The organism is Staphylococcus sp. AtDRG32, assembly GCF_004365845.1.
Classification (GTDB): domain Bacteria; phylum Bacillota; class Bacilli; order Staphylococcales; family Staphylococcaceae; genus Staphylococcus; species Staphylococcus hominis.
Genome location: NZ_SODE01000002.1, coordinates 1 through 57671, shown reverse-complemented (window position 1 = coordinate 57671; position 57671 = coordinate 1). Strand labels below are relative to the sequence as shown.

The 57671-nt window shown below is 32.7% G+C and carries 57 protein-coding genes, 5 pseudogenes and 1 riboswitch (1 of these 63 running past the window's edge); of the genes and pseudogenes, 36 read left to right on the top strand and 26 right to left on the bottom strand.

Annotated elements, in window-relative coordinates:
• Positions 1-20: the end of a motility-associated ABC transporter substrate-binding family protein gene (locus tag BDW25_RS04385; protein ID WP_133944903.1), read on the top strand. The gene continues 1618 nt to the left of window position 1, outside the view; only the last 20 of its 1638 coding nucleotides appear in the window; its start codon lies beyond the left edge, outside the window; the stop codon is at positions 18-20.
• Between the two features lie 99 nt (positions 21-119).
• Positions 120-1661, top strand: coding sequence for a bifunctional metallophosphatase/5'-nucleotidase (locus BDW25_RS04380; RefSeq protein ID WP_133944901.1), 1542 nt, complete (start codon positions 120-122; stop codon positions 1659-1661).
• A gap of 65 nt (positions 1662-1726) precedes the next feature.
• Here the strand turns inward: BDW25_RS04380 and BDW25_RS04375 are convergent, their stop codons facing one another.
• Both BDW25_RS04375 and BDW25_RS04370 read right to left on the bottom strand, forming a co-directional pair.
• A complete protein-coding gene (locus BDW25_RS04375; RefSeq protein WP_002449194.1) occupies positions 1727-2896 on the bottom strand; it encodes an MFS transporter in 1170 nt (389 codons plus the stop codon).
• Positions 2897-3133: 237 nt separating this feature from the next.
• A complete protein-coding gene (locus BDW25_RS04370; RefSeq protein WP_133944899.1) occupies positions 3134-4054 on the bottom strand; it encodes a DMT family transporter in 921 nt (306 codons plus the stop codon).
• A 135-nt stretch (positions 4055-4189) separates the two neighbouring features.
• On the opposite strand from BDW25_RS04370, the gene BDW25_RS04365 reads away from it, so the two are divergent.
• The 7 genes and pseudogenes from BDW25_RS04365 to BDW25_RS04335 all read left to right on the top strand — a co-directional run.
• A complete protein-coding gene (locus tag BDW25_RS04365) occupies positions 4190-4672 on the top strand; it encodes an RrF2 family transcriptional regulator (RefSeq protein WP_002449396.1) in 483 nt (160 codons plus the stop codon).
• Positions 4673-4798: 126 nt separating this feature from the next.
• Positions 4799-5002: a helix-turn-helix transcriptional regulator gene (locus BDW25_RS04360; RefSeq protein ID WP_133944897.1), complete on the top strand. Its 204-nt coding sequence runs from the start codon at positions 4799-4801 to the stop codon at positions 5000-5002.
• Positions 4999-5721, top strand: a complete 723-nt coding sequence (locus BDW25_RS04355; protein WP_002454713.1) for a DUF3169 family protein — start codon at positions 4999-5001, stop codon at positions 5719-5721. The genes BDW25_RS04360 and BDW25_RS04355 overlap by 4 nt, the downstream gene beginning before the upstream one ends.
• A 30-nt stretch (positions 5722-5751) precedes the next feature.
• Positions 5752-6597, top strand: coding sequence for an ABC transporter ATP-binding protein (locus BDW25_RS04350; protein WP_002449350.1), 846 nt, complete (start codon positions 5752-5754; stop codon positions 6595-6597).
• A complete protein-coding gene (locus BDW25_RS04345) occupies positions 6597-7232 on the top strand; it encodes an ABC-2 transporter permease (protein ID WP_002449477.1) in 636 nt (211 codons plus the stop codon). Before BDW25_RS04350 ends, BDW25_RS04345 begins: the two co-directional genes overlap by 1 nt.
• 80 nt (positions 7233-7312) lie before the next feature.
• Positions 7313-8098 carry an arylamine N-acetyltransferase gene (locus tag BDW25_RS04340; RefSeq protein WP_019834750.1) on the top strand — a complete coding sequence of 262 codons (786 nt, stop codon included), beginning with the start codon at positions 7313-7315 and terminating at the stop codon, positions 8096-8098.
• 90 nt (positions 8099-8188) lie between these two features.
• Positions 8189-8458 (top strand): annotated as a pseudogene (locus BDW25_RS04335) (ATP-binding cassette domain-containing protein); the annotation flags it as partial.
• 60 nt (positions 8459-8518) lie between these two features.
• Here the strand turns inward: BDW25_RS04335 and BDW25_RS04330 are convergent.
• Positions 8519-10294, bottom strand: a pseudogene (locus tag BDW25_RS04330) (oleate hydratase).
• 196 nt (positions 10295-10490) lie between these two features.
• On the opposite strand from BDW25_RS04330, the gene BDW25_RS04325 reads away from it, so the two are divergent.
• Positions 10491-11075, top strand: coding sequence for a TetR/AcrR family transcriptional regulator (locus tag BDW25_RS04325; protein ID WP_002449257.1), 585 nt, complete (start codon positions 10491-10493; stop codon positions 11073-11075).
• A gap of 94 nt (positions 11076-11169) precedes the next feature.
• On the opposite strand, the gene pbp4 is transcribed toward BDW25_RS04325, so the two are convergent.
• From pbp4 to yut, 4 genes are all read right to left on the bottom strand, one after another.
• On the bottom strand, positions 11170-12321 hold the full coding sequence (gene pbp4 / locus BDW25_RS04320) for a penicillin-binding protein PBP4 (protein WP_133944894.1): 1152 nt from the start codon (positions 12319-12321) through the stop codon (positions 11170-11172).
• Between the two features lie 165 nt (positions 12322-12486).
• A complete protein-coding gene (locus tag BDW25_RS04315; protein WP_133944892.1) occupies positions 12487-13626 on the bottom strand; it encodes a polysaccharide deacetylase family protein in 1140 nt (379 codons plus the stop codon).
• A gap of 139 nt (positions 13627-13765) precedes the next feature.
• Entirely contained in the window at positions 13766-14644 is an 879-nt protein-coding gene (locus BDW25_RS04310; RefSeq protein ID WP_002454710.1) for a ribokinase, read from the bottom strand.
• Positions 14645-14762: 118 nt separating this feature from the next.
• The gene (yut, locus tag BDW25_RS04305) at positions 14763-15665 is read right to left on the bottom strand and encodes an urea transporter (protein ID WP_002449220.1); all 903 of its coding nucleotides are present in this window, start codon (positions 15663-15665) and stop codon (positions 14763-14765) included.
• Positions 15666-15865: 200 nt separating this feature from the next.
• Here yut and BDW25_RS04300 point away from each other — a divergent pair, with 200 nt between their 5' ends.
• From BDW25_RS04300 to BDW25_RS04270, 7 genes are read left to right on the top strand one after another with little or no spacing between them, the layout of a single operon-like run.
• Positions 15866-16168, top strand: coding sequence for an urease subunit gamma (locus tag BDW25_RS04300; RefSeq protein ID WP_002449337.1), 303 nt, complete (start codon positions 15866-15868; stop codon positions 16166-16168).
• A 13-nt stretch (positions 16169-16181) separates the two neighbouring features.
• Complete coding sequence (gene ureB / locus BDW25_RS04295) at positions 16182-16589, top strand: urease subunit beta (RefSeq protein WP_070718449.1); 408 nt, start codon at positions 16182-16184, stop codon at positions 16587-16589.
• Positions 16589-18304, top strand: a complete 1716-nt coding sequence (gene ureC / locus BDW25_RS04290) for an urease subunit alpha (RefSeq protein ID WP_002449517.1) — start codon at positions 16589-16591, stop codon at positions 18302-18304. The genes ureB and ureC overlap by 1 nt, the downstream gene beginning before the upstream one ends.
• Positions 18305-18315: 11 nt before the next feature.
• Positions 18316-18768 (top strand): urease accessory protein UreE, encoded by a 453-nt coding sequence (gene ureE / locus BDW25_RS04285; protein WP_002449547.1) that lies wholly within the window; start codon positions 18316-18318, stop codon positions 18766-18768.
• Positions 18761-19450, top strand: coding sequence for an urease accessory protein UreF (locus BDW25_RS04280; RefSeq protein ID WP_049418078.1), 690 nt, complete (start codon positions 18761-18763; stop codon positions 19448-19450). Before ureE ends, BDW25_RS04280 begins: the two co-directional genes overlap by 8 nt.
• Positions 19451-19462: 12 nt before the next feature.
• Positions 19463-20077, top strand: a complete 615-nt coding sequence (ureG, locus tag BDW25_RS04275) for an urease accessory protein UreG (protein WP_002449460.1) — start codon at positions 19463-19465, stop codon at positions 20075-20077.
• Positions 20077-20931 carry an urease accessory protein UreD gene (locus tag BDW25_RS04270; RefSeq protein ID WP_049418080.1) on the top strand — a complete coding sequence of 285 codons (855 nt, stop codon included), beginning with the start codon at positions 20077-20079 and terminating at the stop codon, positions 20929-20931. The genes ureG and BDW25_RS04270 overlap by 1 nt, the downstream gene beginning before the upstream one ends.
• An 82-nt stretch (positions 20932-21013) precedes the next feature.
• Here the strand turns inward: BDW25_RS04270 and BDW25_RS04265 are convergent, their stop codons facing one another.
• Positions 21014-22660, bottom strand: a complete 1647-nt coding sequence (locus tag BDW25_RS04265; RefSeq protein WP_133944890.1) for a phospho-sugar mutase — start codon at positions 22658-22660, stop codon at positions 21014-21016.
• Between the two features lie 178 nt (positions 22661-22838).
• The gene (locus BDW25_RS04260) at positions 22839-23819 is read right to left on the bottom strand and encodes an SMP-30/gluconolactonase/LRE family protein (protein ID WP_049418084.1); all 981 of its coding nucleotides are present in this window, start codon (positions 23817-23819) and stop codon (positions 22839-22841) included.
• A 259-nt stretch (positions 23820-24078) separates the two neighbouring features.
• Here BDW25_RS04260 and trhO point away from each other — a divergent pair, with 259 nt between their 5' ends.
• From trhO to BDW25_RS04245, 3 genes are all read left to right on the top strand, one after another.
• Positions 24079-25041: an oxygen-dependent tRNA uridine(34) hydroxylase TrhO gene (trhO, locus tag BDW25_RS04255; RefSeq protein ID WP_019834741.1), complete on the top strand. Its 963-nt coding sequence runs from the start codon at positions 24079-24081 to the stop codon at positions 25039-25041.
• A 102-nt stretch (positions 25042-25143) separates the two neighbouring features.
• On the top strand, positions 25144-26334 hold the full coding sequence (locus tag BDW25_RS04250) for an MFS transporter (protein WP_002488238.1): 1191 nt from the start codon (positions 25144-25146) through the stop codon (positions 26332-26334).
• A 19-nt stretch (positions 26335-26353) separates the two neighbouring features.
• A complete protein-coding gene (locus BDW25_RS04245; RefSeq protein ID WP_049415867.1) occupies positions 26354-27331 on the top strand; it encodes a choloylglycine hydrolase family protein in 978 nt (325 codons plus the stop codon).
• A gap of 85 nt (positions 27332-27416) precedes the next feature.
• Here the strand turns inward: BDW25_RS04245 and BDW25_RS04240 are convergent, their stop codons facing one another.
• Positions 27417-28190, bottom strand: a complete 774-nt coding sequence (locus BDW25_RS04240) for an acetoin reductase (RefSeq protein ID WP_002488197.1) — start codon at positions 28188-28190, stop codon at positions 27417-27419.
• 182 nt (positions 28191-28372) lie between these two features.
• On the opposite strand from BDW25_RS04240, the gene pcp reads away from it, so the two are divergent.
• The 7 genes from pcp to BDW25_RS04205 all read left to right on the top strand — a co-directional run bounded on the left by pcp (position 28373) and on the right by BDW25_RS04205 (position 34755).
• A complete protein-coding gene (gene pcp / locus BDW25_RS04235) occupies positions 28373-29011 on the top strand; it encodes a pyroglutamyl-peptidase I (protein ID WP_064207145.1) in 639 nt (212 codons plus the stop codon).
• 161 nt (positions 29012-29172) lie between these two features.
• Positions 29173-30735 (top strand): nickel ABC transporter substrate-binding protein, encoded by a 1563-nt coding sequence (locus BDW25_RS04230; RefSeq protein WP_208318177.1) that lies wholly within the window; start codon positions 29173-29175, stop codon positions 30733-30735.
• The gene (locus BDW25_RS04225; protein ID WP_002449445.1) at positions 30728-31687 is read left to right on the top strand and encodes an ABC transporter permease; all 960 of its coding nucleotides are present in this window, start codon (positions 30728-30730) and stop codon (positions 31685-31687) included. The genes BDW25_RS04230 and BDW25_RS04225 overlap by 8 nt, the downstream gene beginning before the upstream one ends.
• Positions 31677-32444 (top strand): ABC transporter permease, encoded by a 768-nt coding sequence (locus BDW25_RS04220; protein ID WP_002449346.1) that lies wholly within the window; start codon positions 31677-31679, stop codon positions 32442-32444. The genes BDW25_RS04225 and BDW25_RS04220 overlap by 11 nt, the downstream gene beginning before the upstream one ends.
• On the top strand, positions 32411-33184 hold the full coding sequence (locus BDW25_RS04215; RefSeq protein WP_002449331.1) for an ATP-binding cassette domain-containing protein: 774 nt from the start codon (positions 32411-32413) through the stop codon (positions 33182-33184). The genes BDW25_RS04220 and BDW25_RS04215 overlap by 34 nt, the downstream gene beginning before the upstream one ends.
• Entirely contained in the window at positions 33171-33797 is a 627-nt protein-coding gene (locus BDW25_RS04210; RefSeq protein ID WP_002449241.1) for an ATP-binding cassette domain-containing protein, read from the top strand. The genes BDW25_RS04215 and BDW25_RS04210 overlap by 14 nt, the downstream gene beginning before the upstream one ends.
• A 154-nt stretch (positions 33798-33951) precedes the next feature.
• Entirely contained in the window at positions 33952-34755 is an 804-nt protein-coding gene (locus BDW25_RS04205) for a CPBP family intramembrane glutamic endopeptidase (protein ID WP_002449357.1), read from the top strand.
• 104 nt (positions 34756-34859) lie between these two features.
• On the opposite strand, the gene BDW25_RS04200 is transcribed toward BDW25_RS04205, so the two are convergent.
• From BDW25_RS04200 to BDW25_RS04185, 4 genes are all read right to left on the bottom strand, one after another.
• On the bottom strand, positions 34860-35546 hold the full coding sequence (locus tag BDW25_RS04200) for an NDxxF motif lipoprotein (protein WP_133944887.1): 687 nt from the start codon (positions 35544-35546) through the stop codon (positions 34860-34862).
• 72 nt (positions 35547-35618) lie between these two features.
• A complete protein-coding gene (locus tag BDW25_RS04195) occupies positions 35619-36446 on the bottom strand; it encodes a CPBP family intramembrane glutamic endopeptidase (RefSeq protein ID WP_133944885.1) in 828 nt (275 codons plus the stop codon).
• A 107-nt stretch (positions 36447-36553) separates the two neighbouring features.
• On the bottom strand, positions 36554-38086 hold the full coding sequence (locus BDW25_RS04190; protein ID WP_093514832.1) for a sodium:solute symporter family protein: 1533 nt from the start codon (positions 38084-38086) through the stop codon (positions 36554-36556).
• A gap of 46 nt (positions 38087-38132) precedes the next feature.
• On the bottom strand, positions 38133-39014 hold the full coding sequence (locus BDW25_RS04185) for an N-acetylneuraminate lyase (protein ID WP_017175530.1): 882 nt from the start codon (positions 39012-39014) through the stop codon (positions 38133-38135).
• A 229-nt stretch (positions 39015-39243) separates the two neighbouring features.
• Between BDW25_RS04185 and BDW25_RS04180 the strand changes: the two genes are divergently transcribed.
• Positions 39244-40104 (top strand): ROK family protein, encoded by an 861-nt coding sequence (locus tag BDW25_RS04180; RefSeq protein WP_002454701.1) that lies wholly within the window; start codon positions 39244-39246, stop codon positions 40102-40104.
• A 41-nt stretch (positions 40105-40145) separates the two neighbouring features.
• Here the strand turns inward: BDW25_RS04180 and BDW25_RS04175 are convergent, their stop codons facing one another.
• Positions 40146-40952 (bottom strand): MurR/RpiR family transcriptional regulator, encoded by an 807-nt coding sequence (locus BDW25_RS04175; RefSeq protein WP_002454700.1) that lies wholly within the window; start codon positions 40950-40952, stop codon positions 40146-40148.
• A 200-nt stretch (positions 40953-41152) separates the two neighbouring features.
• On the opposite strand from BDW25_RS04175, the gene BDW25_RS04170 reads away from it, so the two are divergent.
• Together BDW25_RS04170 and nagB are read left to right on the top strand one after the other, a co-directional pair.
• Positions 41153-41827 (top strand): N-acetylmannosamine-6-phosphate 2-epimerase, encoded by a 675-nt coding sequence (locus BDW25_RS04170; RefSeq protein WP_002449363.1) that lies wholly within the window; start codon positions 41153-41155, stop codon positions 41825-41827.
• A gap of 21 nt (positions 41828-41848) precedes the next feature.
• Positions 41849-42580 carry a glucosamine-6-phosphate deaminase gene (gene nagB / locus BDW25_RS04165; RefSeq protein WP_049379421.1) on the top strand — a complete coding sequence of 244 codons (732 nt, stop codon included), beginning with the start codon at positions 41849-41851 and terminating at the stop codon, positions 42578-42580.
• A gap of 51 nt (positions 42581-42631) precedes the next feature.
• Here nagB and BDW25_RS04160 read toward each other — a convergent pair whose 3' ends face one another.
• Together BDW25_RS04160 and nagA are read right to left on the bottom strand one after the other, a co-directional pair.
• Positions 42632-42874 (bottom strand): hypothetical protein, encoded by a 243-nt coding sequence (locus BDW25_RS04160; RefSeq protein ID WP_002449323.1) that lies wholly within the window; start codon positions 42872-42874, stop codon positions 42632-42634.
• 131 nt (positions 42875-43005) lie between these two features.
• Entirely contained in the window at positions 43006-44160 is a 1155-nt protein-coding gene (gene nagA, locus BDW25_RS04155; protein WP_049379382.1) for an N-acetylglucosamine-6-phosphate deacetylase, read from the bottom strand.
• 220 nt (positions 44161-44380) lie between these two features.
• On the opposite strand from nagA, the gene BDW25_RS04150 reads away from it, so the two are divergent.
• Positions 44381-45988, top strand: a complete 1608-nt coding sequence (locus BDW25_RS04150; protein ID WP_133944883.1) for a BCCT family transporter — start codon at positions 44381-44383, stop codon at positions 45986-45988.
• Positions 45989-46104: 116 nt separating this feature from the next.
• Here the strand turns inward: BDW25_RS04150 and bioB are convergent, their stop codons facing one another.
• The 4 genes from bioB to BDW25_RS04130 form a co-directional block, all read right to left on the bottom strand.
• Positions 46105-47070, bottom strand: coding sequence for a biotin synthase BioB (gene bioB / locus BDW25_RS04145; protein ID WP_002454695.1), 966 nt, complete (start codon positions 47068-47070; stop codon positions 46105-46107).
• Positions 47071-47319: 249 nt separating this feature from the next.
• Positions 47320-48249, bottom strand: coding sequence for a carbamate kinase (arcC, locus tag BDW25_RS04140; RefSeq protein WP_133944881.1), 930 nt, complete (start codon positions 48247-48249; stop codon positions 47320-47322).
• Between the two features lie 20 nt (positions 48250-48269).
• Complete coding sequence (gene argF / locus BDW25_RS04135) at positions 48270-49268, bottom strand: ornithine carbamoyltransferase (protein ID WP_049436994.1); 999 nt, start codon at positions 49266-49268, stop codon at positions 48270-48272.
• 179 nt (positions 49269-49447) lie between these two features.
• Positions 49448-50449, bottom strand: a complete 1002-nt coding sequence (locus tag BDW25_RS04130; protein ID WP_239667868.1) for a PTS sugar transporter subunit IIC — start codon at positions 50447-50449, stop codon at positions 49448-49450.
• On the opposite strand from BDW25_RS04130, the pseudogene BDW25_RS11020 reads away from it, so the two are divergent.
• Together BDW25_RS11020 and BDW25_RS04125 are read left to right on the top strand one after the other, a co-directional pair.
• Positions 50409-50492 (top strand): annotated as a pseudogene (locus BDW25_RS11020) (hypothetical protein); the annotation flags it as partial. The gene BDW25_RS04130 and the pseudogene BDW25_RS11020 overlap by 41 nt on opposite strands.
• Before the next feature lie 322 nt (positions 50493-50814).
• A riboswitch (TPP riboswitch) is annotated at positions 50815-50916 on the top strand.
• Between the two features lie 60 nt (positions 50917-50976).
• Positions 50977-51888, top strand: a complete 912-nt coding sequence (locus BDW25_RS04125) for an ABC transporter substrate-binding protein (RefSeq protein WP_133944879.1) — start codon at positions 50977-50979, stop codon at positions 51886-51888.
• A gap of 227 nt (positions 51889-52115) precedes the next feature.
• Here the strand turns inward: BDW25_RS04125 and BDW25_RS04120 are convergent, their stop codons facing one another.
• The gene (locus tag BDW25_RS04120; RefSeq protein ID WP_002449319.1) at positions 52116-52379 is read right to left on the bottom strand and encodes a hypothetical protein; all 264 of its coding nucleotides are present in this window, start codon (positions 52377-52379) and stop codon (positions 52116-52118) included.
• A 380-nt stretch (positions 52380-52759) separates the two neighbouring features.
• On the opposite strand from BDW25_RS04120, the gene BDW25_RS04115 reads away from it, so the two are divergent.
• The gene (locus tag BDW25_RS04115) at positions 52760-52927 is read left to right on the top strand and encodes a hypothetical protein (RefSeq protein ID WP_239667867.1); all 168 of its coding nucleotides are present in this window, start codon (positions 52760-52762) and stop codon (positions 52925-52927) included.
• Positions 52928-53105: 178 nt separating this feature from the next.
• Positions 53106-53257 (top strand): annotated as a pseudogene (locus tag BDW25_RS11015) (recombinase family protein); the annotation flags it as partial.
• On the opposite strand, the pseudogene BDW25_RS04105 reads toward BDW25_RS11015, so the two are convergent.
• Positions 53251-53429: pseudogene (locus BDW25_RS04105) on the bottom strand (plasmid mobilization protein); the annotation flags it as partial. The pseudogenes BDW25_RS11015 and BDW25_RS04105 sit on opposite strands and share 7 nt — an antisense overlap.
• Before the next feature lie 313 nt (positions 53430-53742).
• Here BDW25_RS04105 and BDW25_RS04100 point away from each other — a divergent pair.
• Positions 53743-54627: a ComEC/Rec2 family competence protein gene (locus tag BDW25_RS04100; protein ID WP_133944877.1), complete on the top strand. Its 885-nt coding sequence runs from the start codon at positions 53743-53745 to the stop codon at positions 54625-54627.
• Between the two features lie 21 nt (positions 54628-54648).
• Here the strand turns inward: BDW25_RS04100 and BDW25_RS04095 are convergent, their stop codons facing one another.
• The 3 genes from BDW25_RS04095 to BDW25_RS04085 form a co-directional block, all read right to left on the bottom strand.
• On the bottom strand, positions 54649-55389 hold the full coding sequence (locus BDW25_RS04095) for a hypothetical protein (protein ID WP_133944875.1): 741 nt from the start codon (positions 55387-55389) through the stop codon (positions 54649-54651).
• A gap of 334 nt (positions 55390-55723) precedes the next feature.
• Entirely contained in the window at positions 55724-56428 is a 705-nt protein-coding gene (locus BDW25_RS04090; RefSeq protein ID WP_133944872.1) for a hypothetical protein, read from the bottom strand.
• A gap of 173 nt (positions 56429-56601) precedes the next feature.
• Positions 56602-57300 carry an LPXTG cell wall anchor domain-containing protein gene (locus tag BDW25_RS04085; RefSeq protein ID WP_133944870.1) on the bottom strand — a complete coding sequence of 233 codons (699 nt, stop codon included), beginning with the start codon at positions 57298-57300 and terminating at the stop codon, positions 56602-56604.
• Positions 57301-57671: the final 371 nt, after the last annotated feature.

The window sequence follows — 57671 nt, the reverse complement described above, 5'->3', positions numbered from 1 at the left end:
CTACAGGTTCAATTCAATAATTTATAATAGTAATACAATACGTAAGAGATAATAAAGGTATGTGGCGTTCAATAAACTACTTCCCTTTTTATCTCTTTATTTATGAAAGGAAATGACCTATGACACAACTCTCTTTTTATATCGTAAGTGATATACATGGCTACATTTTTCCCACTGATTTTTCAAAAAGAAACCAAAATCTTCCTATGGGATTATTAAAAGTAAATCAACTGATCGAACAAGAACGTCAACACGATGACTATAGTTTTAAAATTGATAATGGTGATTTTTTACAAGGTTCTCCTTTATGTCATTACCTAGCAACTGAAGAACAATCAAGTCAACCTCTTACTGATATTTATAATCGTCTTAATTTTGACTTTGGTACATTAGGTAATCATGAATTTAATTATGGATTACCTTATTTACAAAATACTTTAAACCATCTTCATCACCCTATCTTGTGTGCAAATATTTTTGATCACAATAACGCACCTTTGACTGGTCAAGGCGTAAATTATTTTAAACGTGGCGATATAACTATTGGCGTCATTGGATTAACAACACAATTCATTCCAAATTGGGAACAACCTGCCCATATTAAAGGATTAACGTTCAACAGTGCAGTTGAAACATTAAAATGTATTTTACCAGACGTTCGTAAAAAATCAGATGTTGTCGTTGTGTCTTATCATGGCGGTTTTGAAAGAAGTCTTGATACTGATATACCTACTGAAGAATTAACTGGAGAAAATGAAGGATCTGATATACTAGAACGTTTCCATAAAGATATTGACGTGCTTATAACAGGACACCAACATCGTGATATTGCAATGATAAAAAATGACACCGCCATTATCCAACCAGGTACACGAGGTACAGAATTTGGTAAGGTGACATTAACATTAGATCATGAACATCGAATTACAGATAAACAGAGCACTCTTGTATCTGTGCCTTCTCATCTTTCATTAACATTATCTAACAACGATCATTCACTTTTAAATGAACTTGAAGATTGGCTTGATACGGACATTACAACATTATCAGAACCAATGCTAGTCACTCATCAGTTCGAAGCTCGAACACACCCTCATTCACTTATTAATCTGATAAATTATATTTTGTTAGAAAAAAGTGGTGCAGATATAGCAAGCACTGCGCTATTTGATTCAGCTAAAGGCTTTAATCAACAAGTCACAATGCGAGATATCATTAATAACTATCCTTTTCCTAATACATTCCAAGTTTTAGAACTTAATGGCAAAGGAATTAAAGCTGCTTTAGAAAAATCAGCAAGTTATTTTAGTGTAAATGACAATAATGAAATCACAGTCAGTGACACATTTTTATCTCCAAAATCTCAACATTTTAATTATGATATGTATGGAGGAATCTCTTATACCATTCATGCTGGTGCACCTGTAGGACAACGTGTTTCAGATATTAAAGTCGGCGCTTCACCTTTAGAAGACACAAAAACGTATACCATATGTGTGAACAACTATCGTGCAGTTGGAGGCGGAGATTATAAAATGTTTGCAGAAGCGCCAGTCGTTAAAGATATTCAAGAGGAAGGCGCACAAGTATTAATTGATTATATGACGCAACACGACGTATCTTATATTCCTCAAGTTGTCAATTTTAAGGTAATTATTTAACATTCATTTTACATTTTATAAAAAAGCGTTCTAAATTGAGTGAATTCAATTTAGAACGCTTTTGATTAATAATCAAATGTAACATACTTTTTTTCATAAAAATGATTAATTGTATTAATTATAATTCCTAAGATAATGATCCCGCCTGATACAAATGTAATCGTAAGATATGGGAATCCCATTGATAATAGTATTGATCCCACAATGGCACCTAAAAAGTTTGCAATATTAAAGACTGAAGCTGCAAGTGTACTTGCAAGTAACGGTGCCTCATGTGCACTTAAAATCACTTTACTATTTAATAGAGGCGTTGTACCGAAAGTGCCGAAACCAAATAAGAAACAAATAATAATTGCTAAAATCGCACTATGCACTGCTGTTACAAATAAAACAATCGTTATAAACAATAACACAAAGGTATAGAACAAGTACTGTGTAAGTTTATGTTCTGGTACATTACCTGTAAGCAAGTTACCAACCACACCGCCAAGGCCAAACATAAATAAACATACAGTTAAACCAACAATTCCAAATGGTGCATATTTATGAATCATTGGTTCCATAAACGTATAAGTTGTGAATACGCCTGAATAACCAAAGACAATAATTGCCATTACAATTAAGATATGTGGATTTTTAAATACTTTTAATTCTTTTTTCACACTAGTTTCTGTACTCAATACAACATGAGGTACAAACTTCATCATTCCTAACATAGTAATGACAGCTAACAAAATCATGACGCCAAAGACAAAGCGCCAATTCGCAAATCCACCTAAAAATGAACCGAATGGCACGCCAATCATCACTGCAATTGTTAATCCGGCTTGAACGAGAGCAATCGCTTGTGGTTTTTTACCACGAGGCGCAACAGCTGCCGCCACACTCATACATACGCCAAAGAAAGGCGCGTGCATAGAGGCTGACAATAATCGAGATAACAGTAATATTGGAAAATTCGGTGCTAACATCCCTATTATATTACTTATAATAAAAATGGCCATCAATACTGGGAGTAAACGTTGTGCGCGCACTTTTAAAGTAAATACACGCATTAATGGACCGATTAATGCAACACTAATTGCATACACACTAATTAATAACCCTGCACTCGAAATAGGCACTTTCATATCGCTTGCAATTTGAGTTAATAATCCTGTAACAACATATTCTGCCATTCCAACTGTAAATGTACCTAACATAAATATGAAGAACATCATTCTGTTATCTTTCATTATTGTTTCCTCCCTTTTCTCTCTAAAAATCATATGAAAGATATACTACACAAAATTACATTCTCTGTGAAGAGATTTTTTAAAATTTTTTATTTCTCAAAAATATAGTAATGACAAGTTTTCATATTTTTTCATTATGTTAAAATTAAGACAACTTCAAAAGGCTTAACTAACGTTTTATATAACCTAATTTCTATTAATATATATATTTATATTCAATGTATTGAATATTGTATTTTATAAAATATTTTTCCTCGGTTGACGATGAATTAACATTAATGCCACAACAACGCATAAACCTCCTAAAATTAAATGAAGCGTGAAGGGCTCTCTTAATCCTATAATTGAAAATAGTGTCGAAAATAGTGGTACTAAAAATAAGAAACTACTCGCCGTAGTTGCCCCTCGTTGGCTTAAGCTATAAAACCATAATCCAAATGAACCTACAGAAGCTGGAATAATAAGCCAAAAGAACCATATCCATCCCCAATGATTAAGCGAACTAAGTGTATAATGTTCTTTTAAAACGAGACTCATTATCAGCATAAACATACCACCGAATAATAGTTGCCATCCTGTTAAAACCCAGGGCCCTTTATCAAACACTACCTTTTTTGTCACTATTGTATTGATTGACCAACATAATGAACCAGCTAGTGCAAAAAGCGTTCCCCATCCAAATAATGTTTCATCTAATCCGAGACATAATCCTACTCCAAACACACCAAGTATAAGTGAAGTAATTTTAATTTTTGTTAACCTTTCATCTAAAATAAAATGGGCTAAAAAGGCCAGCCATAGCGGGTTCGTAAATAATAGAATAGATGATATAGAAGAAGACACGCCAAATGCCATTGCAAAATTTAATAATCCCATCGTCCCTGCTGTTTGTAAAAATCCAATAACGAACACTAATATAAATCCTTTATAACTATTCCCTTTACTTGTGGGTAGAATGCCTCTTTTCCCATTTCTCATAAATGTAAGGATTAACATCATACATCCTGCGATAACAAATCGCCATCCACCAAGAAGCATAGGTGGAACATGTTCATTTGAAATTAAATATTTGCCAGTTGGAAAAGATGATCCCATAAAAATAGTCGTAAAAAGAATGGACATATAAAATGTTATTGAAGTATTTAAATATTTTTTCACTGCTGTCGTCTCCCTATTTTTAATTAAAGATAATTGAGATATATTTTGTCTTTAAATACAATTATATAGGAACTACTTTATTTTTTAAATATAATATAAAAATATTATATAATAGGTTTGATAGGAGGCTTATATATGAAATTATCTACCGGTTGGGAACAAGCAATATATGTCTTATTAATTTTAAACCAACTCCCTCGTCAGTCAGTAATGACATCTACCGCTTTAAGCAAGCGACTTAAAGTTTCTGATTCTTACTTAAAAAAAATAGTAAAAGCATTAGTAAAAGAAAATTTGGTATATTCAACAACTGGTAAAAATGGAGGATTTACACTTAGAAAAAAACTCAAAGATATTACTTTTTACGATGTCTTTTTAGCTATTGAAGGTCGTGGCAATATCTTCTCAAGTCAACATTTACTTACCAACTTTTTAGGAGAAAAAGAAGGACACAAAGCACAACAATGTAACATCAGTATAGCTTTAAATCATATTGAACATACATTGATTTCTACACTTTCTAATATAAATTTAGACGATATATATCAAGATATTATCAAGCTTTATAATCTTGAAGACATTACACAGTGGATAAGATTAAATAGTAAGACGCTTTAGACATCCAGATGTCTAACATCAGACAATCGTTAGTCTTACCCATAATTTACTTTAGATACTTTTTGACAAATATATTTGTCAAAATGACTATGATAATATACACTGATTGTGAGGAGATGATGATGATTGCGAAATCGATTGAAAGAATTACGAGCAAGAGAAGGTTATAATCAAACGCAACTTGCTAAAAAAGCAGGCATCTCACGTCAAACTGTATCTCTCATTGAAAGAAATGACTTTACACCTTCTATTTTAACTGCTATAAAAATAGCTCGTATTTTTAATGAACCTGTTGAATCTATCTTTATAATTGAGAAGGAAGATTTATGAAAATAGGTCGTTTTATAATCACTTTGTTAATTGGCGGACTGATTGGAGGATGTATAGCTTTATTCATTGACTACAACCATAGCTTTCACTTCTTTGGAAATTATCATTATGCTACACATTCAAATGTCATTTTAATCTCATTAATCTGTGTGGCACTTATCCTAGTCTTAAGTATGTATTTAATTATGATTCAAAAAAAGGCCGTTCATTACAAACGTTTATCCGAAACACATATTGATGAAGATGAAGCAGATTCATATGATAAGAAAGCTAATTTAGCATATATGCAAAATTCATTTATTTATTATCTAGAATTAACAATTAGCTTTATTGCTCTTTTTATCATTGTCTTAGGAAATGGAAATTCTAGTGCTAGTAGTTGGGCATTACTTCCTTTTATGACAACGATTATTTCCTCGGTAATTACAGGATTATTTTATCGTAAATTTGATTCTCGCTATCCCAAATTAGGAGAAAAAAATTATGCTGAGAAATTAATTAATATTTTAGATGAAGGAGAACGACATATTTACTTTAACTCCTTGTTCAAAACATTCTATATTAACCTATCTTTAATTATGATTGGTGCAATATTTTTAGGCTTTTATTCATTAGAAACTGGCCATTCCCAAACATTAGGGATCTTTATTTTAATCATTTTGTTTATTTATAATGGATTTAGTCATTTATTAAAAACATATAAATTTTATCATTCATAGTTTTCATTTCTATAAAGAAAGGATCATTAGATGACACATTTACTTCAAGTACAACAACTTAATAAATCGTATAAGAATTCAAATTTCGAATTAAATGATATTTCATTTACTTTAAATCCAGGTGAGGTCATTGGCTTAATTGGTAAAAATGGATCAGGTAAATCCACACTTATTAACACATTAGTGGGTAATCGATTTAAAGATTCAGGAGAGATTTCTTTTTTCAATCAAATTATTTCCGAAAAAGATAAAGATTATAAAGAGCACGTGGGTGTAGTTTTTGATGATTTACGTGTACCGAATAAATTGACAATAACAGAGATTGATAAAGTATTTTTAAATATTTTTAAACATTGGAATAGTGATCAATTTTTCAATCTTATTCAATCATTTGAATTACCTAAAAATAATCAAATTTCTACTTTTTCTAGAGGGATGCGCATGAAAGCAGCATTAGCCATCGCACTTTCTCATGAGACAAAATTATTAATCTTAGATGAAGCAACAGCTGGTATGGATGTTTCAGGACGAGAAGAAGTGTTAGAAATTCTCGAAGATTATGTATCAAAAGGGCATGGTATTTTACTTTCATCTCATATTTCAGAGGATATGGAACAACTTGCTACAAAACTTATTTTTATGCGCGATGGTCATATTCTTTTACAAGAAGACAAACATATATTACTAACTGATTATGGCATTATCGAAACAGATGAAACTTCCCCTTTAGACTTACCTCAAGAGGTAATCATTGCTTCACGAATACGTCATGGTCAACGTCAAACGTTAGTCAAGCAACGTCAACACTTTGAACAAGCACGCCCGCTTCAAAGTATTGATGATGCTACAAAATTAATTATGCGAGGTGATAAATAATGAAAGGACTTATACTTAGTAGTTTTTATGCTTCTAAAAAATCGCTCATAACCTATTTAATTATTGGTATCGTATTAAGTATTGTGTTTGCATTTTTTAGTCCAATGATGTGTTGTTTCATGCTAATGGTCATGTTATTATCTCCCGTATCAGATAACTTAAAACGTGAAAAAGATTCTAAATGGATGTACTATGTGTCTACCCTTCCTACACATAGACATACTTATGTAAAAGCATACTTTGCCTTTTATGGTTTACTCATTTTACTTGGTTTGATAATTGGCGCCATCATTTGTCTTATCGTGACTCAAGATATTATGGTTACATTATTTTCAGCATTCATAGGTATTGGGATGGCTTGTACGTATGCATTAATGTTTCCACTCACATTTAAATTTGGTCCTGAGAATTCAAATGTCATTATGCTTACTACAGCAGTTGTTGCTGTTGCATTATTTTTATCCATGTGGTTCTTTGCTGTTATGCCAATACTCATAAAAGCAGGTTCAATAAGTAAAATCGCTTCAAACCCACTCGTTTTAGTAGCAACTGGTAGTTATGCATTGCTTGGTGTTATTATTTTTGTCATTTCTTATTTTTCATCACTATCTATTTTTAAGAAACAAGAACTATAATCACCAACGTGTGTTCATTGAAGAACACACGTTTGCTCTATTTTATATTTTGGATACATATTGATTAAGGAGGAGAAACTATGGATATTAAAGCAATTGAAGATTATTTAAATATTGAGTCTCAACGTTATCCTCAACCTACTTTAGATGCACTTAACTATTATATGGAACGCTTTATGCTAACCGTTCCTTTTGAAAATATTAGTGTTCAAAATAAAGAAAAGATTTCAGTTGATTTAGATTATTTATTTAATAAATTTATATATCAACATCGTGGTGGGTTTTGCTATGAAATGAATCACTTCTTCGGTAGCTACTTAGAAGCTAAAGGTTTTAAAGTGTTTCGAATGTCAGCAACCGTTCATCAGCCTAATGGCAACTACAGCCCTAAAGGCTCTCATTTATCACTGGTTGTGCTTATTAATAATGGTTACTATATTGCTGATGTGGGATTTGGCGATTTACCATTACAAGCACTCCCAATAACTTCAATTGAAGCGACACAAATTGTGTTTGAAAAGACAGGTCAATTTCGTGCCATTTTTGAAACCCCTACGACGTATCTTCTTCAAAAACTGGAAGAAACAACGTGGGTAACACGTTATAAAGCAGAGTTTATTTCTCGTGATATTCATGATTTTGATAAAATGATTAACTACAATACCTCACATCCTGAATCTATATTTGTAAAGCAACTCATGATTACAAAACCACAAAATTTTGGTCGAGCTACGATGTCTTATCATCACCTTACCCTTACTAAAAGATATAAAAAAGAGCAATTCGCTGTCACACGTGAAAATTATAAAGATTTTTTAAAAACCTATTTTAATCTTGACGTTACTATTCTTCCTTTAGAAAAGTGAATACATTTACTACTGTCGCGTAATAATAGCAATGAGGTAAAAACCATGTCCAATATCGAAATTATTGAGCAACACAAAATAACTTAAAAAATATTTATCTTTGATGAACCTACAACAGAACTTTACGAAGACGATTTACCTATTCTCGTTGAATGCTTTAATCATTTGATTGATAAAGGGAATACTGTTATTTTAATCGAACATAATTTAACAATGATGACAGAAGCAGATGGATTTATTGACATTGGACCATTTGCTGGTAAACATGGAGGACAATTATTGTATGCTGGAGAACCTAAAGGACTCCTAGATATTAACAACTCTTTTACAGCAAAACATTTAAGACGATATATTGAATAATAATGATTTAACCCCCGCATGCCCTCAAACACGCGGGGGTTAACATTTACCTACACACTATTATAATAATTTATGTTGCTTCAAGAGTTCTTCTACAAACGTACCTTTTATTTTTTTCAAGAACGTGTGTAATGCAACTTGTTGTATTTTATTTTGCTCGGCTAATGTTTTCAAGTCTTTACGATCATTAAGTTCATACATCGCATCTAATAAGACACGAATATCAAATTCTGTCGCCATGACTTCTGGAACACCTCTATCTATGTCCAGTAATTGATAAACTGCTTCCATCGCTGTTCTTACAGAATATTCTGTAGTAAACACTGTATCTCTTTCTGTCTCTGCGAAGTTACCAATGAAGGCTAAGTTACGAGAGTGCTGAGGGACAACAAGTGGTCGATCGCCAATCGCTCTTGGCATGAAATATGAACAAATATAAGGCATATATACAGGAATCGTATTACAATGTTGTGTTGCGAGGCATTCTATTTGATCAATAGGTAATCCCATATGATATAACCATTCTTGACATATTTCATGACCACTACATTCAACAATCGGTTTATGGATATAATCGCCCTTCTCATCTGAATATAAAGCGTATACCCATACACTCACTTCATCTTTAGGTTGTTGTTTGAATTGTTGTTGACGATTCACAGTAAAACTCATTTGCCATTTAGAATCGTTCACTGTGATAATCCCACCTGTAACTGTTTTTCCAGCTAATGGATCCCGTTTACATAAACGTTCGATAGCTTCAATGACCGTCTTGTTATTTGTCGTTACCGTTGCTGAGACGAACCAACTTTTATCTGGTAAATCTTTATAAAACTTTTCAGGATTACCAAACTCAGGGCTTTGTTTGGCTAAGTTACGCCATAAGTTCCAACTTCCGCCAATATCTTTTGTAGGAGGTGCGGGTGTGTCATTATCACCATATGTTGAACTTTCTGTGATACTACCATTAGTAATAAATACGAGATCATCGGGTGTGAGCTGAATCGTTTCTTTATTACCATTTCGTTTTAGTTCAATTGTTTTAGCAACTTTGTCTTTGGTAGTAACATCTACTTTAACGTCAAGCACTTGGACATTATATTCAAATTGCACACCATGGGACGTTAAGTATGCAACCATAGGGCGTACGAGTGATTCGTATTGATATTATTTAGTAAATTTTAAAGCACTAAAATCAGCTAATCCTCCAATGTGATGCACAAATCTCATTAAATAACGACGCATTTCCATCGCAGAATGCCAAGGTTCAAATGCGAACATCGTTTTCCAATAAATCCAAAAGTTCGAATTCATGAAATCCTCTGACAAGACATCTGAAATTGTTACATCATTTAAATCTTCTTCTTTCATCAAACATAATTGAAGTATGTCTTTCATTGCTTGTTTCGTTAAAGTAAAGTCTCCGTCTGTAGGCAAGCGTTGACCCCTTTCTTCAATAACACGACATCGTGAGTAGTTTGGATCTTCTTTATTTAACCAATAAAACTCATCTAAAACTGAAGTATCTTCAATTTCAAGTGATGGGATGGAGCGAAATAAATCCCATAAACACTCGAAATGGTTCTCCATTTCTCTGCCACCACGCATGACATAGCCTTTCATTGGAAGTTCAGTTCCATCCAAACTTCCACCAGATTTAGATAATTCTTCTAAAATGTGAATGTTTGACCCATCCATTTGCCCATCTCTAATTAAAAAACATGCAGCAGCTAAAGATGCTAATCCAGAGCCAATAAGATAAGCAGATTTTTGTGCAACATAGTCAGGTTTTTTCGGACGTGCAAATGCTTCATAATTTCCATTACTATAGTACATATGATTCACTTCCCATTTTATTTATATTTTTAAGTAATCTATGAAAAGTAGTAAACTATAAGTAAACGCTTTAGAAATTAATCTACCCTTCGCTTATATTATAATCATTTTATAAAATATTATTGTGAGTCAGTTAAGTGAAAATGTAACTTAAGTGACATTTTTGATAAAATGTCCTAAATGAGAGGTGAACAACATGAATAATCAAGATTTACGTGTACAACGAACAAAAAAAGCACTCATTACTACATTCTCAGATTTGCTTGAAACGAAATCTTTTGACAATATCACGATTCAAGATTTATGCGAAAAAGCAAATGTACGTCGTTCTACATTTTACCGTCATTTCAATGATAAGTATGATTTACTTAATCATATTGTTGGTACATTAATTGAATATTTTCGAACGTTACATTTGCCTGAAATTGATCCAAAAGATCCGAGACAATTTTTCAATAAATTTATGAAAGATATTTTACTTTTCATTAGTGATAACAAAGCAATGGTAAAAAGTGTCATTTCTATCAATATTTATAGTGAAGTTTATCAAATTTTATATAATCAAATTTATGCAGTGGTTAAACGACAAATTGAATTTGATAAACAAATTGGACAATTTTACATAGATGAGTTCATTTATGGAGAATTTCTAGCTGGAGGCATTTTAAGCGTTATTCTAAACTGGATTCAGTATGGTCAACAATCCATTGATGACGTGTCTTCAGATATCGTTACCATGATTTGTGGAGCGAGAGAAGTTCATTTAAAGTTATTAAAATAAAACGAGAGCGGGAAACAAATATCGTACTGACTTATTAAATTGTTTGACCTTCATCTCACAATTAATAGTACGGTAAAGGATATCCCGCTTTTATTTAGAACCATTTCCATACTTTTTTAGCATTTACTCGTGGATACGTCGTTTCTGGTAAGAAATCACGTTTATAATGCACATAGGCTTTTCCGTCTTTATTGATTCGTATATCCCATTTTTTATTATCTTTAGGAACGGTATCATATAAATTTTTATCTACTTTATATGTCTTACCGCCAATCTTATGTTCTCCTTTAGATAATACTTTTTTGTATTCATATTCTTTGCGATAATGTTTAAAAATCGCATTCCCTATTCGATTACGATTGTATTTAGCATTATTATCCATATACGGTGCCACATTCATAACCACTTCATTGAGTCGAAGGTGATTTTGTTGGTTAGTTAAAGCAATATTATATCCTTTATCACTCGTACCCGTTTTCAATCCATCTGTACCTTTTAAGTAAAGGGGCTCATGTTTAATTGATAAATTAGTATTGTTAAAAGTATAACCTTTTTGAGTATCTTGACTAAGTTGCGTTATGTTTAAAATTTTCGGATGTTTGGCGATTAAGTGATGAGATAATATCGCAATATCTTCTGACGTACTTTTAGGATAAATATCTTTTCTATATTTCTTTGGTGCTTGTTGTCCAAGTAAATCATTAGCAGCACCTGCTGGATTCACAAAATGTGTATGTTTCATATGAAAAGCCTTAGCTTGTGCATTCATTTTGTCTGTGAACGTTGACGTATTGCCGCTCACTTGTTCTCCTAAAATCATTGCGGCTGAATTGCTTGAAGGTAAGGCTGCCTGTGTTAATAAATCTTTAATAGTATATATTTGACCTTGATTTAAAGGGACAGATGTTAAATTTGGCTTTTTAGATAATTGATCATACGCGCTCGTGATTTTAACTTTATCGTCTAACTTAAGTTTTCCTTGATGAACTGCTTCTAATGTTAAATAAAGGGTCATCATTTTAGACAAAGAAGCAGGATCCGCTTCTTTATTTCCTTGGAAATTATATAATATTTGGCCTTGTTGTGTCGTAAGCGTTACACCATCAGGTTCATAATTTGAACTTACTGCGACATTACCTTCTTTATTTGTAATATCAACGGGTGTTTCTGCTGCATGAGAGATTGAAGTTCCTAATAATATAAATAAACTAAGTATTCCAATACTTTGTGTTACTTTCAAAAACATTATATTACCTACTTTTTATTTTTATAATATTGTATAATATATTTTATAACAACTTTATAGGCGAATTACAACTAAGTATCTAATATATATTCTTTAATTATAAAATAAAGAAGAGTTGAACAAATGGTCTTATGAATTTTGTCCAACTCTTTTGTTTATAGCATACTATTGATAGGATTTATCTCCTTTAAAATATTGACGATCTTTCTCACTATACACCTTACTCGGATCTAAAAATGGTTTTAATTTATACTTAAAATCATATAAATTTAATCCATCAATCGCAACACGATCTTGATAGACACTATCATTGCCGATATCTGTAAAATTATTTGGTCCTACACCTGCTAAAAATTTAAATCCTTCATCATGAACAAGATATTGATATGCTTTAGACCCTCTATCTTGAGCACCGTGTGGATAGATAAATACATCTGTTTTGCCTATAATGGGCTCTACTTCGTTTTTCCAACGTTTCGTATCACGAATAATTTGATCATATGAACTATTTGCAAAATCGATATGTCCCCATGAATGACTTGCAAATGTCCAACCATCTCTTTTCATTGCTTTGACAACTTTTTTAGCATCTCTTTTACGTTTTAGATAATCTTTATTATTTAACTCATTTGTTCGATAACCTAACACGCCATTGTATCCTGTTAGCGCAACGACGCCTTTTTGACCATTGAGTGAAAAGTCAGGATGGTCTTTCACGAATTGATTCAATATAGGTACAATATCATTTGTTTCACTTGTTGTTACCTTACCATTTTTATCTTTAGTTTCAGAAACGACATGTTGTTTCTGATCTAACACTAAACGATCTGCATATCCATGACCTCTCATGTACTCATAATAATTCATATCATCAATGGATAAAATTAATGGTTTCTTACCTTTAGGTAATTTTAATTCTTTTCTAGTAACTGTCTTTCCTTTTAAATCATAAGCCTCATGTGGATCTATTAATATGTAATGGTGTTTATAGAGTTCATTTAATGAACGCTTAAACTCATCAGCTGTAATCATCCAATCAAAATTACCCTTAGCTTGATTCTTCTCTTGTGTAAAAGCTACTTTAGGTTCAGTAATCACTGGATGATAAAATACATGTGCAATATCACCTTGATACACTTGCCAATCTTTTTTATTCTGAGTACTTTTTTTCGCATATATATTTGCGATATTTTCTTTATCCTTTTTAGTGTCTTTCTTTGATGATGACAATGTTGAAAATTGACATGCACATAAAACTATAGATATTAAAACAATAAGCGTGCTAAGTAAATATGTCTTAGTCATATAGTTACTCCTTTAAGTTATAGAAATATTATAATACCTTCCAACATTATATAATAATTTTATATTATTTATAATAGATGTGTTTCAACTTTTGAATACGCTTATTTTAAAATAGACTTAACACGTTTATATACAAAACCTACATATCTAAATCTTGAGCTATATCATTTATTGTGGGCATACCACCTTGTGCGCCAAGTGCTGTAACTGAATGACTAGCGGCGACATTAGCAAATGCAATAGCTTTAGCAAGCGAATCGTCTTTTTGTAATCCGACTGCAAGCGCACCATTAAATGTATCCCCAGCGCCTGTGGTATCTTTTACTTCTCGTTCAATTCCTTGAATTTCAATTTGTTCTAAACCATCGTAAAATACAGCACCTAATGCACCTTGTGTCACAATCAATTTATCAGGATAACGTTCTAACGCTTGATCAATGTCTCCTTCAAACATATTTTCACTTTCAGTTTCATTTGGTGTTAAATATGTTACTTGTTCCAATATATCATCTGAAATGTCTCTATATGGAGCTGGATTTAAAATAGAAGTAAGTTCATGTTCATAGCAATAATGAACAGTGTGAGCAACAACATCAGCTGGAATCTCTTGTTGAAGTAACACAATATCTCCTTTATTTGCTTTTGATAAAGCTGAGTCTACCAAAGAGACTGTGACTTTATGATTTGCTGAAGGTACAACAATAATACTATTATCATTATCAGCTAGTGTAATGTGTGCAGTACCTGAAGGTCCTTTTACTTTTTTTACATATTCAACATTTACATGATTATGCTTTAGATTTTCAAGAATTTGTTTACCTAACATATCATCGCCAATACACCCTACCATGTGAACATGGTCACCTAATCTTGCTGCTGCCACTGCTTGATTCGCGCCTTTACCGCCTGGTGTAGTGAAAAATGTATTTCCTAATACTGTTTCACCTTTACTTGGCACTTGGTCAGTCGACACAACCAAATCCATCGACATACTTCCCACAACATATATACGTTTCATATTAACCCTCTCCTTTTTCTTTCTCATCCATATCATATCTAAATTAGCATAAATAATAAAAAAAAGAGTGAGACAACACATTTAAAAAGAAATGCGGTCTCACTCTCATTAATATGTTCTAACTTTTAACTTCATGCTGCTCTTTACCTGCAAACATCACAAGCCACGTTGCAAAAATAAATGGAGCGGTGAAAATAGGAAGACCAATTGGGGCTAATGTTGTAGCTAATGCACCATGCATCACTACTGTTAATAATAAACCAGTAATCACTGCAAGAATCGGATTGAATTTTGTTTTAAACGTCGCACCCAACGCAATACCCGTTAATATTGAGTTATAGCCGTACAATCCATCAGTAATAGTGGGATAGTCTCCACCTAGTAATGTGATACATATCACTGCTAAAATACTTGATACTACTGCATAGATCCCGCCTTTTACTGAACCAATAAAAATACCAATAATAATTAACAGACTACCAATGATTGATGTCACTAAGAAAATTTCACTAAAGTTTGTAATGATACCGCTAATAAAATTCACATGTGAATGACTGATGTCTGGATGTTTAATTTTAGTAGGCAAAATATCTATTGTGATATGCATTTTTGAAAATTGCATGCCCATTGCTAAAATTAACCAAGTCATAAAGACAAATGGAAAAGTTAACATGGGTAGACCATATGGTTTTAAAATTTCTCGGATTGCAGCTCCAACTGGTAAAGTAAGAGTGGTCGCTACAATAAGTACAATCCAATTCACTAAAGATGCTTCTAAGAATAACGCTAACCCGATTGCTGTTAATACTGAATTGTATCCAGCTAATCCATCATGGACTTCATCCTCACTATAATTAAAGTGCGGCGCTAGAATAAGTGCAATGAGACTTCCCACTGTTGCTCCTAATCCAATCTTCCAATTTGCAATAAATAATCCTATCAAAATACACAGCCCTGACCATTTATTATTCATAAATATGACTTGAGCAATATTTTTTAAGAAAATCTCTACATATTTCATAAACTCACCTTTATTATTTTATTCATTCCCTTTCTAATTATTATACCTTTTAAACACTTTTGTAACATTAAAAATATATACAAATTTAATTTAAAAAGTAATTTTAAATAAAGTTAAAAGATAAATTACTTGTAAAAAATATTCTACAGTTTTATGATTAATGTTGCAGTACTTATTTTAAAAAGAAAGAAGGCATAACAGTGCATTTTACTCAACGGGAACAAGATAAATTAATGATTGTCGTAGCTGCTGAAGTAGCGCGTCGACGCAAAGCACGTGGCTTAAAATTAAATTATCCAGAAGCATTAGCACTTATTAGTGATGAATTACTAGAAGGTGCACGTGATGGTAAAACTGTAGCTGATTTAATGAGTTACGGTAAACAAATTTTAAATAAAGATGATGTCATGGAAGGCGTCGATAGCATGTTGACTGATATTGAAATTGAAGCAACATTCCCAGATGGAACTAAATTAATCACTATCCATCATCCAATCGTGTAAGGAGGATTTATAAATGAAACCTGGTGAAATTAAAATAAAAAATACAGAAATTGAAATTAATCAAGGTCATTTTGAAACAGTGATCAATGTTAAAAATACTGGAGATCGTCCAATTCAAGTTGGTTCACATTTTCATTTCTTTGAAGCCAATAAAGGTTTAAAATTTGATCGTGAAAAAGCATATGGGAAACACTTAGATATTCCTGCCGGTGCTGCTGTTCGCTTTGAACCTGGCGACGAGAAAAAAGTTCAACTCGTTGAATATGCTGGTAACCGTAGAATTTATGGTTTCCGCGGTTTAGTTAACGGTGAAATTGACGAAGATCGCGTTTATCGTCCAACTGGTAAAAACGATGAATATGCTGCGCCAAAAGGTGATAATGGCGAAAAAAATGTGAACAAAATGGGAGGTAAACAGTAATGAGCTTTAAAATGACTCAATCTCAGTATACAAGTTTATATGGTCCAACTGTTGGCGATGCAGTACGACTAGGTGACACTAACTTATTTGCAACTGTTGAAAAAGATTATGCAAATTACGGTGAAGAAGCAACGTTTGGTGGCGGTAAATCTATTCGTGATGGCATGGCTCAAAACCCTAACGTTACACGCGATGACCGCAAAGTGGCTGACTTAGTATTAACAAATGCATTAATTATAGATTATGACAAAATTGTTAAAGCAGATATCGGTGTTAAAAATGGTTATATCTTTGCAATTGGTAAAGCAGGTAACCCTGATATCATGGATAATGTAGATATTATTATTGGTTCAACAACTGATATTATCTCAGCTGAAGGTAAAATCGTAACAGCTGGTGGTATCGATACACACGTTCACTTTATTAACCCCGAACAAGCAGAAGTTGCGCTTGAAAGTGGTGTGACAACACATATCGGTGGTGGTACGGGTGCATCAGAAGGTGCTAAAGCTACAACCGTTACACCTGGACCATGGTATATTCATCGTATGTTAGAAGCTGCTGAAGATTTACCAATTAATGTTGGTTTCACTGGTAAAGGGCAAGCTGTAAACCACACTGCATTAATTGAACAAATTCATGCTGGTGTGATCGGCTTAAAAGTACATGAAGACTGGGGTGCAACTCCTTCAGCGTTAAGTCATGCATTGGATGTAGCAGATGAATTTGATGTACAAATTGCTCTACATGCTGATACATTAAATGAAGCAGGGTTCATGGAAGATACAATGGCCGCTGTAAAAGACCGTGTTTTACACATGTATCATACAGAAGGTGCTGGTGGTGGACATGCGCCAGATTTAATTAAATCTGCATCGTATCCGAATATTTTACCGTCATCTACAAACCCAACATTACCTTACACACATAATACTGTAGATGAACATTTAGACATGGTTATGATTACACACCATTTAAATGCATCTATCCCTGAAGATATTGCTTTCGCAGACTCACGTATTCGTAAAGAAACGATTGCAGCTGAAGACGTATTACAAGATATGGGTGTATTTAGCATGGTAAGTTCTGACTCTCAAGCGATGGGACGTGTGGGTGAAGTCATTACACGTACATGGCAAGTAGCTCATCGTATGAAAGAACAACGTGGTGCTTTAGAAGGTGATACTGACTATAACGATAACAATCGTATTAAACGTTATATCGCAAAATACACAATCAATCCTGCGATTACACATGGTATTTCTGACTATGTTGGATCAATCGAAAAAGGTAAATTAGCTGACTTAGTTCTATGGAATCCAGCTTTCTTCGGTGTAAAACCTGAACTTGTTGTTAAAGGTGGATTGATTAACTCAGCAGTAAATGGTGATGCAAATGCTTCTATTCCAACATCAGAGCCTATGAAATATCGTAAAATGTATGGTCAATATGGTGCAAATAAACAACACACTGCGATTACATTCGTTTCTAAAACAGCATACGAAAACGGTATTTATAACCAACTAAACTTAGAACGTATGGTTCGACCAGTCCATGGTATCCGTAATCTTACTAAAAAAGATATGAAAAATAACGATGCAACACCTAAATTAGATGTTGATCCACAAACATATGAAGTATTTGTAGATGGTGAAAAAATCACAAGTGAACCAGCAACTGAATTACCATTAGCACAAAGATACTTCTTATTCTAGGAGGTACTCAGATGATAGTAGAAGACATTCAAGGCAATATCGCTAACCTTTCTGCAGAGGAAAAACAAAAGCATGTAGAAAAAGTATATCTTGAAAACTCTGATCTAGTTAAACGTATTCAACGTGTCACAACAGATCACGGTAATGAAATCGGTATTCGTTTAAAACAACCTATCGATTTACAATATGGCGATATTTTATATCAAGATGACAACAATATGATTGTAGTAGATGTAAACTCGGAAGATTTACTTGTCATTAAGCCACGTAACATACAAGAAATGGGAGATATTGCGCATCAATTAGGTAATCGTCATTTACCTGCGCAATTCACAGAAACTGAAATGCTTGTACAATATGACTACCTAGTAGAAGATTTATTAAAAACGCTAGGTATTCCCTATAGCCATGAAGATCGAAAAGTGAATAAAGCCTTCAGACATATAGGTCATTCACATGATTGATCATTCACATTTACGACTATTTCAGTTCTGTGATTCACAATTCCCTACTGGCGCATTTAGTCATTCATTTGGACTAGAAACATATATTCAACGTCAAGCTGTTCACGATGCAAATTCATTTAAAGAATGGTTAGAACTCTTTTTAAATGAACAATTAACGTATTCAGATGGACTTGCAATGCGTTTAGTTTATAACGCTTTAAATAATGGTGATACAGAAAAAGTATTACAACTTGATCAATTAATTTATGTCCAAAGTTTACCAAGAGAAACACGTATAGGTGCAAAACAAATGGGTACACGTATGGTAAAACTGGCCATGGAACTTTATGATAGTCCATGGATTAAATGGTACCATCAACAGATGAAAGATAAACGTGCAAAACTGCATCCAGCTATTTGTTTTACAATGCTAGGACATTATTTAGACGTCAATATTGAAACGATTATTGATTACTATCTATATCAAAACGTTTCCAGTTTAACGCAAAATGCAGTACGTGCAATTCCCTTAGGTCAAACAATAGGACAACAAGTTGTGACGGAGATGATTCCATATATCGAGCGTACACGACAACATATTCTCACATTAAACGAAGAAGACTTTGGTTTAACAGCTCCTGGTTTAGAGCTTAATCAAATGGAGCATGAAAACGTAAACGTGAGAATCTTTATTTCATAGGAGGTAATATACATGGCAAATCCAATTAAAATTGGTGTAGGCGGTCCTGTAGGTGCAGGTAAAACACAATTAATTGAAAAACTTGTACGTCGTCTATCAAAAGATATGAGTATTGGCGTGATTACAAACGATATTTACACAAAAGAAGACCAAAAAATCTTAGTGAATACTGGTGTTTTACCAGAAGATAGAATTATCGGTGTGGAAACGGGTGGCTGTCCACATACAGCAATTCGTGAAGATGCATCAATGAACTTTGCTGCAATCGATGAATTATTAGATCGTCATGAGGATATTGAACTTATTTTCATCGAATCAGGTGGCGATAACTTAGCTGCTACTTTCAGTCCTGAATTAGTAGATTTCTCTATTTATATCATCGATGTAGCTCAAGGTGAAAAAATTCCACGTAAAGGTGGACAAGGTATGATTAAATCTGATTACTTTATCATTAATAAAACAGATTTAGCAGAATTTGTTGGCGCATCACTTGACCAAATGGCAGAAGATACTAAAACATTTCGTGGCAATCGTCCCTTCACATTTACAAATTTAAAAACCGACGATGGTTTAGATAATGTCATTGAATGGATTGAACGTGATGCATTACTTAAAGGATTAGCTTAATGGTACAACATCAATTCGATTCGAAACCTTCTTGGACTGGACAATTGGATCTCACTGTTTTTAATAATGGTGAGCGTTCTGTTGCCCGTAATATCTTTTTCGAAAAAGCGTTAAAGGTTATTCGTCCAGTTTATTTAAATTTCTCTAAGATTCCAACATTTTATATCGTCAATGTTGGCGGTGGTTATTTAGATGGCGATCGTTATCGTATGAATATTAATGTCGAAGAAGAGGCTAAAGTCACTTTGACCTCTCAAGGTGCAACTAAAATTTATAAGACGTTAAACGATTGCGTGAAACAATATCAAACATTCAATATAGCAAAAGATGGTTATATGGAATATGTAGGAGACCCTATTATTGCTTATGAAAGAGCAAAGTTTTTCCAACATAACATTTTTAATTTAGATAAATGTGCATCCATGTTCTATACCGATATTTTAACCCCAGGCTATTCTGAAAAAGACACACCATTCACTTACGACTACATGCATTTAATTAATGAAATCTATGTAGACGATGCGCTTATCACTTATGATAATTTACGCATGCATCCAAGTGAAACAAAAATGAGTTCGGTTGGCTATATGGAAAATTATACCCATCTTGGTTCGGCTTATTGTATACACCCTGATATAACGCAAAAATTCATTGAAGATGTGTATGATGAAATTAAAGATTATACAAAACAATACGATTGCCGTATTGGTATTACACAATTACCTACACATGGTTTTACAGTACGTGTATTATCTAATCTGACACAAGAAATTGAAGAAGTGCTTACACGCGTCCAAGCTTATATTGCAGATAAATTGTATCATCGCCAACTCGACTTTTTAAGAAAATATTAATAAATTAATTAAAATACACCTTATATCTTGAGTATAAAGACTCGATATAAGGTGTTATTCTTTTACACTTATTTTTCTATTTTTATTTATTATCATTAAATATATATTGATAGATATCATGCGACACTTGTTCAAAATCATCAACATTAAGTGAAAGATAGAATTTGAGTTTAGGCTCTGTTCCTGAAGGACGTAATGCGACAAATCCTTCATCAAAGATTAACCGAATCACATTTGACTTTGGTAAAGCTATCGACTCAGTAGTACCATCATCTTTATTTATTCTCTCTTGGCTTTGATAATCTTCAACTGCGATCACTTTTAATCCGCCCAACGTATCTGGAATGTGTTGACGAAGGTGTTCCATTAACGTTGCAATTTCTTGTTGCCCCTTTTTTCCTTCAAATATTTTAGATGTAGGTTGATCGCGATAATATCCTACTTCCTCATATATATCCGTTAAGGCATCGTGTAATGTTTTACCTTCATTTTTTAAAATAGACGCATATTTAATGACTAACGGAACAACTTGAATCGCATCTTTATCTCTTACAAATTCACCCGCAAGGTAACCATAACTTTCTTCATAAGCGAAAATAAATGTTTCATCCTCACGTAATTCACGAATCGCCTTAGCAATAAATTTAAAACCAATTAAGACTTCCTTCACAGTAACCCCATGTTGCTTTGCGAAACGTTTCCCTAGTTCACCACTTACAATGGATTGAATCATGATTGGATGTTTAGGAAGCGTCGTATGATCGACTAAATATTTAATCATTAACGCACCAATCTCACTGCCATTAAAATAGTGAATATGACCATCATGATCTCGTTCAACGAATCCCATTCGATCCACATCAGGGTCTGTCGCAATGATTAAATCCGCTTTAGAGTATTGGGCTTGTTTGATAGCTAAATCAAACGCTTCATGTTCTTCTGGATTGGCACTTTTTACAGAACTAAAATCAGGATCAATTTTACATTGTGAGTCAACAAGTTCAATCTTATTAAAGTGAAGATGGCTTAGCAACTTCGGAATAATAGGTGTTCCTGTACCATGTAAACTCGTATACACCACATTTAAGTTTGATGGAGGTATGTCACCAATCAATTGGTTAATTTCCGCAAAATAGTACTGATTAATATCTTTTGGTAAAGGTAAAATATTTTCTTTAATTAACGTCTCATTTAATTCAATGTCTAAATGAAGTGGATCATCTAATTGTTCAATATACTTAGCCACTTCAAGTGAGGCGACATCGTCGAGCTGTGCTCCATCAGCACCATATACTTTAATGCCATTATAATCTTTAGGATTGTGACTAGCTGTAATCATAATGCCTGCAGACGTTTGAAGATATCTCACTGCATAAGATAACTGCGGAGTCGTTTGATATGTATCCGATACATATACTTTAATATGATGAGACGCTAAAATATGCGCAATAATGTCTGCAAATTCTGCTGATAAATGACGAATGTCATAATGAATGACAATGGAAGGTTGTGTCATATTATCTTGTAAATAATATGCAATTCCTAAAGCTAGACGTTGAATGGTATATCGATTTAAACGTCCTGGACCTAAACCAAATTGACCACGAATACCTGCTGTTCCAAAGGAAAGTGTCGTTTCAAACCCTTCTTGTTGAAATTGATATGATTGTTGGTCATAGAATGATCCTACGAGACTATCTGCTTTATGTGTTATCCAATTGTCTTTCATCCAATACTCCTCTCATACATGATGTATGTCCTATTCTTTTCTTTAGTATAATCGATATCTATTTATGTTTCACATGATACTTATCTTTTTTTAATTAAAATCCTATCTACAATAATACAATTCAAAAACACCCTCACTACGATAAGTAAGGATGTTTTTAATTGTAATTTATAGCTATTTACGATTGAAATTGATAGCTTTCATGTCCTTTAGCGAAACCTTCTACTGTATAAATCATTGATCCACCTTCTGAATTATTCTCAATATCATTGGTACATATTAACAATTGATTTGTACCTGGAATAAATTGCGGATGCGTAGAACGCAACATTTTCCCTTCATCACGACCTGGCATCAAGATTTGACCAATAGGATACCCTCTTTTATTAAAGACAAGAACTCGGCCTTGTCCATACATTGCAACATATAAGTTGTCATCACTATCAATACAAACAGAATCAGGTCCTTCATGACCAGTAAAATAATACGGTATGGTTGCTCCAAACGGTGCAATAGTCACACCATCATCTTCTAATTGAATACGGTGAAGTCGATTCGTCGTTGTTTCAGTTATCCACAGTACTTTTTCATCAGTACTAAGTGCGATACCATTAGCAACAGAAATATTTTGTATCACGGGTGTCACCGTTTTAAAATCAGGAGAAACGTAGTAGACGCCACCTTTAGGATTCGTTGAATACCCTCTAAAGTCGGTGAAATAAAAACCACCTTTACTATCAAATACCATATCATCAATACAATAATCTGTATTGATGTCTGAAATAATGTCTTCAAAGTGTTCTCCATGTTCATCTGTTGCGAAAATACCACCTGTAGATTCAAAGTCACCTAAGTAACATGTAAACAGTCGTCCATCTTTATGAATTTTTACTGCGGCTGGATTTTGTTTTTCTGATTGAAACGCTACAGAAATATCTTTACTTGGCAGATTAACTTTAAAAATCTTTCCACCAAATACTTCACATAAAAATAAGTTATGTGCTCTATCAAAAATAAGTCCTTCAAGTTGAAGTCCTTCATCTGAAATTTTTAACCATGGTTCAGCTGTAACTGTTTGTAATTCACTTTCAGAAACAATAGGAACCACACTTTTAGATTTACCACTATACGTTAATTTAGGTAATTTATTATCCAACATATTAAATAAGCCTCCTTATGTCATTCATTTACATAGTTTATTATACGCTTGAAACATTCTAAACTTAAGCTTACTATATGTAATCGATTTCAATAAGTAAAATGATTCTCCTTGTATAGGTCAATTGACTGATTTATGAGCGCAAATATTGAAAGAAGTTATAATTTTGTTAAAATATTACAATGTCGATTTTTATATAAATAACAATTTAGATACGTTTAACATACAGATAAATTAACTTTTAGAGGAGAATCAGAAAATGGATTATAGAGTGTTATTGTATTACAAATATACAACAATTGATGACCCTGACACATTTGCTACCGAACATTTAGCATTTTGTAAAGAGCATAACTTAAAAGGTAGAATCTTAGTATCTACAGAAGGTATCAACGGTACATTATCTGGTACAAAAGAAGATACAGATCAATATATTGAACATATGCATGCAGATGAACGTTTTAAAGATATGACTTTCAAAATTGATGAAGCTGAGGGGCATGCATTCAAAAAAATGCACGTACGTCCTAGAAAAGAAATTGTTGCTTTAGGTTTAGAAGATGATGTAGATCCACGTGTGACAACTGGTAAATATTACTCACCTAGTGAGTTTAAAGCTGCATTAGAAGATGACGATACTGTTATTTTAGATGCACGTAATGATTATGAATTTGACTTAGGTCATTTCCGCGGCGCCATTCGCCCAGATATTACACGCTTCAGAGATTTACCAGATTGGATTCGTGAAAATAAAGAAAAATTAGATGGTAAAAACATTGTGACGTATTGTACGGGTGGCATCCGTTGTGAAAAATTCTCAGGCTGGCTTGTAAAAGAAGGCTTTGAAAATGTAGGACAATTACATGGCGGTATTGCTACGTATGGTAAAGACCCAGAAACAAAAGGTGAGTACTGGGATGGCAAAATGTACGTCTTCGATGAACGTATTAGTGTCGATGTGAACCATGTAGATAAAACAGTGATTGGTAAAGAACACTTTGATGGCACTCCATGCGAACGTTATATTAACTGTGCAAATCCAGAATGTAATAAACAAATTTTAGTATCCGAAAAAAATGAAGCAAAATATCTTGGCGCATGTTCATATGACTGTGCCAAACATGAACGTAATCGCTACGTTGCAAAACACCATATTAGTGATGAGGAATGGAATCGTCGTTTAGAAAACTTTAAAGATGTTCCTGAACATATTCACGCATAATGACATGTACCCTTTATAAGTATCAACCTACTTTTAAAGGGTACTTTTACATAATTACTGTGCTATAATAACTTAAATTGAAACTTACCTAAGGTGATTGTTATGAAGAAGCACAGTAAAGATTACTTCCATCTTTTTTATAGTCAGCTATTCGCAAATACTGGAGACGTGTTAACCGTTGTCGGCTTAATTTCGGTAGTATATAGTATGACCTCAAAAACGACTGCCGCTTCTATGATTCCAATTATTTTTACTTCCGGTCTCTTTGTTAGTAGCTTTATTTCAAATTATATTTATCAGTATTTTACTCAAAAACAAGTATTATGGATTTTCCAAGGGCTTAAACTTGTGAGCCTATCCATCATCGCAAGTCTACTTATATTCGAGGAATCTCCAATATTTATTTTTATTCTACTATTTATAAATGCTCTATTTGATGGATTTACCAATCCAATTAAGAACGCGATGATTCCTTTTATTGAAAAGAAAGAATACATAACTTCGGCGAACGCTTTAATGAATATGATGAGTAGTATGGTTCAATTGTCGACATGGGCATTAGGTGGATTTCTGATGAGTCTGATTGGCGCTAAATATTTATTTTTATTTGCGCTTGTACTAGAAATCCTATCCTACTTCTTTATTATTCAACTTTCAGAACGGCATATTTATAATAATGAAAAAGAAAATATATTAAATAGCTTTAAAACTGTATTACGTCATAACTATTCCAATAAACTGAGTTTATATCTAAATCTATCTATAATTTTCGAATCTGTCGCAACGTCCATTTGGGTTGCTGCAATTATTCTTACATATACGAGAACATTTTTACATGTCGATGATTTTTGGTTTGGACTCATCAATGCTGCTTTCTTTAGTGGGACAATTATTGCTGGGTTATGGATGAATGATAAAGATCAATTTTTCACAAAAATAAGTTACCCTATTATTATTTATATTCCGCTCATATTAGCTTTTATTAATGCCAGCTTTATCCTACATCAATCTGTGTTACTTGCTTTACTCATGTCATTATTAATGGGAATTTTCGAAGATTCACGCTATATTTCTTTAAACTCAGTTGTACAACGTGAAGTACCAAAAGAAGCCCTAACATCCACCTATATACTGAATAATTTATTAAGCAGTATATTTTTCTCACTTGGTACTTTAGGTATTTCTCTTGTTGTAGATAATCAAGGAGTGATGTGGGCATATGTAATTAGTAGCGTTGCTTATGTGTTAACATTTGTTTTAGGTTTATATTTTAAAACAGCAATTAAAAATTAATTTACGAGGAGACGACGATATGTGTACAGGCATTACATTTCAAGCCAGCAATGGAGATGTTATTTTTGGAAGAACGATGGATTACGATTATCCTTTGAACGGGTTTCCTGCAGTTCAACCTCGAGGATACTCCTTTAAATCGCATGTCGACTATGAAGGGGAAACGTTGTATGCCTTTGCAGGTGCTGGTTCTGATATGGAGGGATTTGTTTTTGGAGATGGCGTCAATGAACATGGACTTGCCATGTCAAATCAATACGATCGTGGATATGCGTCATATGCGACAGACATTCGTGAAGGCTATATCAATATTTCGCAAACAGAAGTCCTTGTGTGGGCGCTCGGCTATAACAGAACTATTGAAGAACTTATTGAAAATGCGAAACAAGTTAACGTTGTAGCCTATTCATATAGTGATATTAACGAAGTTCCTCCATTACATTATCATTTATCTGATGCGACAGGGCGCACTGTGGAAGTGACATTTGTTGAAGGACGTATCGTCGTGATTGATAATCCAATTGGCGTACTCACAAATAACCCAGATTTAAATTGGCATTATGAAAATTTGAAACACTATATGCATGTGACACCATATAACATTGACAATACATTTTCAAAACAATTGAACTTAGGGAATACGAATGGCACATTCGGTTTACCTGGAGGGTATACATCTGGCGAACGTTTTGTTCGAGCAGCTTATCTTGTTCATCACTTATTACCAAATAGCGATGACCATCCTATCTTAGATGCATTTAGAATTTTAGACCATGTGAGTGTACCAAAAGGCGCTGTTCGCCCTTCAGACAATGGATTTTATTATACGTTATATCAAACTGTTTTTAATTTAACGACAAAAACACTCTATATTAAATATTATGACTCGAATACCATTACAGAATTACAACTTACCGATGACTTAATAAATCGTGACGATTTGGTAGTCTTTTCGAGAAAGAATAAAGGGTTATATACTGAAAAAGTGAATGACTAACATATTTTTAAATCTAATAAAGTACCTCTCTTACAATTTGATGTAAGAGAGGCTTATTATTTTTTTACTTTTATCATTCTTTATTTTATCTATAAACTAGTCCACCATCAGTTAAAATGGCTTGTCCAGTAATATAATCTGAATCTGATGATGCTAAGAATGATACTAAAGAAGCCACATCTTTTGGTTCTTGATAACGCCCGAGTTTAATTGCTGATGAGAACTGTTCAAATGCTTCACCAGGTTTTAGATTACTATCTAATTTAACCATTTCAGCATCAATACGATCCCACATTTCAGTTTTAGCAACTCCAGGACAATAAGCATTCACCGTAATACCTTTTTCAGCTAATTCTTTCGCTGCAGTTTGAGTGAGAGAACGTACTGAATGTTTAGTAGCACAGTATGTACCTAATACCTCATAAGATTCATGTCCTGCAATACTGCATGCGTTAATGATTTTACCTTTACTATTTTGCTTAATAAACTGTTTTGCTGCCGCTTGAATTCCAAATAACGTGCCATATACATTTATATGGAATAATTTATCCAATTCATCTTCTGTAATATCTAAAATAGGTGATACCGCATCTACACCAGCATTATTTACAAATACATCAATTTGACCAAATTCTGCCACTGCAAATTGAACTAATTCTTCTTGCTCTTTTTTCTTAGAAACATCACTATGAAATGCTACCACGTTATATCCATTCTCTTTAAATTCTTGTTCTGTTTTTTCTAGAGCTTTTTGATTAATATCTTGAATCACAATATTAAATCCATCATTGGCTAAACGTTGAGCAATTCCTTTTCCTAATCCTGCTGCTGAACCTGTAATGACTGCTGTTTTTGTCATAATACCACTCCTTTTACATAATTATTTTACCCTTCTAGTTTAATTTTATTCTTAATTTTAAATAATTCACAAACTGTTCATATATCTTTTACGTTGCCTTATATCATCATCTGTTTAATGATGTAAATAAGTGTTTATACCTTACGTATTAAACTGTAAAAAATTAAAGGAGAGGTTTTCTTATGAATATTTTAGTTACTGCATTTGATCCGTTTGGCGGAGAAAAGGTAAATCCGGCATTAGAAGCGGTTAGACAACTGGACCCTACTATTGGGGCACATACCATTACAACATTAGAAATCCCAACTGTATTTCACAAATCAAAAGATGTGATTCAACATGAATTAGAACATCATCATTACGACGTGGTATTATCGATTGGACAAGCAGGGGGACGTTTTAATATTACACCTGAACGTGTAGGCATTAATATTGATGATGCACGTATTGCGGATAATAAAGGAAATCAACCCATTGATGTTGCCATTCATCCAGATGGTGCACCAGCCTACTTTTCAAATCTTCCTATAAAATCAATGACAGAAGCGATTAAAAAAGCGGGTGTTCCAGCAAGTTTATCGAATACCGCAGGCACATTTGTCTGCAATCATGTACTTTATCAATTAGGCTACCTTGCAGATAAGTTTTATCCTAACTTACGATTTGGCTTTATCCATGTTCCCTTTATTCCAGAACAAGTCATAGATAAACCTAATACACCTTCGCTGTCTTTAGATACGATTACAAAAGGAATTACAGCAGCAATCAATGCGATTTCAGACCTCCCTGATGTTAAAGTAGCTTTAGGAGAAACACATTAGAAAATAAGATAATTAGTGATATATAAGATACAAATTCTATAATTAAAACGATTCTTTTTGTCTACAAAATATATAATTTTGTAGACGTTTTTTATTTTCAAAATAAATATTACCGTGTATTATTAATAAGTGACAAATATAAATTGAAAGAGGTTTTAAATTTGAGAAAGCATCTGCTTTTGTCATTCATGATGTGTGCGTCTCTCCTATTAACTGGATGTACACATGATCATCATCAACACAAAGAGGTGAAAGTATCTCTTGCACGAGAATTTAACCCGAGCCAGTTAGATGCACAAGCGTTTGATGTTCCGATGCCTGTCTACAGTGCAATATACCAACCTCTTGTTACATATGGAGAAAATGGAAAGATTGAGCCTGGTTTGGCTAAATCTTGGAAAGTCTCTAATAACGGAAAAGATTATACGTTTCACTTAAAACACCATATTAAATTTAATGATGGTTCGAACTTTGATGCGAAAGCAGTCAAATTTTCAATTGAACGTGCGAAAGCGACAGATAAAACGAATCCTATGGAAACATTAGATAAACTGAAGTCGGTTACTATTAAAGATAACTATACTGTAGATATTCATTTGAAAATGCCATCAAATCAAATATTAAATGAATTATCACAAATACGTCCGCTACGTATCATGAGTCCACATGCGGTAAAAGATGGTAAAACCACTGGAAAATTTGAAAAAGCGATTGGTACAGGACCATTCAAAGTAGCAGATTCAACAAATGAGACTGTGACTTTTAAACCGAATCCTTATTATCACAACCATCATCCATTGGATTACGATTTAATTTTTCAAACAATTGAAGATAGCGATTCGAGACATCTTGCAATGGAAAGTCATTCTATTGATATTACAGGGGGTTCACTAGGACATTTGACTCCTCAACAAATCAAGGAATCATACCGTAATCAAGATTTAAAGGTAAAACAATATCCAAGTACAGAAACACAGTTCATGGCCTTTAATCCAGAGGTCTCATTACTTCAAAATAAAAAGATGCGCGAAGTAATCAGTAAAGCGATTAATACTGATCACTTATCATCAAATAAGCAGCTTAAAGGATTATTCCAAGACGGCGTAGAATTCGTGAATGATACAAATCAACACACCCATTCATATAATCCTACTCAAGCGACACGCTTATTAGAACAATTAGGCTATAAAAAAAATGATCGGGGCTACTTTGAAAAAAATGGACGAGACCTTTCTTTAAAATTAGCGCTACAAACTGATGAATTTCCTGAATGGAAAACAAAAGCAGAAATTATGCAACAAGATTTGAAAAACGTAGGTATTCATTTGGATATTAACGTTTTAGATGCCCAAACGTATTATGAAACACTCACTATCCGAAAAGATTATGATCTTATTTTCTATCGTTCTTATACGAATGCGCTCATGCCATATAACTTTTTAAATGCACGCTTTAAGCAAGACGGAGATAAGCCCGGTATGTTCGCAAACGATGTTCAGCTAACAACAATGCTTAACCGCTTCTCAACCATTACCAATAAGGATGATCAACAACGTGCATTTAATCACATCTCACATCGCATCAATCAACAGTATCTTGAAGTGCCAATTGCTTATCCAAACGAAGTGTTTGTTACAAGTCCTAAAATTAAGCAATTCGAATTCTCAGGACAAACGGATGCACCCATTAATTACGATAAATTGAAGGTATCTCATCATGATTAGTATGATTAAACATTTACTTAAACTTATATTATATTTCATTATTATTTCGTTTATCTTATTTGTGCTACTTGAACATACAACTGGAAATCCAGCGATTCAATATCTACATGAACATGGTGTCGCACAAATCACAGATGAACGAATTAAGATGGCTCAAGATAAACTTGGATTAAGCCAAGCATTGCCTATTCGTTATTTACAATGGTTAGGCCATGCATTTACAGGCGATTTAGGCACGAGCTTTAGTAACGGCGAGCCTGTCACTGACCGTATTGCTAAAGCCGTTGCTCCTACCTTGAAACTTATTTTTATCTCAGCCATCATCTTATTTCCACTTGGCTATATTATTGGCTATCTCTGTGGGAATTATCCTAAGAAAAAGTGGTCTATATTCATATTACGTGCGTCTCAAGTGGTGACATCACTACCAGAATATTGGTTAGCCATTATTTTTATTTACTATTTCGGTGTGAAATGGCATCTTCTACCATTTGTTGGAAGTTATAGCTTTGAATACTTTATTCTACCTATCGCTATTTTAGTCTTAGTTGAAGGGAGTCATATGGTTTTACTCAGCAGTCATCTATTTGAACGTACACTTCGTAATGAAGCATACCAACTTGCCTCATTACGTCAGTTTAAATTAAAAGATCGTATTTACGTACAAGTTAAAGACATCTTAGCGCCATTACTTACGATTACAATTAATAATTTTATTCGTTTATTCAGTCGAGTCATTATTTTAGAAGTCATTTTTAGTATTTCAGGGTTAGGAAAATTGCTTATTATTAGTATTAATCTTCGGGATTATCCACTCATTCTAGGTATTCTAATGATGATGATTACAATCATTATGATATTGAATTTCCTGGGTGATATTTTACTAGAAAAAAGTGACCCTCGTTTGAATATGTCGAAAACGTTAGGAGGGCGAGTAACGTATGAAGATTAAACATTTCATATGGCCTATTGCAATAATCATTTTAGCTGTACTCGCTTATGCCCTATATGATAAAGCAAATCAAATTCATCAATCTCAAGCATTACGTCCCCCAAGTTTACATCATTTACTTGGTACGGATGATTTGGGTAGAGATTTTCTAACACGACTATTTGTAGGTAGCTTGATTACACTTGGTCTTACTGCATTCATTATGATAGGGACAATCGTGCTTGGACTGATCATTGGTCTTATTTCAGCTATAGTAGGTAAATGGTTAGATTCTATCATTATGGCACTTGCAGATATGTTAATCGCTTTACCAGCTATCATTATCGCGCTTGTCGTCCTTGGTTTTATTAATAATTCTGTAGTAGGATTATGTCTTGCACTCATCATCGGCTGGCTCGGTCGCTATTTGCGGTATTTCAGAAATTTAGCACGTGACACGATGACACAACCGTTCGTTAAATTTGCGCCACTTAGTGGGATGTCGAAGTTCCAAGTTACAATACATCACATTGTGCCACATCTCATCAGTGACATTATGGCACTTGTTACTGCAGATTTTGGTAAGTTAATGTTAAGTATTTCCGGTCTCGCCTTTATTGGTTTAGGAGTAAAACCCCCTATTCCTGAATTAGGCGCCATTTTACATGACGGTAAAAGTTATTTCTATTCTGCGCCCTGGTTATTTATCTTTCCAGGTGTCTTATTAGGAGGGTTCGCACTCATATGTCAAATACTCAATCGTCGTCACCTACATTAGATACAGTCCTTTATATCAATGATGTATCTGTTTATCACAAACATGAACCATTACTTAAACAGATACATTTAAAGATTGAAAAAGGAAGCTTTCATTGTTTAATTGGAGAAAGTGGGAGTGGTAAATCTTTACTTACACGTACTGTACTGAATATGAAAGAAGATGATTTAACCTATCGTGGTGAGATTCATCTCGATTTAACACAAACGGATGCAATGTTCCAAGATGCGAATCGCAATTTTTTCCAAAATGTTCGTATCAACCGCCACTTTGATGCATTGTTTGACTCTATGTCATCTTCATTAACACGTGATCAGCAAAAAGCATTTGTATTACGTCAATTTAAACATCTCGGATTGGACCAACCTGAATCCATTTATTATCAGTATCCTTTTGAATTGAGTGGTGGTATGGCACAACGAGTTGCACTTGTCATGGCTATTGTAAGAGAAGCACAGTTTTTAATTGCAGATGAACCGACTAGTGCGCTAGATCAACACAATCGTCATAGTTTAATGGCTCTACTGCATCATGTAGTGACAGAACATGATATGACAGTGCTATTTGTAACTCATGATTTAAACTTAGTCTTAAACTATGCAACACATATCAGTGTCATGCTAAACGGAAACATTGTAGAAACAGGGCGTGCTTCTGATATTTTACGTGATCCTCAGCATGCTTACACGAAGCAATTGATTGAACTAGCTAATAGGAGATATCAATATGTTACAGATTAAACAGTTAAATAAAGCTTTTTCTAATAAACAGATATTTAAAAATTTTAATTATACATTAGAGACACACGATCATTTATTGATAAGTGGCGTAAGTGGAAGCGGAAAGTCTACTTTGGCTCAAATTATTGCAGGATTAGATTCAAATTATCAAGGTACACTCATATATAACGATTTAGAACTTGGCCATATTTCACAACACAAATGGATGAAACATATCCAATATGTGCCTCAATATCATTCGAGTACACTTGATCCAAATAAAACAGTTCATTGGATATTAAAACAACCTTTAATTCATTTTCATTATCCTAAAGCTATACATGAGGACAGAATAAAAGAAGTCATGTCGCAATGTAAGTTAGAATCACAATTACTTGGTAAAAAAGTGAGCACTTTAAGTGGTGGCCAATTCCAAAGGTTATGGATAGCAAAAGCTTTGCTTGTAGAACCAGATGTCTTGATTTTAGATGAAGCAACAACAAATTTAGATATGGTGAACGAAGATATCATCTTACAAATGTTAAGAGAATTTCAACATTTACAGTTAATTATCATTACACATGATTCATATTTATTGAAAGCTTTACCTGGTAAACATTTAAATATTGGTTAATTCAAAATAAAGAGTGGGACAACGAGTTTTGTCTCACTCTTTTCATAAATAGTTCAAATATTTTATAAAGTAAGTTGTAGGTTGAAATCAGAGTATGTTATGTTCAAGTTGCAGTATACGTAGTTCAAATAAAAACATTAGAGGTGATACAACCATGACTCAACAAGGTATTACAGAAACACGTATGCATTCAGATTCAAATCTTGACTCTCATTATCATAAAAAAGATGAACATTATCCTAAAGGGAATCGCTTCTTAAATGTTCTTATTTTTATAGGATGGATGTTACTTGCTCAGATTCCTATTGTTCTTATTTTATTTATTACTAATTTTTCTGCAAAAATGGATGTTACAAGTGGAACACTAGCAACATTATTATTTATGCTGTTAGCCGCTGTCGTTATTTGGCTGGTTAGACGTTATTATCAACGGCATACATATGAGCCAATTAAACCGTTTAAACGCAAAGATATTATGATTAATATCGGATGGGCACTATTACTTCGCGTTATTGTCATTGGAATGAGTTTTCTAATGATGGCAATAACAGGTCAAGCACAGACAGAAAATGATAAGGCATTACTGGGTAACTTTCAAGGCGCGAAACCTTCTCCCGATCAACTTGGACAAGCGTTTCCTGTCATAGTATTTGCACTCACCCTTACGTTTGTAGCTCCCTATTTAGAAGAATTAATTTATCGAGGTATCTTTAAAGAAACGCTATTTAAACGTAGCAGTTTCTGGTTACCATTTATTTTATCCTCACTTATTTTTGCTTCCCAACATGGTATTTCAAATTGGGTTGCGGTCTTAATGTATATCATAATGGGGATGGTGTTCTATCTCGCTTATCATCGTCGTCATAACGTTAGAGATAGTATGATGGTTCATATGATTCATAATGGTGTAACGGGTATTGTGATTATTGTGAGTTACTTTATCGCAATGTTTAGCTAAAAAAGGATACCTGTTAAATGAAGTCGACAACTATTTCGCCAAAAAAGGAGTGGAACGGAATTCATTTTGAATTCGTCGGTCCACTCCTTTTTTAATTCATTCGATCAATCTATATCAATATGATTTGAATCCTCATTAAATGTTTCAGTTTTAATATTTTTATCTTCCAAGAAATTGGCAATATCTTGTTTTTCTTGATCATTTACAATGTCTTGATCTTTATTCACTTGCTCAATATCATTAAAAATAGATGTATCATCATCCGATTTTAATGAGATTTCTAAACTTTTTTGCTCTATGCGATTGGCTGTTGAAATATAACGACTTATTTTATCAGTATAGATCACATAATCATTATTTGGCATCTGATTATTTTGAATGTATTGTGCAAAATTTGTATCATTCTCATTCTCTAATTGAACAAGCTTTTTTAATTTGTTCGCTTCTGTGTTAGATAACTTTTGATTGGAATATAATTTCATTTTATATGTATTCATCGTATCATTGATTTTTTTATCAATGTTACTATACGTTTTAATATCTTTTTTAATCGTTTTTTCAGAAATCTGTACATGTCGTACTGATGTTTTTTCAAAAACATGATCCGGTATTTTTGTATCTGGTTCTAGACTGATATCTTGATCATCAGAACTCTTATTTTCTTCTGTTGAATGTTCTTCTTGTGTATCCGCTTTGTCCGAAGGGTCACTATCCTCTTTAGACAATCGATTACATCCCACTAAGCCAATAGATAATATGAGAATAAGCGTTACTACCACTATCTTTTTCATAACTTTTCTCCTTAACTACGTTTATTTATCTTTACTTTAAGTATAAAACAATTACGACTACTTTTGAATGTGTTATAAGTTGCTACCTTTATATGGCGTACGGCACATTAACAGAACAATAATCACAATGATATAGCCTATCGTAGAGACGATAGATGTTTCAAAACCAAACTGTCCTCCTGTAAGCACCATATTTTTAAAACGTAAAACATATTGAAAGACGTTATAGTCAGTTTCTTTTGTAGTGATATAAACAACTTGAAAGACATTCCAAAAGAAATGCAAGGTGATACTCGCCCAAATGGTGTTAAATCGATACGTTGCTATACCAAACATCATACCAACTAAAGTGCCACTAACTAACAATAAAAAGAAACTTGTCACATTTAGAGCACCATTCAATAAATGAATGACGCCAAAGAACAGTGAAGTAACGATGATTGCTATTCGAATGTTTGTTTTCTTTTCAATATAGCCCATTAAAAGACCTCGACACACCATTTCCTCGACAATAGCACCAGCTGCACCTTGCATAAAAATAATGTAACTCAAGTCGTGTATCGTCTTACTGATTGAGTTAAAATGATGTACCTTAAAATCTCCCGGTATAAAAATAAAATAAATCGCATATACTACGCACGGTAATGCAATCCCTAAAATCAAATAAATCGGATGAAATACAGGTTTTGTCATTCGATATGAAGATAGACCCTCTTTAAATACATGAGTAATTATCCATCTTACGATGAGAAATGTAAGTAAAATATAAGTGATACTCGATAAAATCGTTCCGATTCCATAAAATGGTATAATTATATCAAATAATAGCGAGATTGTTTGAGAAATAACCATAATGATTATCGCTAAAAGAAACATACCAACAATTTTTATTATTTTCATTGTTATTCTCCAATATAAGTGATGTATATAAATTTATCATAGCATAGAAAAAAGAGTAAGATTGAATTGACAATGAATTCATTTTCCTACTCTCTTAATATTAAAAATCAATTTCTTTTTGCTATTTTAGATATATATGTAGAAGCTTTATTTTTATCGTAAATCGTTAAACCAGTAATATCTTTTACATTTTTAGATGGTACAAGCAAGCTTACGATATAACCTAAAATAAAAGCAACTAAAAATGAAATAATTGATACGTAAAATGGTGAGTTTCCTCCACCTATTCCATGAAGTAAATAAGCGATAATTACTCCTGCAAATAGTCCGACAATGACACCAAATGTATTTGCACGTCTTGTGAATATCCCAACTGCAAATATTCCAGCTAACGGCACACCAAATAATCCAGTAATAAGTAAGAATAAATCCCATAAATTATTAGAATCTGCTGCAATTAAATACATCGAAATACCATAGCTTAATAAACCTGCTATCACAATAATTAATCGAGCAAATTTCACTTCTGATTTATCATCCCTTTTTCCAAAGAAGCGATGTTTAATATCTTCAGAAGTACATGCTGAAATTGAATTTAAACTTGATGAAATTGTTGATTGTGCTGCAGCGAATATTGCTGCAATAAGTAATCCACCAATAAATGGGGGCATTTCAGTCAAAATAAAATATGGAACAATTGATGAGGTATTAAAACCTTTAGGCAATGCTTCTTGATGCTGATAAAATGAATACATCATCGTACCCATACCATAGAAAATAGGCGCTGAAATTAGTGCTAAGACACCATTTGTCCATAATGATTTTTTGGTTTCTTCCATAGATTCTGATGCTTGATAACGTTGTACTACATCTTGGCTCGCTGTATATTGATGTAAATTATTAAAAATATTTCCTAGGAAAATAATTGGGATCGCCGCTGCTACTGAGTTAAGTTTCCAATTATCTGCGCTAAGAATTTTTTTATTCGCAATAGCATCATGTACAATTGTGCCAAATCCACCTTTTATTTCAAAAGCACCGATGATAATGATAAGAAGTGCTCCACCAAGTAAAATGACACCTTGGATAAAATCGCTCCAAACGACTCCTTCGAATCCACCTAAAAATGTATATAAAATACATAAAATACCTACTAAACTTGCTACAAGATATGGATTAATATCAGATACAGCAGTTATTGCTAAAGTCGGTAAATAAATAACGATTGCGATACGACCTAAGTGAAAAATAATAAATAATAATGATCCAATTAAACGTATACTTGGTCCAAATCGTGCTTCTAAATATTCATAAGCTGAAGTTACATGTAATTTTTTAAAGAATGGAACATAAAAAGCAATTAATATTGGAATGATTGCTACAATTGCAATATTTCCTGCTATATAGGCCCAATCAGTTAAAAAAGCTTTTTCAGGTGTAGACATAAACGTAATTGCACTTAATGTAGTCGCATAAATAGAAAAGCCAATTGCCCACGATGGTAAACGTCCGCTTGCTTTAAAGAAACTATCAGTATCTTGACTTGCACGTTTAGTAAAATAGGCACCTACTAATAACATTGCTACAAGATAGACGATAACTGCTATCCAATTCCATAACCCAAATCCTATATGTTGCATAAGGATCACCCCTTGTTTATATTCTGTCGTTTAAATTGTGTCGTAATTACAAGCTATAAGTTTCAATTAATTGATTTAATTCTTTACGATTTGCTTCATTAAATGGTGAAAATGGACGTTTAGGTACTCCACCATCGATGCCTCGTGTTTTTAATATTTCTTTTAAAGTAGGGTAAATACCCATGCTTAAAACTGTTTCAATAATATTATTAGTATCGTGTTGAATTTTATAAGCTTCTTCAATTTTACCTTCACGAGCTAAGTCATAAATTTGACGTGCACGACGGCCATTCACATTATATGTAGAACCAATTGCACCATCTACTCCAGAAATAACTGCTTGAACTAACATTTCATCAAATCCTGACAAAATCAACTTATCTGGAAATGCTTTTCTAATTCTTTCAAGTAAGAAGAAATTTGGCGCAGTATATTTTACTCCTACAATTTTTTCATTATTAAACAATTCTTTAAATTGGTTGATACTAATATTTACACCAGTCAAATCTGGGATGGCATAAATTATCATTTTATTTTGCGTTGCTTCAATAATATCGAAGTAATATTGCTTAATCTCTTCAAAAGAAAACGGATAATAGAATGGTGTTACTGCTGATAATGCGTCATATCCTAAATCTGTGGCATACTTTCCAAGTTCAATGGCCTCATTTAAATCTAGTGAGCCTACTTGAGCAATTAATTTCACATCATTTCCAACCGCTTCTTTTACAACTTTAAAGATTTGTTTCTTTTGTTCTTTACTAATTAAGAAATTTTCTCCAGAACTTCCATTTACATATAAACCGTCTAATTGTTCAACTTCTATTGCATTCTTTGCGATTTGTTTTAATCCCTCTTCTTTAACTTGACCATTTTCATCAAATGGGACAAGTAACGCTGCATATAATCCTTTTAATTGTTCTTCCATTCGAAATCCTCCAATATATGATCTGAATTTTTTATAATTTTATTATTAATTCAACAGCAATATATTCTATTTATATTTCGAATTGTAAACGCTATCATATTTTTATACAATACTATATGAAAAATATTAACAAATAATTCTAAATTTGATGAAAATAATTTTCAAATTAAAACTAGAGTACTAAAAATGATTTATAGTAGTTATAAAGAAAACTAAGGAGGTTTTTTATATGTATAAAATTGCAGTTGATATCGGGGGCACTAATATAAAACTTGCAGTAATTAACAATGAATTAAACATTATTGATTATAAAACAATTGCTACTCCAGACAATATTCACATTTTAATAACGAACGAAATATACTTAATCATTGATGCATTTATAAAAAAATATCAGCTTAAAAATCCTCACATTGGTATCTCAAGTGCTGGCGTTGTAGATTCAACTCGTGGAGAAATTGTTTACACTGGACCAACTATTCAAAATTTTGATGGTACAAATTTTTTAAATGTTTTCAAGGAATTGTCCTCAAATATAACTGTTTACAACGATGTAGATGCAGCATTACTTGGGGAGCTTTCTTTGCATAATTATGAAGAAAATAACATCTTTTGTCTTACTTTAGGAACAGGAATTGGCGGTGCATTTTATAATAAATCTATTGGAATCTATCAAGGTGCACGTCATCGAGCAAATGAAATTGGTTATTTGCTTTATCGTTCTTCCGATGACAAAACATTTGAACAAAGAGCTTCAACTTCAGCGCTAAAAGATTTAATGCTATTACATCACTTTAAGTATGACACTAACGTACCAAAATTATTTGAATTAGCTGAAGAAAATGACACTGTAGCAATCAATATTTTAGAAGAGTGGAGCCATTCAGTAGCTGAAGGTATCGCTCAATTACAAATTATCTATGATCCTGAACTTATCTTGATTGGTGGAGGTATCTCTTCTCAAAAAGATACACTATTAAAATATATTAAGCCTAAAATTCATTATTACCTTCCGCCTCATTATGGAATAGCACGTCTTCAGACGACTCGAAGTGGTAATAATGCAGCTTTGTACGGTGCAATACAATAGTAGTTATAAACATGGAGGACTACGCATTCTAGTCCTCTTATTTATTTGCTCCCATGGTTTAGCACAACTTGACGTGTTTGTTGATAGAGTTTATGCATGTAAGGATCTCCAAGAAGAATGTAACTCACAAGATCTAATAAAAAGTGAGTTGCAATTTGTGAATTAATAAATCTTGTATCATTATTATTGGACTGCGCAGACGTAATCAGCACTAAATCTGCATTTTTAGTAATTGTGCTTCCTTCAAAATTAGTAATTACAACAACATAAGCGCCTTGATTTCGTGCTATTTTAGCCGCATCGATAAGCTCACTTGTTTCACCACTATTTGAAATTGCTACAAACATATCATTCGATGATAATAATGACGCAGAAATCTTCATTTGATGAGCATCTGTGGATACTAAACCTTTTATCCCCATACGCATGGCACGATAATAAAATTCACTTGCTGTTAAACCTGAACTCCCTAAACCTGCGAAATTCACCTGTCTACATGTTTTTAAATTATGTGCTAAGCGTTTAATTTTTTCCTCAGAAATAAACTCTCCAGTTTGTTGAATGATATTTTGATGATAACGATGTATAAGTTGTACTAATGGTGCATTTTCTACAGATTTCTCTGATTTTTCATGTTGCAAACTAAACTTCATATCTTGAAAATTATCGTAATTTAATTTGTTACTGAAACGCGTTATTGTAGCTGGCGATGTTTCAATTGCATAAGCCAATGAATTAATTGTTGAGAAACTATCATCAAGTGGATGCTTTTGTATATATTCTATAATTCGTTTATCTGTTTTTGTTAATAAATGACGACAACGCTGAACTCTATTTTCAAATTTCATTTTACAATCATCCTCTTTACTCAATTAAATAACTTATGTCTAATTTATTATAAATGAAAATATTTTTCAATTTATAATTTTAAATTGATAATAATTTTCTCAATGTTATGATATGAGTAAATCAATTCAACAGTATTGTATAAATAACCACAAACTCGATATATTCTATTTATAAATATAAATGTTACGGAGTGAATGATATGTTACCACAAGGATTAATCGTTTCTTGCCAAGCTTTACCTGAAGAACCTTTACATTCTTCGTTCATTATGTCAAAAATGGCTTTAGCTGCTTATCAAGGCGGTGCAGTAGGTATACGTGCTAACTCTATAGAAGATATTGTAGCTATTCGCAAGGAAATCAATTTACCAGTTATCGGAATTGTTAAACGAGATTACACTAACTCAAGTGTATTTATAACTGCAACTTCAAAAGAGGTAAATGAACTCATTGAAAGCGGTTGTGAAGTCATTGCTTTAGATGCTACTAAACAAAAACGTCCAAAAGAATCTCTTGAAGAACTTGTGAAATATATTAGAGAAAAAGCGCCTGATATTGAAATTATGGCTGATATCTCAACGATTGAAGAAGCTATTTATGCAGATCAATTAGGTTTTGACTATATTGGAACCACTCTAAGAGGGTATACATCTTATACAAAGGGTCATATATTATATGAAAATGATTTTGAATTTTTAAAAGAAGTACTTAATCAAGTAAACACAAAAGTCATTGCAGAGGGTAATGTCATCACACCTGACATGTATAAAAAAGTGAACGAACTTGGTGTTCATTGTACAGTAGTTGGTGGTGCGATTACACGACCTAAACAAATTACCGAACGATTTGTTGAAGCAGTAAAAAATCATTCATAAACATATGGAGGCGTTTAGATGATGAAATTGATCAATTTAAAAAACAAATCTATCGCAAGTGATTATGTAGCAGTTGAGTTATTAAAGTTAATACAAAGTACGCCGACAGCTACTCTTGGATTAGCGACAGGTAATACGATGACAGAAATCTATCCACGATTATCTGAATTATTAACGGCAAATCGTGTGAATTTAAATGATATTAAAACATTTAACTTAGATGAGTATGTGGGTCTTAATTCATCACACCCTCAAAGCTACTACACATATATGCATGAGCTGTTATTTAATCATAACGAATGGAATGAAGATCATATCTACATTCCAAGAGGAGACGCATCTGATCTTGAAGACGAAGCACATGCTTATGAACAGCGTCTATCCTCTATAGGACAACCCGATATTCAATTATTAGGTATTGGAGAAAATGGTCATATCGGTTTCAACGAACCAGGTACATCTTTTGATAGTCAAACACGAGTTGTAGATTTAACTGATTCTACGATTAAAGCAAATAGTACTCATTTTGATACGATTGATGATGTTCCAAAACAAGCCATTTCTATGGGATTACAATCTATTATGCGCGCAAAACGTATCATTTTATTAGCTTTTGGAGAACGTAAACAAGAAGCTGTTGAGCGTTTAATGAATGGACCGAAAACTGAAACATTACCTGCTTCTATTTTACAAACGCATCCGAATGTAGACATTATCATTGATGATGTCATATTTAATTATTTAAACCACTAAAAAGGACAGAACGCTCGAGTTCTGTCCCTTTTAATATGTTAACTTTACTTACTATGGATGTTTAAATAATTTTAAAAGCAATGAAATAATAATACAAACTATCGCAATAATTGCGAAAGTAATCAAGAAAATTAAATCCGTTTGAGTGAATTTCACACTGATATCTGACCAACTTTTAAAAGAACTATTATAAAGCGCATTGACCACTACAACCGCTAATAAAGCAATGACTGATAACCACCCTAAAGTAGTAAAGAAATTTTTTGCACTTGGAAATCTCAAATCATTTTGCATTACCTATCCCTCCTTTACTTCAAATTCATATATTATGTAGATTTACTATGTATATACACTAAACTTCATATATATAAACCTAAAAAGATAAAGAGATACTAAATTATTCATTTTTCACCATGCGAGTAGTCTTAAAAATGATGAATAGTACCTGATTTAATCGTTGTATCTACTTGTATATGGTCGTCTACAATTACGATATCTGCATCTTTTCCTATGCTTAAGCTTCCTTTTTGCTTATCAATATTAAGTGCAATGGCCTGATTTAAACTTGTCACTCGCCATAAGTGATCTAAACTATCATGCGTAAATTGAATTAAATTATGCAGTCCTTCATTCATTTTTAAAATACTGCCTGCAAGTGCGCCATTTTCTAAACGTGCTTCTTTCCCTTTAACAATCACATTTTGTCCACCTAAATCATACTCACCATCTTTCATACCTTTGGCACGCATGGCATCTGTAATTAAATACATGTGAGTAGGTCCTTTTTGCTTATATGCAATATCTACAGCAGCAGGATGTGAATGAATCCCATCACCAATAATTTCAGTGTTTAAACTTTGATTGGTCCATGCGGCACCAAACACACCTGGATTCCGATGTTCAAAAGGTGTTGCAGCATTGTAAAGATGCGTTACATGTTTCGCACCTCGTTCTACCGCTTCATTTGCTTCTTCAAATGTGGCGACAGTATGTCCCATTGAAAAGATGATATCATCACGCAATTCATTTAATGTGTCATGAGCGCCTTCGACTTCTGGCGCAAAAGTAATGATTTTAATTAATCCTTTCGCTACCTTTTGAAAATGTCGAATTTTGTCAACAGTGGGACGTTGTACATATTTAGGATTTTGAGCACCCACTTTATGTTCAGAAATAAATGGTCCTTCTAAATGTACACCACCGATTTCAGCTGCTTCACCTAACGTTTGATTTTCATAACATGCGACAATATTTTTTAATGCTTTTTCAATATTCTCATCAGATTGCGTCATCGTTGTTGCTAAAAATGTTGTTGTCCCTTCAGACAATAATTGTTTAGCTAAATGATTTAAGCCGTCATACGATGCATCCATCGCATCTTCTCCATAGCCACCATGAATATGAATATCGATAAAACCTGGTAACACATGCTTTCCTGCTACATCTATTTGATTTAAATGACCTTTATAATCACCTTTTTGAATATCACTAATTTTGCCATTTTCTACGACAAGATACCCTTTTTCAATAACTTGTGCTTCCGTATAAATTCTTCCATTTGTAATGACATATTGAGACATGATACCCCTTCTTTTCTATAAAATTTCTTATCATTTCAAAGATATTATATCATTTCATATTGTCATCATTAGGCAATTTCTTCTTTTGGAAAAAATTTTCAAATTTAATGTTAACTTTCTTTAAACTAATTTATAAACGATTAAAATGAATTTTGAAAATATTCATAATTATATGTATAATCAAAACAACTATTTTATAAAGGGATGACTTAATTAATTCATGAATGACAAACGTAAAAGAAATAACAGACTGGTTTATATCATTTCAGTGTCTATTATTATTATTATCACTGCAATTGCTGGTATATTTCCTAAAACATTTGGTACACACGCTCAAACGATGTACGATTTTATTTCAAATACTTTTGGTTGGCTTTTCTTACTTATTATATTTATTTTAGATATTTTTCTAATTTCTTTAGCTGCTTCTAGATATGGTCGGTTCAAATTAGGAGACGATAATGAAGAACCTGAATTTTCTTTCATGTCATGGATTGGCATGTTATTTTCTGCTGGCTTAGGTGTTGGTATTGTGTTTTGGGGAGTTGCAGAACCACTGACACACTATCTTCATTCTCCTTTCCCAGGAAAAGTGCCAGATCAATCACCAGAATCTGCACGTCTTGCTATGGGTTATACCTTTTTTCATTGGGGAATCTCACAATGGTCTATTTTTGCAATGGCTGGGCTTATCGTCGCATACTTTCAATTCCGTAAAAAACGAGATGGTTTAATTTCTACTGCTATGGAACCTGTCTTCGGTGAAGCCTATAAACGTCCTTTTCGAAATATCATTGATATCTTAGCAATTATTGCTACCGTAATGGGGATAGCAACATCAATTGGACTGGGTATTATGCAAATTAGTGGGGGGTTAAATCATGTCTTCCATGTACCAAATAACAATATCACTAAAATTTCTATTACAGTATTAATGATGATTATTTTCATTGGATCTGGTATTACAGGTCTAGGACGAGGTGTGAAATGGCTTAGTAACCTTAATATTATATTAGGCGCTTTATTACTTGTCTTTATGCTTATCTTCGGGGATTTAAAATTTATCTTTGAATCTTACACACTTGCTATCGGAGACTACATAAGACACTTTGTCGAATATAGTTTACGTATTGATCCGTACACAAATAACAATGCTTGGATTCAACAATGGACTGTCTTCTATTGGGCATGGGTTATTTCTTGGTCACCATTTATTGGAGGTTTCGTTGCACGTGTATCACGCGGTCGCACCATTCGAGAATTTATTATGTGTGTGCTTATAGTACCTCCACTCATTTCATTCGTTTGGATTTGTGGCTTCGGTGGTATGGCTGTCAAATTTGCTATGGGTGGCGATAAAATTGCTAGTCTTGTAGATAAAGATTATACGGTTGCTTTATTTGAATTATTATCAAAATTTCCATTATCTGATATTACAAGCGGTCTTGCCATTTTGTTAATCTTTTTATTCATTGTCACAAGTGCTGACTCAACAACGCATATTGTTGCTGGAATGGCTACTGGAGGCAGTGAAAATCCAAAAATAAAACACAAAGTCATTTGGGGTTTACTTATTGGGGCTATTTCAGTAGCAATGACTATAGCAGGGGGATTAACAAGCTTACAAACAGCTTCTGTCGTTACTGGTTTACCATTTTCAATCATTTTACTTTTGATGACTATTTCAATTATGCGTGCCTTACGACGAGAACATACAAAACATTTCCAAATGTCATATGTTAAGGATGATAAAGATTACTCTATTCCACTCGAAAAACGCGAAAAGGATAGTAAAACTCTAAATAATGATCATTCGGAAAAATCATAAACATAAATTTATATGTATTTAATTGACTCATTACTATGTAGTATGAAACTCTAATAACAAAAATAAAAACGTTCTCCCTATTTTTTAGTGAGAACGTTTCTTTTATCTATATATCATTACCCATCTATCTCAAATCCCATATCTTCAATCATTTGGTAATCAAGTTCATTAGGCTGTCCGCCTGTCACTAAGTAATCGCCTACAAAGATAGAGTTAGCCGCTTGAAGTGCAGTTGCTTGAAGTGAACGTAAATTGACTTCACGACCACCCGCAATTCGAATTTCTTTTGTGGGATTAATCAGTCTAAACAGAGCTAAGATACGTAAACACTTTGTTGGAGATAATAAGTCTAACCCACCAAACTTGGTACCTTTAATCGGATGTAAGAAATTTACTGGAATACTGTCTGCATCAATCTCTTTCAACGCAAATGCCATATCGATAATATCTTCATCTGTTTCTCCCATCCCACAAATCACGCCAGAACAAGGTGAAATGTGATGTGCTTTCATCACTTCAACTGTATTCACACGGTCTTCATATGTATGTGTTGTCACAACTTCCTCGTGATAACGTTCACTTGTATTTAAATTATGATTATACCGATCGACACCAGCTTCTTTTAACTGTGTTGCTTGTTCATCATCAACCAAACCTAAACACGCACAAATTTTAAGTTGTGGATGAATAGCTTTAATATCTTCTACCGTATCACAAATATGATTTACTTCTTTATTCGAAGGACCACGTCCACTCATTACAATACAATACGTCCCAATTTTATGGTCTGTCGCGACTTGTGCCCCTGCTTTAATTTGTTCTTGATCTACCAAAGCATAACGCTGTTTTTCTTTCATTTTGACAGATTGCCCACAGTAACCACAATCTTCTGGACAAATGCCACTTTTAGCATTGAGAATCATATTAAGTTTTACTTTTTTACCATAATAATGCTTTCTTACTATATAGGCTTCATTTAATAATTCAAACGTATCAATCGTCTCGTCTTGAAATAGACTTAGACACTCTTCTTTAGTTAACGCTTCTCCATTCAATACACGTTCTGCTAGATTTAATGTCATGATGTTTGTCACTCCTATCTTTTAAAATACACTAATAAAACTCATAATTGTAAACTTTATATAATTATAAGTTTACATTATTCCTTGATTAAATCAAAGGATGTTTTAAAATGAAATGGTCTATGAATATAATCTCAGACAATCCGAAGTAGAACTTGTAACTATTAGATATTTGAATAACTCATAAAAAAACTTGAGCCTACATATGTAAAATACATATATTAGGCTCAAGCGATTTAATATAACTATTTATTTTGTAATACGTGTACCAATTTTACCTTCTAGCGCATCATTTAAACCTGATAAAGAAGTAATCAATACACTACCTTTGGGATTCTTTTCAATAAATTGAAGAGCTGCTTCTACTTTTGGCAACATACTGCCTTTCGCAAATTGATTATCGGCAATATATCCTTTCATATCATCGACTGTGACGTCACCTAGTCCTTTTTGATTGTCTTTTCCGTAATTAATATAAACATAATCAACGGCTGTTAAAATAATTAATTGATCCGATTGTAAATGAGCTGCAAGTAATGCACTTGTCTTATCTTTATCAATGACTGCATCGACACCTTGATAACGATCTTGTTCCTTAACAACTGGGATACCGCCACCACCCGCTGCAATCACAAGCGTGCCATGTTTAATGAGTGTTTCAATACTATCAAGTTCAACAATATTAATAGGTTGAGGAGAGGGCACAACGCGACGGTACCCACGTCCTGCATCCTCCATAAAAGTATATCCTTTTTCTTCTTTTGTTTTTTCAGCTTGTTCTTTAGTATAGAATAGTCCAATTGGTTTTGTTGGTGATTGAAACGCTGGATCATCGTTTGCTACTTCGACTTGTGTTACGAGTGTTACAACTTCTTTCTTGATACCTAAAGTATGGAGTTCGTTAAGTAAACTTTCTTGCATTTGATAACCGATATACGCCTGACTCATTGCGCCACATTCAGGGAATGGAAAAGGCGGGCCTTGTTCATGTTCTGCTGCATAATTTAATCCTAAATTAATACTTCCCACTTGTGGTCCATTCCCATGACTAATGACAACTTCATATCCTTTTTTTATTAAACCAACTAATGATTTAGCTGTTCCTTTTACAAGCTCTAATTGTTCTTTCGGTGATTCCCCTAAAGCATTGCCACCTAATGCGACCACGATTTTAGACATCCATAGGTCCCCCTTTTTCTCTATTCGCCTAAAGTTGCCACCATTACTGCTTTAATCGTATGTGCTCTGTTTTCGGCTTCTTGAAAGACAACAGAACGATCACTTTCGAAGACCTCATCTGTGACTTCCATTTCATTCAAACCATATTTTTCTTTAATTTGTTTACCAATTTTTGTTTCTGCATTATGGAAAGCAGGTAAACAGTGTTCAAAAATGGTATGTGGATTGCCTGTTTTTTCTATTAATTCTTTTGTTACGCGATAAGGTTCTAATAATTTAATACGTTCTTCCCAAGTATCGTCAGGTTCACCCATCGACACCCATACATCTGTAGCAATCACATCCGATCCTTTCACCCCTTGATCAATATTGTCAGTCACTAAAATAGTACCGCCGTTTTTATCAGCCAATGACTGACATGTTTTTAGTAACTCATCTTTAGGTCTTAACTCTTTCGGACACACAAGATGGAATGTCATTCCCATAATAGCTGCGCCTTGCATCAATGCATTTGCCATATTATTACGTCCATCACCAATATATGTGAAATGAATGTCTTCATAAGCTTTTTTTAATACTTCTTTTGCAGTTAAAAAATCAGCAAGCACTTGTGTTGGATGATCTTCATTCGTTAAACCATTCCAAACCGGCACACCCGCATATTCTGCAATTTCTTCAATAGTACGTTGAGAAAAACCGCGATATTCGATACCGTCATACATCCCACCTAAAACACGAGCCGTATCTTTAGCCGTTTCTTTCACTCCCATTTGTGTACCTGTAGGCCCAAGATACGTCACATGAGCACCTTGATCATAAGCTGCCGTTTCAAACGCACAACGTGTGCGTGTAGAATTTTTTTCGAAAATTAAAGCGATATTTTTACCTTTAAGTCTTTGTTGTTCGATGCCTGAATATTTTGCACGTTTTAAATCTTCAGAGAGATTAAGTAAGAATTCCATTTCTTTTTTTGAAAAATCAAGTAATGTTAAAAAATTTCTATTTCTTAAATTTTGCATCTTAGCCCACTCCTTTGTCAGAGGTTTAGTATTGAAAATTCAATACACATCATGTGTATTAACGTTACAATATGTGTAACTTTTTATTATATTATTACACAAAAAATATGAGATAGAAAATTTAAAACGTACAACAAAAAAACTTCTTTGCCATATTTCGACAAAGAAGTCACTCATATTTATGCTGTTTTAACTTTTCTTTTTGCTTCACGATCTATCATATCTTGTTTTGTAACAATTGGATATTTTTTGAATGCAAGAGAACCAAGGAAGCCTGCTAAACCACCTACAATGGCCATTATAACACCATAGATCATCACTTTCATTGGACTATTAAAACCAAACATCACTAAGAATCCTGCAATGGGTGTTGCTGTACCTGTTGCGTCATTGATCATACCAGATAAAGCGATAATTAAACCTGCAACAGCTCCTCCAAAGAAGTTTGTCACATACACTGGTATCGGATTCGCAGAGACAATATCAGCTTGAGATAACGGTTCAATACTTACTGAAATTGTTGATTTACGATCGCCTAATTTTAAACGATGGAAAAGCGTACCATTCATAAATGCCGAACTAAATGCAGCCATAGCACCAATGGCCATTGGCACGCCAGTTAAACCAAGTAAGGCGGTTAAAGCCATTGAACTTAACGGCGCTGTACCTACAACAGTAATAATGCCTCCAAGAATAATCCCCATAATAATTGGATTTGTGTCCGTACTACTTTTAATAATGTCACCAATTTTTAGTAATGTATTATTCACTACTGGCGTTAAACCCGTCGCAATTAAACGTGCAAGTGGTGCAAGAAGAACGATTGAACCAATAAGATCCACGCCATCTGGAACATATTTTTCTGTATATTTCATAAGATAACCTACAATATAACCAGCAAAGAAGCCTGGAAGTAAGTCTAAACCACCACAAGCAGCTCCAATAACTAATGCATATACAGGTGAAACACCAATAGCTAAGGCTGTTAACCCAGCAGCAGCAACACCACCAAGACCTCCCGCAGCGTCACCTAGTTGTTCTAAAAATTTAATACCAAATACTTCTCCACCTACATATTTGTTAAAAGCTTCTACTAAAAATGTCGCAATGGCTGCATTAGCTAAAGCTCCCATCGCACGCATACCACTAGGTGCTTTATATGTAAATAACGTAAAAATCACTAAGACTAAAACTAAAAACAACGTACCAATTAATAAATCCATAATCTACTGTCATCCCCTTATATTTAATTTAGATGTGAGGTATGGCTTCAAATCAAACAATATCTCACTACTTACTTTCTTCCTTAGTAGACAGTTTACTAAAAAACGAAATATATTTCACGGAATTTTTTAATTTTTTAAATTAAATTGAAAATTCCGTTTATTTTTTACTTAATTACTTCAAAATATATCTATCTTATACATTATGAAATGATCGACAAAATGATATAAATATACAAATGAAATAATCTGATAAAGTAAATGTAAACAAAATATCAGATTTAATTAACCTAGAATATATGTTATGTTAATGTATATAACAACATATTCACTAGGGGTGCAATTGATTGCTGAGAGAAAGTACTTACTTTCAACCCTTAAACCTGTTGGTTAGTACCATCGTAGGAAAGTGACTTACATATTACTTGACGTCTTTCAGTATTCACTTTTTTGCGTAGAAAATTGAGTTATTGGAGGATTTTTTTATGGAGAAATTAAGAGTTGGTTTAGAATGGTTTTTAAATCCTGATCACATGCCATTAATTTTAGGTATAGAAAAAGGATGGTTTAAGGAACAAAATTTAGAGATTGAGATGATTGAACCTGAAGAACATTTTGATGCTTTAGATGAAATCGAAAAAGGTACAATGGATATCGCAATTACAGAACCTATCCATTTAGTAGAAGATAAAGCATCCAACCAAAATGTTGTAGGCTTCGCAAGATTCTTACATACCAATGGCGGTATAATGTATAAAAAAGATAAAGGTATTAAAACACCAAAAGATTTAATTGGCAAACGTCTCCAGTACCCAGGAGCTCCAGGTCTTGGTGGTATTGCTATTGCAAAAACCATGATTAAAGCTGATGGCGCTCAATATACAGATGGTGATATTATACCAGTAAATAATAGTTTTTATCATACTGATGCATTGTTAAATGATAAAGCAGATGCAGCAACACTTATATTTGAAAACTTTGAAATTTTAGAAGCAAAAAGTAAAGGATTAAATGTCGATTATTTTGCATTAAAAGATTACAATGTTCCTGACTTTTGCCAATTAATTTTTATCACTACCCCTGATAAGTTACACTCTGAAGAAGAAAAAATCAAAACATTTATTAAAGTTATACAAAAAGCAATTCAATATATTAAAACTAACCTTGAAGAAGCAATTAATATCTATTCTTCATATACGAATACAGACGTAAGTGAAGATTTAAACAAATCCACAATACAAGCCACAGCAAAATGTTTCACTAACGATTTATCAATGAGTTCTGACTTTTACAATGATTTACAATTATGGTTAAAAGAAACAGGTAAAATTAAAAAAACAATCGAACCTAAAGAATATTTCACAAATCAATTACTATTTAGTAGATATGCTAACTAAACTCAAGTTTATATTCAGAGTCTCTACAATTTTTAAATTGTAAGAGACTCTTTTACTTCTAAAATATTGCCATTCTCTTCAATATCTAAATATATTTCTTCATTTTTAGCATTGCCGCTACCTAGAACTGAACTACTTCATTTTTCCTTAATTGAGAAAGAACATGTAAGCTGTAGCACCAGTAACGCCACCAGATATGCCGTCAATAACAGCATCAGTAGCTGTACCTAAAGTACATTTATACCAATTTGTTTTGTCGTCTTACCATCTGATAGTGTTAAGATTTCATTATCATTTATTTTACCAGTAATATTACTATCGGTAATAGATAAATGTAGAACACTTTTATTTTTTTGAGTTAAGTTACTAATACCATCTTGTTTGTCAGCTGCATGAATTTGATCAGCATTAGATACTACTATTGGAGCTACAACAGACTCTGTTACAATAGATACACTTAACAATACTTTTGATAACATATATTGCTTCATACCTAAAATGCTCCTTTTTAATTATTCATAAATTCATATTATCAAAATGTTACATATATTAATTAAAAGATTCTCAAATGTATCAACATAGTTCTCAACTTCTATAGGAGCAAATATTGCTGGACCAATAGGAGCGGGATTAGATTTAGTAGTCGGTACAGGCATATTACTCTTGTCTGAATAGAAATTTTTCAGAGGTAAATCTGCTACTGATATTGTTAAGGATAAATCTAATGAAAAAGTGAGCGTTATAAGAAATTCTAATGTGTGGAAGAGTCTCAAAAATTTAATGTTTGATAGCATAATTCTGATAGCATAATAATGTAAAACATTTTGGGACATCCATCAGTTCAATATTTTCATAAAGGTGGCTAAATAAATTGGAAGAATCATTAAATCGTTTAAGAAAACCAGCAATACAAGTAGTAAATATATTCTCATTATTGTTTATATTTTTCTCATATATACAATATCAATTTGATCTTACACTTGAAAGACTTTTATTATTCTTAGGTGCATTTTTATTTTCTTCGAACAAAAAAAGTTAGCAACAAAGGTAGCTAATTTTTTTACTATCTCTCAATTTTAATAGAAAGATAAAAAATGGATAATAATTAGTTTTATAGTGACGGCACTTCTGATAATCATAACTTATGTTAATAAAAGATAAAGTTCATTTATGTATGTTTCTAATACTATGATATATTGAAATAAATAGTAATAAATAAAGGATTGGAAGCCGTCAGAGCAAGAGGTAGAAAAGGCGGGGCGGAAGACCTTCATTACCTGATCATAAAAAGAAGAAGATTAAATTTTTATATGCCGAACAAAAACTTATAGGTGAGGAAATCGTAAAAAAAGGTGTTAGTCGTTCAACATCAAATTTAGGTGTGACCAATCGACTGCCTTGTGCTTTTTCTTAACGAAAGCAGGCACACTCATATTTAAAGTTTCAGCCTACTGCTTTAACTTTAAATATTCGGATTCGCTCACAAGAAAACTAATTTGTTTCGGCTCCTTACGGTTGGGTTTTTGGTTTTGTTCGCTCATACATCCCACTACGCTTTCTACGAAAGATATTACTTAATATAGTGGTTTGGGCAAGCACTGGCTTTGCTAGCCACATACGTGGTAGCATCGCCGGCTTGTTGGGGAATATCCCCAATCCCCTTATATTTTTGCTTACGCAAAAAATGAGTGGCTAAATGCTAGCCAATTATTGTTAAAAATACGATTTTAAAATAAATGGAAAAAAGAGTGTTTAAAAGAATAATAGAGAAATTTAATACTATTATAATTTATTCCTTCAAATAGTTTATATGATAATATACTGTTCATAGAATGAATTACAAGGAGGTTTATAATGAGTATAATTAAGTCTTTTTCAGTTGATAATGGAGATATGTTTTACATTAAACATGGTTCTGACAACTTTACTATGATTGATTGTAATCTTAATGATAGAAATCAGGTGGAAATATTAGAAGAATTAATTGAAGAATCATCTTCAAAAGAGATATCAAGATTTATATCGACGCATCCTGATGAAGACCATATATCTGGTTTGTCAGATATTGAAGAAAAAATCGGTATTTCAAATTTTTATTGTGTAAAAAATAATGCTAAAAAAAACGATCCGAGCAAAAGTTTTAAGAAATACAAAGCTCTCAGAGATTCTTCTAAGGCGTTTTACGTATATAAGAGTTGTAGTAGAAGGTGGCTGAATCTGGGAGATAACGTTAGAGGAAGTTCTGGTTTGAGTATATTGTGGCCGGATACGAATAATGAAGATTATAAACAAGAATTATTAAAAGTTAGTAGAGAAGAAAGCCCCAATAATATCTCTACAATAATTCAATATAATTTAAAGGATGGCGTAAAGGTTTTATGGATGGGTGATTTAGAAACTGAATTTATGAAAAAAATTGAAGAATGGGTGGACTGGCCTGAAATAGATATTTTATTTGCTCCACATCATGGAAGAGAAAGTGGTAGAGTTCCAAAATCAATTCTCGACAAATTAAATCCCAAAATAATAGTTATTGGAGAAGCAGACACAGTACATTTAAATTACTATCAAGGATATAATAAGATAACCCAAAATTCTACAGGCGATATAGTATTTGATTGTGTCCCAGGAAAAGTCCATATACATGTGAAAAGTGATGCTTATAGCACTACATACTTAGAAATGGAAAATCCACAAAGTTTACCAGGACTCAATTATATCGGAACTTTAAATCTATAAAAAACCACTTGAAAGTTTGTATTAACTTTCAAGTGGCTTTTCACAGGTAGATAATAATGTTCTTGCATAAGCTTCAGCAGTACTTTTAACCCATTTTTCATTGACGAAAAATATCCAACTAATAATAATAAAAGAATTGATTAATATTGAAATTATAACGTTTATAGTAACTTCATCAATAGGTTCATATTTTAGAAAATAGAGTAGATAAAAATTTAAAGCAAGAGAAAAGATCGAAATAATCACAGCTAGCCATTTCATTCCAAGCATATTTCTACTATAACCATAGTTTATATTATCTTGATAAAGTAATGGGAATTTTTTTGTATCTCTGGTGTTTTCGAGTAACCATTTTACTGCAGATTCATATTTATCTTGTGAAGATTTAGGATTTTGAATTTCTTCATTCCGACTGGGTAACTTTAACCCTTCAATATTTTTTTGTAAGTAATTGTGATAACGTTTTTTAGTTTCGATATCTATCGTATTATCCAAATGAGACAGTTGTAATGTGGCCGGAAGACCGCCCCATTTCTGAATTAACTTACTTTGAACATTTTTTCCTCTTTCTCGTGCTAATTTTCCTAAAAAAAATAATAATATTATTAATATTATTGATATAAGTAAACTTGATTCTAAACTAATGAGTTGAGGGAACCATAGTAAGGTTGTGATTACAAATGGAAGAATAGTAAGAATTGCTGGAAAGATTCGTGCTTTTAATTCATATTCATTTAAATTACTTATAATCTTATTAAACAAAAGTATATCTCCTTAACTCACATATAGTTTTATTAATTTAATATTACCATATATACGTTTTTTGCATTTTCTCTTGATTTTATTATTGAAGTTAATATTTATATATTAAAAGACATCTATAAAGTGAAGAAATACATAAGGTATACGAATTCATTTCCTATAATAATTAATTATGTGAACTAAAAAAGAGCCTTTTTGAAGGCTCTTTTATCTTAAAACGAAAAAAAATCAAAGCGTTTAAATTCCAAAAGTATTAAAATATACGTGAGTATTATAACGAATAATATTTGTTTGCTAAATAATCTTTCTAATGTACTTATTAATAATCTGCTAACTACTTATTATATCTAATTTTACTTGCTAACTTAGCTACTGTTTTATTGTCGTAGGGTTTAATATAGACTGTTTCAATATTCTCCTCTATTGCTTTTTTTGTTATCTTATTCATTTGACTATAATCACTATTTTGTGAATTTTCCCATTTATAAGGAATATTATTATATACATTAATTGTTCCATCACCATTACTGCTATATGTTACTGACCCACCAGCTCTCATAGGAGCTTCTAATTTCACAACTTTTTCTTTATAAATTGCACTATTTTGGGCTTGTGGATTTACTTTTGAGCCTTTTGGTATTTCTGTAACATAAACATTTCTAATACCTTTTAAATCATTTCTTGTAGATATTAACTGATACCAAACTCGTGCATATTCAATTTCTTCCGAGTTAAAATTATTTAAGTAACTTTTATTTTTATCAGTAGATTGTTGATTCTTATTACTATCATTATTTTTTTCTTGTTTTTTATTATCATTTTGTTCTTTATTTTGTTTATTGCTACTTTCTGAATTATCCTCACTATCAGATGTGTTAGTTTTTTCGTCAATTTCATTTGGTGTTTCATTATCTTTGTTTTCTGAGGTGTTAGTATCACTAGAATTATTATCATTGTGATGTTCTGAATCGTTATTATTACAACTCACTAAAATTACCGATAAACTAACAATTAATATAGGTAAAATGATTTTTTTCACATTACAACTCCTTTTCAGCATTTTAAATTAGATTGTGTTGATATTTTTTCAGCAAGAAAACGTAAATTACATGGGTTAAAAAAGTTGTTTAATATCCATAGCATAATATGTATTAAATATATAATAAAATAACCACCGTGTTTATGTAAAACAGGTGGTTATTTTATCAATTTTTATGTTGATTTTTTTCTGAATATTAAAAGACTTATACCTAATATTAGTAGTCCAGAAGCGCCAATTATTGATAATATATCACTTTGGTTGCTTTCTCCTGTTTCTGGTAATACTTGAGAGTTTGAATCTTGATTTTTCATTCCTTCAGAACTCTTGTTTTTATTTTCAGTTACAGGTGTCAACTCACCTTGAGGTGTATTAATAGTTTTATTTTCTTCATTAGCTATCTTTTGACTTTCATTTTTTACAATTTGATTATATTTTTCTGTGGATACACTATTAGGGTTAGGAACATTACTTTCTAATTCTTGGTATTCTTCTTGAGTCATACCATTAGGTATCACGCCTCCGAAAGGTCTTTTTCCTTGTTGAGTTCTCTCATTACTTTGTATATCAGTACTTTGTGATTGATATTCATTAAATACACTTGAAACTTTCTCATTATACTCGATTTGAGTTAATTCCCCTGAATCTTTCTGTTTAGAAAGTTCACTTATTTGATTTTGTGCAGATCGTGGGAGGGATGAAGTATTGAAGTCTACATTAGCCCAACCATCTCCATCTGTATCTGCGCTATTTGGTAAACTCTCTCCGTATACGGTTTTGGCACCATCCTCAGCATTGACTGTCGCTGAAAAACCTGTGAATGTTAATGAGCTAGCAAATAATAAAGTTGGAAGTAATGTGCGTTTTTTCATAAAATCATCTCCTTTAATAGAATTGTATTTTCATTATCACATAGATACATTCAACATAAAATGGCTATCTAGTAATATATGGATAAGAATAAAAAATTAAAAATGTATACATTATTCATGATAGCTACCTATAACACTTTATTATGTAAAGTAGAGAAATGTAATGGTTATATAGTAATATTTTAGGCATATTCATTAATAAAAATATAAATATTCTTTGTATTAGGTTTTTCTTTTAAATTTCTTATGAGTTATAAAAATTAATATATATAGTTGGATAAAGTCCGTATAATTGTGTAAAAGTAAAAAGGCCATATAACAGTCCTTTTACGGTACAATGTTTTTAACGACAAAAACATACCCAGGAGGAC

Excerpts from the sequence above, each read along its gene's own strand:
- BDW25_RS04185 (WP_017175530.1), bottom strand. The coding sequence starts at position 39,014 with ATGGAAGAACAATTAAAAGGATTATATGCAGCGTTACTTGTCCCATTT.
- BDW25_RS04170 (WP_002449363.1), top strand. The coding sequence starts at position 41,153 with ATGTTACCACAAGGATTAATCGTTTCTTGCCAAGCTTTACCTGAAGAA.
- ureE (WP_002449547.1), top strand. The coding sequence starts at position 18,316 with ATGATAGTAGAAGACATTCAAGGCAATATCGCTAACCTTTCTGCAGAG.
- yut (WP_002449220.1), bottom strand. The coding sequence starts at position 15,665 with ATGAAATATGTAGAGATTTTCTTAAAAAATATTGCTCAAGTCATATTT.
- BDW25_RS04160 (WP_002449323.1), bottom strand. The coding sequence starts at position 42,874 with ATGCAAAATGATTTGAGATTTCCAAGTGCAAAAAATTTCTTTACTACT.
- BDW25_RS04310 (WP_002454710.1), bottom strand. The coding sequence starts at position 14,644 with ATGAAACGTATATATGTTGTGGGAAGTATGTCGATGGATTTGGTTGTG.
- BDW25_RS04350 (WP_002449350.1), top strand. The coding sequence starts at position 5,752 with ATGACACATTTACTTCAAGTACAACAACTTAATAAATCGTATAAGAAT.
- BDW25_RS04100 (WP_133944877.1), top strand. The coding sequence starts at position 53,743 with ATGAGTATAATTAAGTCTTTTTCAGTTGATAATGGAGATATGTTTTAC.
- BDW25_RS04085 (WP_133944870.1), bottom strand. The coding sequence starts at position 57,300 with ATGAAAAAACGCACATTACTTCCAACTTTATTATTTGCTAGCTCATTA.
- BDW25_RS04375 (WP_002449194.1), bottom strand. The coding sequence starts at position 2,896 with ATGAAAGATAACAGAATGATGTTCTTCATATTTATGTTAGGTACATTT.
- BDW25_RS04325 (WP_002449257.1), top strand. The coding sequence starts at position 10,491 with ATGAATAATCAAGATTTACGTGTACAACGAACAAAAAAAGCACTCATT.
- arcC (WP_133944881.1), bottom strand. The coding sequence starts at position 48,249 with ATGTCTAAAATCGTGGTCGCATTAGGTGGCAATGCTTTAGGGGAATCA.
- pcp (WP_064207145.1), top strand. The coding sequence starts at position 28,373 with ATGAATATTTTAGTTACTGCATTTGATCCGTTTGGCGGAGAAAAGGTA.
- BDW25_RS04200 (WP_133944887.1), bottom strand. The coding sequence starts at position 35,546 with ATGAAAAAGATAGTGGTAGTAACGCTTATTCTCATATTATCTATTGGC.
- BDW25_RS04365 (WP_002449396.1), top strand. The coding sequence starts at position 4,190 with ATGAAATTATCTACCGGTTGGGAACAAGCAATATATGTCTTATTAATT.
- BDW25_RS04190 (WP_093514832.1), bottom strand. The coding sequence starts at position 38,086 with ATGCAACATATAGGATTTGGGTTATGGAATTGGATAGCAGTTATCGTC.
- BDW25_RS04380 (WP_133944901.1), top strand. The coding sequence starts at position 120 with ATGACACAACTCTCTTTTTATATCGTAAGTGATATACATGGCTACATT.
- BDW25_RS04210 (WP_002449241.1), top strand. The coding sequence starts at position 33,171 with ATGTTACAGATTAAACAGTTAAATAAAGCTTTTTCTAATAAACAGATA.
- BDW25_RS04345 (WP_002449477.1), top strand. The coding sequence starts at position 6,597 with ATGAAAGGACTTATACTTAGTAGTTTTTATGCTTCTAAAAAATCGCTC.
- BDW25_RS04245 (WP_049415867.1), top strand. The coding sequence starts at position 26,354 with ATGTGTACAGGCATTACATTTCAAGCCAGCAATGGAGATGTTATTTTT.
- BDW25_RS04195 (WP_133944885.1), bottom strand. The coding sequence starts at position 36,446 with ATGAAAATAATAAAAATTGTTGGTATGTTTCTTTTAGCGATAATCATT.
- BDW25_RS04150 (WP_133944883.1), top strand. The coding sequence starts at position 44,381 with ATGAATGACAAACGTAAAAGAAATAACAGACTGGTTTATATCATTTCA.
- BDW25_RS04175 (WP_002454700.1), bottom strand. The coding sequence starts at position 40,952 with ATGAAATTTGAAAATAGAGTTCAGCGTTGTCGTCATTTATTAACAAAA.
- BDW25_RS04250 (WP_002488238.1), top strand. The coding sequence starts at position 25,144 with ATGAAGAAGCACAGTAAAGATTACTTCCATCTTTTTTATAGTCAGCTA.
- BDW25_RS04215 (WP_002449331.1), top strand. The coding sequence starts at position 32,411 with ATGTCAAATACTCAATCGTCGTCACCTACATTAGATACAGTCCTTTAT.
- bioB (WP_002454695.1), bottom strand. The coding sequence starts at position 47,070 with ATGACATTAAATCTAGCAGAACGTGTATTGAATGGAGAAGCGTTAACT.
- BDW25_RS04340 (WP_019834750.1), top strand. The coding sequence starts at position 7,313 with ATGGATATTAAAGCAATTGAAGATTATTTAAATATTGAGTCTCAACGT.
- BDW25_RS04270 (WP_049418080.1), top strand. The coding sequence starts at position 20,077 with ATGGTACAACATCAATTCGATTCGAAACCTTCTTGGACTGGACAATTG.
- BDW25_RS04120 (WP_002449319.1), bottom strand. The coding sequence starts at position 52,379 with ATGAAGCAATATATGTTATCAAAAGTATTGTTAAGTGTATCTATTGTA.
- nagA (WP_049379382.1), bottom strand. The coding sequence starts at position 44,160 with ATGTCTCAATATGTCATTACAAATGGAAGAATTTATACGGAAGCACAA.
- BDW25_RS04280 (WP_049418078.1), top strand. The coding sequence starts at position 18,761 with ATGATTGATCATTCACATTTACGACTATTTCAGTTCTGTGATTCACAA.
- BDW25_RS04205 (WP_002449357.1), top strand. The coding sequence starts at position 33,952 with ATGACTCAACAAGGTATTACAGAAACACGTATGCATTCAGATTCAAAT.
- nagB (WP_049379421.1), top strand. The coding sequence starts at position 41,849 with ATGAAATTGATCAATTTAAAAAACAAATCTATCGCAAGTGATTATGTA.
- BDW25_RS04180 (WP_002454701.1), top strand. The coding sequence starts at position 39,244 with ATGTATAAAATTGCAGTTGATATCGGGGGCACTAATATAAAACTTGCA.
- BDW25_RS04225 (WP_002449445.1), top strand. The coding sequence starts at position 30,728 with ATGATTAGTATGATTAAACATTTACTTAAACTTATATTATATTTCATT.
- BDW25_RS04125 (WP_133944879.1), top strand. The coding sequence starts at position 50,977 with ATGGAGAAATTAAGAGTTGGTTTAGAATGGTTTTTAAATCCTGATCAC.
- BDW25_RS04315 (WP_133944892.1), bottom strand. The coding sequence starts at position 13,626 with ATGACTAAGACATATTTACTTAGCACGCTTATTGTTTTAATATCTATA.
- argF (WP_049436994.1), bottom strand. The coding sequence starts at position 49,268 with ATGCAAAATTTAAGAAATAGAAATTTTTTAACATTACTTGATTTTTCA.
- ureG (WP_002449460.1), top strand. The coding sequence starts at position 19,463 with ATGGCAAATCCAATTAAAATTGGTGTAGGCGGTCCTGTAGGTGCAGGT.
- BDW25_RS04355 (WP_002454713.1), top strand. The coding sequence starts at position 4,999 with ATGAAAATAGGTCGTTTTATAATCACTTTGTTAATTGGCGGACTGATT.
- trhO (WP_019834741.1), top strand. The coding sequence starts at position 24,079 with ATGGATTATAGAGTGTTATTGTATTACAAATATACAACAATTGATGAC.
- BDW25_RS04220 (WP_002449346.1), top strand. The coding sequence starts at position 31,677 with ATGAAGATTAAACATTTCATATGGCCTATTGCAATAATCATTTTAGCT.
- BDW25_RS04240 (WP_002488197.1), bottom strand. The coding sequence starts at position 28,190 with ATGACAAAAACAGCAGTCATTACAGGTTCAGCAGCAGGATTAGGAAAA.
- ureC (WP_002449517.1), top strand. The coding sequence starts at position 16,589 with ATGAGCTTTAAAATGACTCAATCTCAGTATACAAGTTTATATGGTCCA.
- ureB (WP_070718449.1), top strand. The coding sequence starts at position 16,182 with ATGAAACCTGGTGAAATTAAAATAAAAAATACAGAAATTGAAATTAAT.
- BDW25_RS04260 (WP_049418084.1), bottom strand. The coding sequence starts at position 23,819 with ATGTTGGATAATAAATTACCTAAATTAACGTATAGTGGTAAATCTAAA.
- BDW25_RS04265 (WP_133944890.1), bottom strand. The coding sequence starts at position 22,660 with ATGAAAGACAATTGGATAACACATAAAGCAGATAGTCTCGTAGGATCA.
- pbp4 (WP_133944894.1), bottom strand. The coding sequence starts at position 12,321 with ATGTTTTTGAAAGTAACACAAAGTATTGGAATACTTAGTTTATTTATA.